This is a genomic window from Ramlibacter sp. (genome assembly GCF_028291745.1).
Taxonomy (GTDB): Bacteria; Pseudomonadota; Gammaproteobacteria; order Burkholderiales; family Burkholderiaceae_C; genus Ramlibacter.
On the sequence record NZ_JAQGNQ010000137.1, the window covers coordinates 1 to 55,647 of the forward strand.

Below are 55,647 nucleotides of genomic sequence, written 5' to 3' on the forward strand. Positions count from 1 at the left end.
CGGACGTGTGATCGAGCGGAGAGTTTGGCTGCGCAGCAGTCAAACTCGCAGCGAGTTCGGCCGCGGGGGCCGCAAGACCGGCCAGCGCAGGTTTGCCCGATCGCGCCTGGCGCGATCGGGACGCCCCCGCCGCGCGCCGCAGCCCGCCCGCATGCGGCTTTGCCGCCCCGGCCGCTCGTCGTGCACGTCGCTCGGTCTCTGAACAGGGACATGCTGGAACGTGCCATTCCGGACAGCAGTGGGGCTTGACCCGGGATCCACGACGGCGCCTGCACGACCGCCGCATGGATTGCGGGTCAAGCCCGCAATGACATGCGGAGCACCTCAACCCCGCTCGTAGAACCTCTCCAGGAAATCCAGCTGCGCCTTTCGCCACCCGGCTCCAGGGAGGACTTCATCCCCCAGCACGAGGTGGTTGTCGTCGCCAACGCGATACGCATCCCACTGCGGCACCCCCGCGGTATTCGGGTTGCCCTTGCCCGCAAACGCGACCCAGGCCTTGCGCATGATGGCCGACAGCGCCTCATCGCGCGCATCGAAGTCGGCCTGCTCACCCGGCGCAGCGGCGGCGACATTGCCAAAGGCATGCGCCATTTCTTCGCCGTGATGCGGGCCGTCCACCTGCTGCGGCCGCCGGCGCGTGTACAGGTACTTGAAGGTGCGAGGTTCCCGCCGCGCCATGCATTGCGCGAGCAGGCGCGTGCCGTAGTTGAACTGCGTGTCCGCGAACATGGCTGCCACCGCGGGACGGGCCTGCGCATCGTCCGCCGCCGGATAGAGCGCCATCGCCTCGTCCTCGCAGCCGCCGAAATTCGATCGCACCTGTTCGCGCCAGGCCGCCAGCGTGTCCACCGGCCACGCGCGCGTGAGCAGCGTGCCCTCGTCGCGGTTGCTGCCGACGATCAGCGGCATGGCATGCATGCGGCCGGCCTGGAACGCGGGGCGCTCGTCTTCGGGCAGCAGCCAGCCGTCGCGGATCGGCCGCAACACGCGCGGCGTTGTGAGTCCGCGCACCGCGGGATTGAGCAAGGAGGTGCGCGCCAGCAGCTCCGAGGCGGGCAGGGCGCGCAGCGCCGCCAGGTCCGCGCCCAGTGCCAGCCCGGCACGCTCCGCATCCGGCAGCGTGGCCAGCGGGCGCGCGGCGCCCGGGCTGTGCAGGATCGCCTGGTCGAACAGCCCGCGCGCCGCGGGTGCCGCCAGCAGCAAGGAGATCGATGCCGATCCCGCCGACACCCCGAAAGCCGTGATGCGCGCCGGGTCGCCGCCGAAGGCCGCGATGTTCTCGCGCACCCAGCGCAGCGCCGCCATCTGATCGAGCAGGCCGTAGTTGCCGGACACCCCCTGCTCGGACTCGGCACTCAACTCACGATGCGCCAGGAAGCCGAACAGGCCGCAGCGGTAATTGAGCGTGACCAGCACCGCGCCCTCGAGCGCCAGTCGTTCGCCATCGCTGCGCAGGTCCGAGCCGCTGCCGCCGGTGAAGCCGCCGCCATGCAGCCACACCATCACCGGCAGTGCCGTGCCGCTGCCCACCGCGGGCGTCCAGACATTGACGTACAGGCAGTCTTCGTCCTGGCGCGGCGCGCGGAATTTCGCGTTGGGCGCCTGCGGGAAGTCGGGCCCGAAGGCGAGCGCATCGCGCACGCCTTGCCACGCCAGCGCCGGCTGCGGCGGCCGCCAGCGCAGCGGCCCAACGGGCGGTGCGGCGTAGGGGATGCCCAGGAACACGCCGCCTTCGGCGAGGCGGCGTCCGCGGACATGGCCCTCGCTCACGGGCACGGTGATGAATCGGGTCATGCGAATCTCCTCAGCGACGCCCGAGCGAGGGCGTCGGCGGTTCGGCCGCGAGCCGGCGGCGCACCTCGGTGGCCAGTTCCAGTAGGCGCTTGCCGCTGCGCTCCATCACGGCCTGTGTCTGCGTCACGGCCGATCCCTGCGAGTTGAACGCCATCAGCGTGCGGCCGTCGGCGTGCAGGAAGGGCACGGCCACCGAGTTGGTGATCTTCTGAAACGTGCCCGCGGCAATGCAGAAGCCGCGCCGGTCCACCTGCTCCACGGCGTCGTCGAGTTCCTGCTGCAGCTGTGGCCATTCCTTGCGGTAGTGGTCCTTGAGTTCTTCGTACAGCTGCGCGCGTTCCTGCGGCTGCATGGCGGCGATGCACGCGCGACCCATGGCCGTGCGGATCAGCGGCACGCGAAAGCCCACCCGCTGGCGGCGATTGGGATTCGGCTCGCCCAGCGCGTATTCGAGGTACAGGATGCTCAGGCCCTCGTGCACGCCCAGGCCCACGTTGGTCTTCGACTTCGCGGCCAGGTCTTCCATCAAGGGCCGGGCGATCGCCGGCACCGGCATGTTCACCAGGTAGGGATAGGCCAGGCTCACCACGCCCGCGGCCAGCTCGTACTTGCCGAACTCCGGCAGGTAGCGCAGGTAGCCCAGGTGCGTGAGCGTGAAGGTCAGGCGCGAAACCGTCGGCTTCGGCAGTCCGGTGGCGGCGGCGATCTCCACGTTGCCCAGCAACTTCTGATCGAGCTGGAAGGTGCGCAGGATCGCGAGCCCGCGCGCCACGGCGTTGTTGAAGCGGGGATCGTCGTCCTCGGTCTTGATCTGGATGCCTTCGGAATAGTCCGGCGACACCGGCTTGTCCTTGCGGCTGGGGCGCCCCACGTGTCCTCTCCTGTCATGCGTCCAAGCCGGCGAGTCTAGCCGCAGGGTGGAGGGGTCGATGGTCACAGGTCCAGCACCAGGGTGGCTTCCTTGCTGCCGGAACAGCAGACCATCATGACCTGGTTCGCGCGCTTCTCCTCGTCGGACAGCAGCGAGTCGCGATGATCCGGCGTGCCGGCCAGCACGCGGGTCTCGCAGCTGCCGCAGATCCCCTGTTCGCAGGAGGCCTGCACGGCGACCCCTTCGGCGCGCAGCGTGTCGAGGATGGTGCAGCCCTGCGCGACGAAGACGCTGCGGCCGCTGCGGGCAAGCTGCACGGTGAAGCCGCCCTCGGCCGCGACCGAGCTGGCAGCGGCAAAGCGCTCCAGGTGCACGTGGCCCGCGGGCCGGCCGGCGGCGGCGGCCTCGAAGGCATCCAGCATCGGCGCCGGGCCGCAGCAGTAGAGGTGCGCGTCGTGCGGAACGCGCGCCACGATCCCGGCCAGCGGCAGCGGCCGGCCGCCTTGTTCCGTGTCGACGTGCAGGTGCAGACCGGGGCCGGACAGCACCTCGAGAAACGCAGCTTCCTCGCGCCGGCGCACGCTGTAGTGCACCTCGAAGGAAGCGCCCAGTGCCCGCAGCCGCTGCACCATGCAGGCGATCGGCGTCACGCCGATGCCGCCGGCCACCAGCACGGTGTGACGCGCTTCCTCATGCAGGCCGAAGTGGTTGCGTGGCGCACCCAGCGACATCACCATGCCGACCTTCAGCTGGTCGTGCACGTAGCTGGAGCCGCCGCGGCTGTGCGCATCCTTCTTGATGCCGACGACGTAGCGCTGCGTCTCGCGCGGGTCGTTGCACAAGGAGTACTGGCGCACCAGGCCATTGGGCAGGTGCAGGTCGATGTGCGCGCCGGCCGTGAAGGCGGGCAGGGCGCCACCGTCCACGGCGCTGAACTCGTACCGGTGGATGCCTTCGGCGGCATAGCGGATGGCGGTGAGGCGGGCGCGCAGCAGGGCGCCGGCGGTCTGGGCAAGCACGTTCATGGCGGGACTCGAGGCGTCCATCGCGTTCAACTCCAGTCTGCGAAGCACAGGCCGGTGCCGGTGCCGGCGGGCGTGCGGTAGGCGGGGATGTATTCGATGCGGCGCAGGCTCAGGTGCTCCACGGCGCCCGCCATGCAGATCCAGTTGCGGATCTCGGAGCTGCCCGAGTTGAGCTGCTCGCGCGGCAGGTTGGCCAGCGCGTGCGCATCCTGCTCGCGCAGCGCGCGGACCACGCGGCCATCGAGCTCCTCGTCCACCGTGAAGTGGCTCAGGCCGCCGGAGGCCAGCACGCCGATGCGCTGCGGGCCGGGGAAGCTTTCGACGGCGCTGCGCAGCGCCTGGCCGAGGCGATAGCAGCGACCCGGCGTCGGCTGGTTCGGCGGAAAGTAGGTGTTGAGGAACACCGGCACCACGGGAATCGTCATGCCGCAAAGCAGGCGGTTGTGCACGAAGCCGAAGGCATGGCCCTCGCCATAGCCCTCGGCGAGCGTGCTGGCGCAGGAGAGGTCGAAGTCCTCCATCAGCGCGGCGATCAGGTGGTCGGCCAGCTTCGCGTCCACCGGATAGTCGCGCGCCACGTCGGGCTCGAAGTATTTCGCCGAAGCGGCACGTGCCCAGTCGGGGCCAGGATGGCCCTTGAGCGGCACGTTGCGAATGGTCTCGCCGCGATAGAGCAGCACGGCCGGCATGTTGTCGTCGTCGTAAAGCTCCTTCTGGTCGTCGCCCACGACGATCAGCGTGTCGAGCTTGGCATTGCGCACCACCGCCGCCAGGCGCTCGACCTCGGCGAGGGCGCGCTGGTGCTTGTCGGCAAAGACCTCGGGCGAGAGCTGCGCCGCCACCTCCGGACCGGCGAGTTGCGCCAGTTCTTCGTAGTTGACCGGGCGCCCGTCCTTGCTGAGGTGCGGCCGGAAGCGGTCGCGTTCGATGAAGCGCGCCCAGTCGCCCACCGGGGCATTGAGCATGGGGGTGTGCGAGGTGCCGATACCCAGGACGATCTTGGCCATGTTCGCGTTTGCCCGGAGGCGGTAAATCGGAAAATGGAATTATATTTTGATTTCGCGCAAGGACACCCTCCAGACAACCCCTTATGCAGATGACCCCGCTGGGCCTCGCCGGCCTGTTCGTCCTCGAGCCGGATGTCAGCTCCGACGACCGTGGCCGCTACAGCTACTACTACAGCGAGCGGGACTTCGCGGCGGCGGGCGCGGCCTCGCATTACGTGCAGGAGCACGCTTCCTGCTATCCCTTGCGGCACACGCTGCGCGGCCTGCACTTCCAGCAGCCGCCGCACGCGCAGACCAAGGTGGTGCGGGTGGCGCGCGGGCGCATCTGGGACGTGTGCGTGGACATCCGCCGCGGCTCGCCCACTTTCGGGCACCACGCGGCGGTCGAACTGGCCGCCGGCGACTGGCGCCAGCTGCACGTGCCGCCGGGCTTTGCCCACGGCTTCTGCACTCTGGAGCCGGACACCGAGGTCACCTTTCGCCTGACCGACTACAACAACCGCGAGCACGCGGGCGGCCTGCTGTGGAACGACCCGGAGCTGGGCATCGCCTGGCCCTGCGGCGACCGGCCGGCCTGGGTGTTTCCCGCGGACCGGCAATGGCCGGCGCTGGCCACCCTCGACTCCCCCTTCCACCTCAGGAGACAAGCCTCATGACCAGCCGCCGTACCGCCCTGCGCGGTCTTGCCGCCGGTGCCGCCAGCGTGCTGGCTGGCCCCGCCCTGGCGCAGGACGACAAGTCCATCATCACCGTCCTGGTGGGCGCCGCCTCGTCGATGGACGCGGCCGCGCGGCTGGTCGCCGAGCAGTTGCACGATGCGTTGGCCCGCCCCGCCATCGTGGTCAGCAAGCTGGGTGCCGGCCAGCGCGTGGCGCTGAGCGAAGCCAGGCGCTCCGCACCCGACGGCCGCACGCTGGTGTTCGCCACCAGCGGTCCGTTCTCGGTCTATCCCTTCATCTACAACAAGCTCGATTACGACCCGGTGACTGACTTCACGCCGGTCGCGGGCATCTCGTATTTCGACGTGGCGATCGCCACCGGCCCCATGACGGGCGCCACCGACCTGAAGCAGCTGATCGAGTGGCAGCGTGCCCGCAAGCCGGGCGACGCGGTGTTCGGCTCGGCCCCGGGCAACGGATCGCTGTCGCACTTCGTGGGCCTGGCCACCGGCCTCGCCACCAGGGTGACGATGACGCACGTGCCGTACAAGGACAGCGGCGTCGGCATCCTCGATCTCGCGGGCGGCCGCCTGCCGATGCTGATCACGGGCCTGCAGCCGATGATCGAGCTGCACAAGGCCGGCCGCATTCGCCTGCTCGCCGTCTCGGGCGACACACGCTCGCCGCTGGTGCCCGAGGTGCCGACGCTCAAGGAAGCCGGCGTCAACGTGACCAGCAGCACCTACACCGGCATCTTCGGGCCGCCGAAGATGGCGCCCGATCTGGTCAGGCGTCTGCACGAGGCGATCGCGCCCATGCTTGCCAATCCGGCGATGCGCGAGAAGCTCGCGCTGCAGGCGATGACGCCCTGGTCCGCCAACGGCCGCCAGCTGGCCGCGCTGCTCGCCGACGAGCGCAAGAAGTTCGAGGTGCTGGTCAAGGCCACGGGCTACCAGCGGGAGGACGCATGATCCGCCGCCGTAGCGTGCTGGGTTCGCTGGCCGGTGCCGCGGCGCTGGCCGCGCCGGCGCTGCGCGCGCAGGAGGACAAGTCGCCGATCTCCATCGTGATAGGCACCGGTGCGTCGATCGACGTCGCGGCGCGCCTGATCGGCGAGCAGATCAAGGACGTGCTGGGCCGGACCGTGCTGGTGATCCAGAAGTTCGGCGCCGGCCAGCGCATCGCCGTCGGCGAAGTGCGGCGCGCCGCCCCCGACGGCCGCACGCTGCTGTTCTGCACCAACGGCCCGTTCGCGATCTATCCCAACATCTACAACAAGCTGGAGTACAACCCCGCCACCGACTTCACGCCGATCGCGGGAATCTCCAGCTTCGACGTCGGCATCGCCACCGGGCCCGCGACCGGCGCGACCGATCTGAAGCAGCTGGTGGAGTGGTGCCGCACGCGCAACAAGGGCGAGCTGGTGTTCGCGTCGGCCCCGGGCAACGGCTCGCTGTCGCACTTCGTCGGCCTGTCCCTCGGACTCGCCACCGGGCTGCGCTGCACGCACGTGCCCTACAAGGACAGCGGCCCCGGCGTGCTGGACCTGGCCGAGGGCCGCGTCCCCGCGATGATCACGGGCACCAACAGCTTCGTCGAGATGCACAAGGCGGGCAGGGTGCGCATCCTCGCCGTGTCGGGCGAGCAGCGCTCGCCGCGCCTGCCCGACGTGCCGACGCTGAAGGAAGCCGGCATCAACCTGAGCAGCGCCACCGTCACCGGGCTGTTCGGGCCGGCCAACCTGCCGCCGGAATTCACGCGCCGCATGTACGAGGCGATCGCACCGCTCTATGGGTCGCCTGTATTTCGCGAGCGGCTGGCCTTGCAGACCATGGCCGTGTGGCCGGCAACCGGGCCGCAGCTCGCCGCTTCGCTCGCCGAGGAACGCAAGCGCTTCGACCTGCTGGTCAAGACCACCGGCTACCACAAGGAGGACGCATGATCCGCCGTCGCACCGTGATGCGCTCGCTGGCGGCAGGCGCGGCCACGCTGGCCGTCCCGGCGCTGCGCGCGCAGGAGGACAAGTCGGTCGTCACCATCCTCGTGGGCGCAGCATCGTCGATGGACGTGACGGCCCGCCTGGTCGCCGAACAACTGCGCGAGGTGCTGGGCCGCCCGGTGGTGGTGGTCAGCAAGCTCGGCGCCGGCGGCCGCGTCGCGCTCAACGAACTGAAGCGCGCGCCGCCGGATGGCCGCACGCTGATGTTCTCCACCAGCAGCCTGTTCGCGATCTATCCGCACATCTACACGAAGCTCGATTACGACCCCGTCAGCGACTTCACGCCCATCGCCGGCGTGAGCTGGTTCGACCTGGGCATCGCCACCGGCTCGATGACCGGTGCGACCGACCTCAGGCAGCTGACGGCGTGGCAAGCGAAACAGGGCAGCGGCGCGATCTACGGGGCGGCGCCGGGCGCGGGCTCCTCCTCGCACTTCGTGGGCATCGCGTTGGCACAGGCCACGGGCGTGCCGCTCCAGCCCGCGCACTACAAGGACAGCGGCGTCGGCCTGCTCGATCTCGCCGCGGGGCGCCTGCCCATGCTGATCACCGGCACCAGCCCTCTGGTGGAGATGCACAAGGCCGGCCGCATCAGGTTGGTCGCGGTCTCCGGCGAGAAGCGCTCGCCGCTGGTGCCCGACGTGCCGACGCTGCGCGAGGCCGGCCTGAACATCACCATCCAGAACTCCGCCGCGCTCTACGGCCCGGCGAAGCTGCCGCGCGAGCTGGTCGACCGCATCCACGCGGGGGTGATGCCCATGCTGGCGCGCGGCGATGCGCTGGAGAAGATGGCGATGCAGGGCATGGTGCCTTTCCCCATGGATGGCAGGCAGCTCGCGGCGTGGCTCGCGCAGGAGCGCAAGCGCTACGAAGCGCTGGCCAAGGCCAGCGGCTACGTGCCGGAGACGCTATGAACGACCAGCAAGTTGCGGAGATGGGCGCGCAGTTCCTGCAGGCGCGCGGGCTCGGTGGCATCGAAGGCCGCCTGCGCCTGCTGGCGCTGCTGCAGCCGCAGGCGCACTACGAGGTGCTGGGCAAGCAGGTCGAAGGCGCCGACGCGGTCGCGACCGAACTCACGGGCGGCAGCAACGCCGAACTCGCGAGGCGCCTGGACTGGGCAGCGCCCGAGGTGCTGGCCGGTGGCCATCAGCTGCGCCTGCGCAGCAGCCGCCGCGCCGGCACGCGTGACCGCGAGCTGGTGCTGACGCTCACGCTCGCGGGCGATGCCATCGCGCTGGTGCAGGAGCAGCGCATGGCTGCTCCCCCCGTCGCGGCCCAGGCGATCGCGCTGCCGCAGGCGCTCAAGGACCGTATCGACGCGGCCCTGGTGCAGCGACACCCCATGCTGCTCGCGCACGTCGCGGCCGACGGCCAGCCGATCCTGAGCTTTCGCGGCTCGGTGCAGGTCTTCAGCGATGACCAGCTTGCGCTCTGGATCCGCAATGCCGAAGGCGGCTTCATCCAGGCGATCGCCGCCAATCCGCGCGTCGCGCTGATGTACCGCGACGAGGACGCGAAGGCGACCTACCAGTTCCAGGGCCGCGCGCGCGTCACGCACGAAGCGCAGGAGCGACAACGCATCTTCGAGCGCGCGCCCCCCGCCGAACGGGCCCACGATTTCGCGCAGCTCGGGGCCGCCGTGGTGGTGGACCTCGAGCGCGTCGAAGGTTACGCCGGACTCGGCCCGCAGGGCCAGGTCGACGGCATCCGCATGGTGCGCGCAGCGCAGCCCGAACAATGATTCCGATGGAGCAACGATGACACCGAAAGACAGCCAAGACCTCACGCGCGTTGCCGCCGGCACCGTGATGGGCGATTTCATGCGGCAGTACTGGATCCCGGCCGCCAAGTCGAGCGAGCTGGCCACCGACGGCACGCCCATGCGCCTGCTGTTGCTGGGCGAGAAGCTGGTCGCCTTCCGCGATTCCAGCGGCCGCCCCGGCGTGCTGGACCATGTGTGCCCGCACCGCAATGCCTCGCTCGTGCTGGGACGCAACGAGGAAGACGGCATCCGCTGCATCTATCACGGCTGGAAGTTCGACGTGAACGGACGCTGTGTCGACATGCCCAGCGTGCCGCCTTCGCAATGCTTCAAGGACAAGGTGCAGGCCAAGGCGTACCGGGCCGCGGACCGCAACGGCATCCTGTGGGTCTACATGGGCCCGCGCCAGGAAGACCCGCCGGCGCTGCCGATGGTGGAGGCCACGCTGCTCGAACTGCAGGACGTGGACATCTCCTTCATGATGCGCAGCTGCAACTGGCTGCAGTCGCTGGAAGGGGACATCGACACCTCGCACTTCGGCTTCCTGCACGTCGGCCACCTCGACCCCGACGATGTCCCCGAAGGCCATCCGCTGGAGCACACGGCCGGCGAACGCGCCCCCGAATACCATGTGCGCGACACGCCCTGGGGCACCACCTACGGCGCCTATCGCACCGTGAAGCCGGAGACGATCTACTGGCGCTTCGCGAACTACATGTTCCCGTTCTGGACGCAGACGCCGCAGGGCGAGTTCCCGGTCAACATCCAGGCGCGCGCCTGGGTGCCGCTGGACGACAGCCACACCATGATGATCTTCTGGCGCCGCCGCACCAATGGCCCGCGCGGCACCAACGAGCCGTTGAAGAACGGCAAACCGCTGGCCGGCGCCCGCCCGCAGGCGGATTTCCATCCGATCGACACGAGCTGGCTCGGTCGCTATCGGGTGGTCGCAGAAGAATCGAACGATTGGCTGATCGATCGCGAGGCGCAGCGCACCAATCGCATCTACTCGGGCATCGACCACATCGCCCTGCAGGACCAGGCGGTGACCGAGAGCATGGGCGCGATCACCGACCACGCGCACGAACACCTCGGCCCGGGCGACCTGATGATCGCCCGCACCCGCAGGCGGGCGCTGCAGGCGGCGCGCGCCTTCGCCGCCGGAGAGCCGGCGCCCGGCGTCGACGCGCCCGAGGTGATGATGGCCGCGCGCAGCGGCTTCTTCGAGATGCATCAGTCCGTCGAGTGGCAGCAGGCCTATGCCGACAAGATGCGCAGCGCCGACCGCGTGCTGAAGACCCAGGCGCAGCCCGAGGCGGTGCCCGCCAAATGAAGATCGTCGCGGCGGAAAGCCTGCATGCCGATGGCGGCTACCGGGCCTGCTCCTACCTCAAGCTCACCACCGACGAGGGGCTGGTGGGCTGGTCCGAGTACTACGACAGCTTCTCCGGCGCCCGCGTCGACCCGCTGATCCAGGACTTCGCGCGCCACGCGATCGGCATGGACCCGCGCCAGGTCGGGCGCATCAGCGAGACCCTGGTCGCGACGACCCGCCTCGCCGCGGGCGGCCTGGCGCAGCAGGCGATCGGCGCCATCGAGAACGCCTGCCTCGACCTCGCCGGCAAGGCGCTGGGCGTGCCGGTGCATGTGCTGCTGGGCGGCCCCTTGCGCGAACGCGTGCCGGTCTACTGGACCCACTGCGGCAGCTATCGCACCGGCCCGCGCGCCGCCTTCTACGAGGGCCTGGGCTATCCGCCCGTGCGCACGCTCGACGACCTGGCCGCCGTCGCCAAGGAGGCGGTGGCGCAGGGCTTTCGCGCGGTGAAGACCAACCCGGTGTTCTTCGACGGGGCCAAGCCCACCTTCTTCAGCGGCGGCTTCCGCATCGCACCGGGCTTCCTCGATCGTTCGCTGGACGATCGGCGGGTGAACGCCATCGTCGACCAGATGACGGCCTATCGCGAGGCGATCGGTCCCGACGTGGGCCTGATGCTGGACCTGAGCTTCAGCCAGCGCACCGAGGGCTACCTGCGCCTCGCGCACAAGCTGGAGCACCTGGAGCTCGCCTGGCTCGAGCTCGATATCAACGACCCGCAGGCGCTGGGCTTCATTCGCGCTCATTGCCGCACACCGATCGCCTCGCTCGAGTCGCTGCACGGCATTGCCGAATACCGGCCATTCCTGGCGCAGCAGACGGTGGACACCTGCATCATCGATCCGATGTGGAACGGCGTGTGGCAGTCGGCCCGCATCGCTGCCTTCGCCGATGCCTTCGAGATCACGATGGCGCCACACAACCCGGTAGGTGAACTCGGCACGCTCATGAGCCTGCACCTGAGCGCCGCCGCGCCCAACCTGCGCATCATGGAACTGCGCGTCGACGAGGCGCCGTGGACGCGCGACTTCCTCACGCATCCGCCGGTGCTGGAACGCGGCGAGATGATCGTGCCGCAGCGGCCCGGTTGGGGCACCGAGATCGATGAAGAAGCCTTGCGGGCGCGGCCCGCGCGGCAACGCTGAAAGGACGCGATTTGCGCATCGTCTATTGGGCCAGGCTGCAGTTGGCCAGGCAGGAAATCATCGCGGCCCTGGCCGCGCTGCCGGGCGTCGAACTGCAGGTCACGGCTTCGCTGGCCGAGACGCTGGCCGCCTTGCCCGGCGCGCAGGCCCTGGTGCTGGTGCACGGTCCGCAGGAGGAGGCGCAGCAGGTGTTCGCTGCACTGCGCGCCCCGGGCAACACGGTGCGCTGGATGCACTTCATCTCGGCCGGCCGCGAAGGCTACGAGGAACTGGGCTGGCCGCCCGGCATCGTCGTGAGCTACGCCGGCGGCGGGGTTGCCCCCGCGGTGGCGGAGCACGCGATGGCGCTGATGCTGGCCTTGTGCCGCCGGGTGCCCGACATGGTGCAGGTGGTGATGGCGCGCCGCGCCTGGGACCGCACGCTGCTCGCGCCCAAGGCGCGCTCTCTCGAAGGCGCCACGCTGGTGATCGTCGGCCATGGCCATATCGGCCGCGAGCTGGCCAGGCGGTCACGCTCTTTCGACATGCGCATCGTCACGGTGGCGCGCACGCCCCGGCCGGATCCGCTGGTGGATGAGGCACTGCCGCTTGCGTCCCTGCATGCGGCACTGGCGCAGGCCGACGTGGTGGCGGTCACGATCGCACTCACGCCGGAGACGACGCACCTGCTGGGCGAGGCGGAATTCGCCGCGTGCAAGAAGGGCGCATTGGTGATCAACGTCGCGCGCGGTCCGATCATCGACCAGCCGGCGCTGGTACGCGCACTGCATGCGGGCCAGATCGGCGGCGCCGGTCTCGACGTGAGCGACCCCGAGCCGCTGCCGGCCGACGATCCGCTCTGGAACGCGCCCAACGTGCTGGTCTCGCCGCACTTCGCCGGCTCCGGCAGTCCGCGCAGCGTGCAGCGGCTCGCGCAGGGCGTGGCCGACAACCTGCGCCGCCTGCTCGCCGGCCAGCCCCTGGAACACGTGGTTTCGCCATGAGGAGAGCAGACATGCAGACGCGACGTTCGGCGCTGCGCGGCCTGGCCGCGGCCGCTGGCCTGCTGGCAGTGCCGGCACTGCGTGCCCAGACCGTGCTGAAGCAGCTCACCATCGTGGTGGCCTTTCCCGCGGGCGGCGCGACCGACGCGGTGGCGCGCCTGGTGGGCGAGGGCCTGCGTGGCAAGTACGCGGAGACGGTGATCGTCGAGAACCGCGCGGGTGGCAGCGGCCGCATCGGCACCACTTACGTGAAGAACGCCGCGGCCGATGGCAGCGTGCTGCTGTTCACGCCGTCCTTTCCGCTGGCGATCTTTCCGCACATCTACAAGGCGCTGCCCTATGACGCGCTGCAGGATTTCGTGCCCGTGGCGACCACGTCCCGGGGCGGCTTCGGCCTCTCCGTGGGCCCGGCGGTGCCGGCCAGCGTGCGCACGGTGGCGGAATTCATCGCCTGGTGCAAGGCGCATCCGGACAACGCCACCTTCGGCGCGCCGGCCGGGGGCGGCCAGCATTTCGCCGGCGTGCAGTTCGCCAGGGCCGCGGCCGTGCCCCTGCGCATGGTGCCGTACAAGGGGGGCGCGCCTTCGGTGGTCGACGTGCTGGGCGGCCACATCGCCGCCGTGGTGACGCCGCTGCCCGAGGTGTTGCAGCACGTGAAGGAGGGCAAGCTGCGCATGCTGGCCACGACCACGGCGCAGCGCTCGCGCTTCACACCCGAGGTGCCGACGCTGCGCGAGCTGGGCTACGACGTGCTGTTCCAGGACTGGTCCGGCCTGGTGGCGCCGGCGCGCATGCCGCGCGAGATGGTGGCGCGCGCCAACGCAGCCGTCAACGAGGTGATCCGCTCGCCCGCGGGCACGCAGCGCATGCTCGATCTCGGCACCGAGCCCGACGCGCACACTCCGGAGAGCTTCGCCGTGCTTTATCGCTCGACGTACGAGCGTTATCGCGAGGTGGTGAAGGCGACCGGGTTCACGGCGGAGGATTGAGGGCGCGTGGCGCGACAGGTCGATGGAAAGGTCGGGGCTGAACAAGCCTGTTTCGAACGCAGAAGGCGCAGAAGGAGCGCAGAACACGCAGAAGAATCCAAGGAAACCTTGTCCAAGGAAGTTTCTTCTGCGTCTTCTGCGTGACTTCTGCGTCTTCTGCGTTCAGCCCGGCGCAGCCGTCCGGCAACGCACCACGCGCGGCACTCGTCGGGCTCGCAACGGCGCGGGCTTCAGAGGTCATCGCTGGCTTGACCCAGCGATCCTTCCCACCTCATCCCCAAACCGCAAGCGCATCACGTCGTCGAAGCCCGCATCCGCCGGCGCGACGATTCCGCCCGCGCGCACACGGTAAGCCTCCGGTTTGTCCTGCCCCAGCGGCACCTCGCCCGCCGTCGCAGCACGGGCGGCTTCCAGCATGACGCGGCGGAACTGCACCACGCCGATGTCGGTGGGGCCCAGCAACTCGCGCGTGCGGTCCGCGATGCGGCCCTGGCTGTCCTGGATGGCCGCGTCCTGTTCCGAGACGCCGACGATGCCGCTGAAGTTTTCGGTCTTCTGCAGCCGACGGTCGATCAGGTAGTCGTTGCCGCGATTGCGGATCGGCATCCAGTTGCTGTCCATCTCCGGGTACACCGCGCCCCCCGTCCGGTAGCTGCGGATCTCCTCCTGCGTCAGCGGCCGCGTCGGGTTCCACGAGTACAGGTAGACCCAGCACGACTCGTCGTCGATCGGGATCCAGGTCTGGCCGTGATACGTCTGGCCCTCGGTGGCGCTCGGTGTGTAGGCATGGCTGGGCAGCAGGTACTGCGCGATGCGCCAGTACAGCGAGCCAGCGCCGGCGCGGCGCGAGGCGCCCAGCACCAGCCCGCTGTCGTGCTTCCTCACCTCGTAGCGCGGACGGGTGTCGTCGCGCATCCAGCGCACGTGGTCCTCGCCCATGGACTTGGCCGAATAGCCGCGGGTGGCGCGCGCGGCCTTCTCGGCCAGCTCCGCATCCGATGAAGCGACCGGCTGGTGCAGGAAGGAGAAGTGCGCGGTGTCCACGCCGCCCTCGGCCGCTTGCGCCCAATTGCACTCCTGGTATTTCTTGGAGACGTGGCGGTGCGTTGCCGGCACCAGCGCGAACTCCATCTGCGGCAGTTCCGGCACGCGCTGCGCATCGCCCATCCAGGCCCACACCAGGCCGCCCCATTCGCGCGTGGGACAGGCGCGGATGCGCGCCTTCTCGCACAGGCGCGGCATGGTCTCGGGAGGAATCGTCGGCATGTCGACGCATTCGCCGCGCGCATCGAACTTCCAGCCATGGAAGGCGCACCGGATGCCGCCTTCCTCGTTGCGGCCGAAGAAGAGGTTGGCGCCCCGGTGCGGACAGCGCGGCTCCATCAGCGCCACGCGCCCCGCGCTGTCCCGAAAGGCGATCAGTTCCTCGCCCAGCACCTTCACGCGCACCGGCGCGCCGTCGCGTTCGGCGACCTGCTCGGACAGCAGGACGGGAATCCAGTAGCTGCGAAAGAGCGTCCCCATGGGCGTGCCCGTACCGGTGCGGGTCAGCGTCTCGTTGTCTGGGCGACTCAGCATCTTGTGTCTTCCTTCAGGCGCTGGCCGTCTCGGGCTGCACCCACCGGCCGGCCAGCGCATCGGCGGTTTTCACCAGCAGGCCCAGGTCGGAGCCGAGGCACACCATGCTGGCGCCCGCGTCCACGTACATCTGTGCCTGCGCCTCGGGTGCGAGGATTCCGGCGGCCTTGCCGGCGGCGCGGATGCGTCGCACGCCCGCCACCGCGTGTTCCACCACGACGGGATGCGTGGGCTGCGCGAGATAGCCGAGATCGGTGGCCAGGTCCACCGGGCCGATGAACAGGCCATCGACGCCGTCGACCGCGCAGATCGCATCCAGGTTGGCCAGCCCTTCGGCGCTCTCGATCTGCAGCAGCAGGCAAACGCGATCGATCGCGGTGGTGTAGTAGCCGGCGTGGCGCCCGTAACCCGTGGCACGCACGCTGCCGCCGACACCGCGAATGCCGTGCGGCGGATAGCGCACGGCGCGCACCGCGGCCAGCGCTTCGTCGGCCGTGCGGATGTTCGGCACCATGACGGTGTCTATGCCCAGGTCCAGCACCGGCTTGAACAGCACGGGATCGGCGGAGGGCATGCGCACCAGGCATTGCGTTCGTGTGGGCGCCAGCGCGAGTGCCTGCGTGAGCAGGGTCGGCAGGCTGGTGGGCGTGTGTTCGGCGTCGAACATCAGGAAGTCGAAGCCGCAGTCGCCCAGGGCGTCCGCCGTCTGCGCGCTCAGCGACATGCAGAAAAGGCCGAACTGCGGCAGGCCGATGCGCAACTTCTGCTTGAAGGGGTTGTGGGTGGCGATCATGAAAAGATGGCGATGCCTGCCGCGTGCCAGGCAGATGCGGGGCCGCGCCCCGGGAAGGACTTCATTCGGGCCGCAGGCCCGCATCGGCCGTGAACTGCCCCCACAGCGCGATCTGTGACTTCACGTAGTCCTCCAGTTCGCGCGGGGTGCTGCCGAAGATCTCTATGCCCAGTTCCGCGCCTCGTTCGCGCAGGTCGGGCCGATTGAGCACCGCCACCAGTTCGCGGTTGATGCGGTTGACGACGGGCGCGGGCGTGCCCGCCGGCGCGAACATGCCGAACCAGGCGACGACGTTGAAGCCCGGATATCCGGCCTCGGCCATCGTGGGCACATCGGGCAGCGAGGGAAAGCGCCTGTCGGCCAGTACGGCCAGCGCGCGCATCCTGCCAGCCTTCACCATCGGCGCGGCCGCCGCCAGGTCGATGAAGGCGAACTGCACCTGGCCACCGAGCAGGTCGGTCGTGATCTGCGGCGAGCTCTTGTAGGGGACGCGCAGGAATTCGACGCCGGCGTTCTTGCCCAGCTTGCTGCCCGACACCATGCCGAAGCTGTTGGCCGCGCCATAGCTCACGGTGTTGGGCGCCTTGCGTGCGGCCTCCACCAGGTCCGCCATCGTGCGGTAGCGGCTGCTCGCCGGCACCAGCACGAAGAAGGTCAGGTTGCCCATCTTGCTGATCGCGGCGAAGTCCTTCACCGGGTCGTAGCGCAGTTCCTTCAACAGGTGCGGGTTGGCCGCGTGCGTGGTGTTGGTCGTGAACAGCAGGGTGTTGCCATCCGGCCTGGCGTGCGCCACGGCCTCGGCCGCGAGCACGCCGTTGGCGCCGGGCCGGTTGTCGATCAAGGCGGCCACACCGAGTGCCGTGCCGAGGTATTGCGCCACCATGCGCGCGTAGACATCGGTGCCGCTGCCGGGCCCGAAGGGCAGCACGATGCGCAGCGGCCCGTCGATGCGGTCCGACTGCGCGCGCGCCGATCCCGCCGTCGCGGCCAGCGCCGCGACGAGCAGTTCGCGCCGGCGCAGGAGGGCGGCCAGGCCAGCGGGGCGGTCGTGCAGGAGACGGGGCATGGGCATGTGGCCATCATGGGGACAAGGCCGGCGAGGCACAATCGACTTTTCCGCCGACAATGTGAGGAAAACTCACAGCTGGCCCTCACCCCTTTCCGATGAAGCGACTGCCGCCCCTGAACGCGTTCAAGGCCTTCGACGCCGCTGCGCGCCATCTGAGCTTCACTGCCGCGGCGGGGGAACTGAGCGTCACGCATGGCGCGGTCAGCCGCCAGATCGCGGCGCTGGAGCGCGAGCTGGAGATCGCTCTGTTCGTGCGCGGCGCCCGCGGCCTGAAACTCACGCAAGAGGGCGCGCAGCTTGCAGCCGCCGTTGACGCCGCCTTCGGCACCTTGCGTTCGGCGGTGGAGCGGCTGCGCCAGGACGGTCCCGCATCGGCCCTGCGCGTGAGCGTGCCGCCGACGCTGGCCATGCGCTGGCTCATTCCGCGCATGACGGCCTTGCACCAGGCGCATCCGCGGCTGCGCATCGAACTGTCCACCTCGACCGAGGCCGTGGACTTCGACCGCGATCCCTACGACGCGGCGATCCGCCGCGTGACGCGCGCACCGGCCGGCGTGCTGGCCGAACGCTTCCTGGACGCGCGGCCGGTACCGGTGTGCAGCCCGGCCTACCAGAAGCAGCAGCGCATGCGCGCACCGGCCGACCTGGCGCGCGGGACCATCATCCTCACGCGTTCGGAGCCGCAGGCCTGGCCCGACTGGCTGAAGCAGCACCGCGTGGCGCGCGGCCCCGGGGCCGCGACACTGACCTTCGACCAGCTGTATTTCTCGTTGCAGGCGGCACTGGATTCGCTGGGCGTCGCGCTGGCGCCGACGTCGCTGGTGCAGGAGGACCTGCGCAAAGGCCGGCTGCGTGCGCTGGCGCAGCCGCAGGGGCCGGTCACGCCCGCCTATGCGCTGCTCTCGCCCCGCGTGTCGCCGCGCCATGGGGCGATCCGCACGCTGGGGGAATGGTTGAAGGCGGCGGGGGCGGAATGACGAATGACGGCGGGCCCGTCATTGGTCCTTGGTCACCAAGTCAGAAGCCGACCTTGTCGGGGCCCTTCAGGTTCAGGATCGCGCGCGCCTCGTCGGGCGTGGCCACCTCGAGGCCGAGTTCTTCCAGGATGCGGCGGATGCGCGCGACCTGTTCGGCGTTGCTCGTGGCCAGCTTGCCCGGGCCGCCCCACAGGCTGTCCTCGAGGCCGACGCGCACGTGGCCGCCCATCACCGCGGACTGCACGGCGCTGAACATCTGGTTGCGGCCGGCGCCCAGCACGGACCACTGGTAGCTGTCGCCGAACAGGCGATCGGCCGTGCGCTTCATGTGCGAGATGTCCTCGGCGTGGGCACCGATGCCGCCGCGCAGCCCCAGCACCGACTGGATGAACAGCGGCGCTTTCAGCATGCCGCGCTCCTGGAAGTGCGCCGCCGTGTACAGGTGGCCGATGTCGTAGCACTCCAGTTCGAAGCGCGTCTCGTTGGCACTGCAGGAGTCCAGCACGAAGGCGATGTCGCGGAAGGTGTTCTTGAACACGCGGTCGTCGCTCTCCGCCAGGTAGGGCCGCTCCCAGTCGTGCTTGAACTCCTTGAAGCGGTTCAGCATTTCATACAGGCCGAAGTTCATCGAGCCGAGATTGAGCGATGCGACTTCGGGTTTGAGCTGCAGCGCCGGTTGCAGCCGCTCCTTCACCCCCATGGTGGGCGCGCCGCCGGTGGTGAGGTTGATGACGACGTTCGACGCCTTCTTGATCTGCGGCAGGAAGCGCATGAATGCTTCCGGCGTCTGGTCCGGCCGCCCGTCCTCGGGGTTGCGCGCGTGCAGGTGCACGATGGCGGCGCCGGCTTCGGCCGCACCGAGCGCCGCATCGGCGATCTCCTGCGGCGTGACCGGCAGGTAGGGCGACATGCTCGGTGTGTGGATGGAGCCGGTCACCGCGCAGGTGATGATGACTTTGCGTTGGGCCATGGAGGTCTCCTCAGGAGGTGCCGAGCGCGCGGGCGAGCAGGGCAGGGTCGTTGACGGTCAGGTCCTGGCCGCGCAGGTCGGCGGGCCGGGTGGCGGCCAGCCAGGCGATCACGTCGGCCGAGCGTTCCGGCGGCGCCAGATCGGTCTTGGGAATGCGGCTGATCTCGTTCATGCCGGAGCCGCGGATGCGGTCCTGCATCGCGGTGTCGACCAGGCCCGGCTGCAGGCCATACGCGGCGACGCCGCGGTCGCCGTACTCGTGGGCGAGGCAGCGCGTGAGCATGGCCAGGCCGGCCTTGGAAGCGCAGTACGCGGACCAGCCCTCGCGCGGCGTGTGCGCGGCACCGGTGGAGAGATTCACCACCGAGCCCTGCACCTGCAGCAGCGCGGGCAGCGTCGCGTGCAGCACGTGGTACGCGCCAGTGAGATTGCTGGCCAGGGTCGCGGCCCAGGCCGCCGGGTCGGTGTCGGCAATGTGGCCGATGGGATCGATCTGGCCGGCATTGTTGACGACGCAATCGATCCGGCCCCAGGTCTCGAGCGTGCGCTCGACCGCCGCACGCACGCTGGCAAGGTCGGTCACGTCGCAGGCCACGACGAGGCAAGGTTGTGCCGCCGCGCGGACGGCGGCCGCGGCGCTTTCGGCTGCTTCTGGCCGGCGCACCGCAACCACGGGCGCGAAGCCGCGGCGGGCAAGCGCCACGGCGGTGGCGGCGCCAATGCCGCGGGCGGCACCGGTGATGAAGGCGACGCGGGTGGGATGGGGGGTGCTGGTCATGAAGGGGTTTGAATTCGCCGGAGCGCTATCTATGCCGACCGGGGGAGTGTGCACCACGCGCAGGCGCGCACACTCGTTGCGAACCCGCAGGAGGAGGACTCCATGGCCGCAGCAGCTCCCCGCTTTCGCAAGATCGTCGTGGCGATCCACGGCGTGGGCGACCAGAGCCATGCCGAGACGATCCGCTCGGTCGCCTCGCAATTCGGCTCGCGCGTGCACCCGCCACTGCCCTTGATGCCGCTCGGCTACTTCAGCGTCGACGGCGGCGCCAAGGTGAAGGTGAGCGGCCTCGATCTGCCGCCGTCGCGGGCGCAGGACGCGGACTGCGCGCAGCTGCAGGAACTCGCGGCCATCGGCTTTGCCGAGGTCTACTGGGCCGACATCCCGCGCGGTGCCGTGAAGGCGGGCGACACCATCGAGGAAACGAAGGCCTGGGCCCGCACGGTCGTGAGCCGCTGCGAAGGCGTTTACCGCAAGCGGCAGCAGGACGCCGATCTGCTGCCCCACGACTTCGAGCGGGTCGCCGGCGTGATCGAGGAGATGGTGGAGTCGGTCCAGGTGATCGAGAACCTCTGCACGGTGGCCGACAAGATGGGCCTGTTCAAGTTCGACGTCGCGCCGCTGCTGCGCGACTACGTGAACGACGTGCAGGTGGTGACCGAGTTTCCGGCGCTGCGCGAGCAGATCGTGGGCCGCTTCCACAAGGCCATGGCCGGCATCGTCGAGGAGTTCGGCAGCGACGACGGCCTGCCCGAGATCTACATCGTCGCCCACAGCGAGGGTACGGTGATCAGCTTCATGGCGCTGCTGCAGGCGCTCGCGGGCACGGAGGTGCGCGACCCCGAGGCGGCACCCGACGCGCAGCCGACGCTCGTGCCCACCACCTGGGTCGACCACGTGCGCGGCTACATGACCATCGGCTCGCCCATCGACAAGCACCTGCTGCTGTGGGAGCGCCTGTGGAATCCCTTCCGGCCCCGCGACGGGCAGTCCGTGTTCACGCGGACACCGCGGCAGCGCATCGACTGGCGCAACTACTACGACCTCGGCGACCCGGTGGGCTTCCAGCTGGACACCGCCTACGAATTCCTGCGGGAATGCGGCTGCAAGGCCTTCGAGTTCCCGGCATCGCACGACATGGGCTTCGCGCGGTATCCGCTGCCCGGCAAGGCCCACGTGGACTACTGGCACGACGCCCGCGTGTTCGGCCACTTCATCGACCACGTGGTGCTGCGTCTGCCCTCGGTGCTGACCGGCAGCCGCACCGGCGACCGGCTCGATCCCGCGCGTCCGCCCGACCGGCTGTGGGCACGGCTGGTCTGCTACGCGCTGCCTTATGCAGTGATGCTGCTGCTGCATTTCCTGGCCGTGTACCTGCTGTTCAAGGGTGTCACTGCCTACAGCAAGCACCCGATCAGCTTCTGGGACGTGGCAGAGCCGGTGACCGTGCTGGCATGGCTGCTCGCCTGGGTCACCGTCACTGCACGCATGCTGCGGCTGTTGAAAGTGCGCTTCGATCGCGGCTCGCACCTGCTGATGTTGCTGGGCTTGCTGGTGGGTTTCGCGCTGCCCTCGGCGTTGCTGGTACTCCGGGTGCACACGCTGCCGTCCGCGGAGATCGTCGCCGCCGCCGTCATCATCATCACGGTCGCGATCAGCCTGGTGCCGCGGCGCCGGGGCATGGACCGCATCGTGCTGGTCAGCTCCGGGTTCCTGGCCGCGATCGGCTTTGCCTGGTGGCATGTCCATCGCGGAGGGGTCGATGCGGCGCTGTGGCCACTGGTTCTCGGCGGCGCGGCCTTCCTCTATCTCTGGTGGCTGGGGATCCTGGTGTTCGATCTGTCCTTCGTGTGGCACCGCTACATCCGGCACGCGGTGGCGCAGGACAAGCTGATCGAGTGGGCGCCGGGGGTGCAGGCCCGCAAGGCGGCGCGGCGGCAGGCGCGGCTGGGGGTGCTGGCGGAGGCCGACTTTCAGCAGCCGGCGTGAGGGGAGTCGGCAGCCAGCCGCCAGAACGGCAAACGCCACCCGAAGGTGGCGTCCTGCATGTGGCGGCGAAGCGATTCAGCCCAGCACGTCGACCGCCAGGTCAGCGGCGCGCTCGGCGCCCCGGCGCACGTTCTCGATGTGGCGCTGGGTCTCGACGGGCAGTTCGGCGGTGTTCAGGCCGTCCCACTTGTTGCGGCCCTTGACCGACAGGTTGTAGTACACCGAGACGCCTTCGCGGATCTTCTGCTGGTACTGCTGGGGCGGCAGGTTCAGCGGCGCGATCTTGTCGGCGGCCCATTGCGCGCCGTGCTTCATGTTGATGGCGGCGGCATACACGGCCTGCACGGGGTCGTTGGGGTTGTCCAGGCCCAGGCCCTTGGCCGTGCGCGGCTCGAACTGCGCCAGGCCCTGGCTGGTCACGCCGTTGCGGCCCAGGCCCTTGCGCGGCACCCAGGAGGTCTCGGCGTTGATCACGCCATAGACGTCTTGGAAGGAGAGGCCGACCTGCTGCAGGCCGGCGCGATCGGCCGCGGCCTGCGCCAGCAGCAGGCGCGAGGCGGGGTCGAGGGTCTTGGCGTTCTCGCCGCCGAACTTGATCGGCACCCACTTCATGCGGGCACGCAGCGCTTCTTCCGAGGCGAAAGCCACCGCGGCGCGGGCCACGGGCGCGGCGAAGCGCACGGCCGGCATGGCGGAGGGCGTCGCAGCAGCGACCGCGGCGACGGCGGCAGCGGCCGTGTGCGTCACGGCGGCAGCGGCGGCAGTGGTCGCAGCGACCGGGGCCGTCACGGAAGGAATCAGCTGGCTCGACAGGGCTGCGACGGCGCCGAGGGCGACGAGGATGGCGGTGGCGCGGAAGTTGATGGCTTGCGTGATGGTCTGCATGAGTCTTTCGTGTCTTACCCGTGTAGGAGGTTTCTGATGGACATGTAGGACACGCGATAAGTTCTAAGCTCAGGCAGGGAGAATTCGAGGGTTAAGCTGTCTGTCATGCGAATCCTGCTGGTGGAAGACGATGCAATGATCGGCAAGGCTGTGCTGGACGTCCTGCGTTCCGAGCACTACGCCGTCGACTGGGTGCGCGATGGCATGGCCGCCGACGCCGCTCTGGTGGCTGAGCGGTACGATCTCGTGCTGTTGGACCTGGGCCTGCCACGCGCCGATGGCCTGCAAGTGCTGAGGCAGCTGCGCGCGCGCCGCGATGCCGTGCCCGTTCTGGTGGCGACCGCCCGCGATGCGGTGGGCGATCGCGTGGCCGGTCTCGATGCCGGCGCCGACGACTACATCGTGAAGCCCTACGACACCGATGAACTGCTGGCCCGGGTGCGCGCGCTGCTGCGCCGCAGTGCCGGCCGCGGCGAGCCGCTGATCAGCCACAAGGGCCTGGAGCTCAATCCCGCCACCCGCGAAGCGACCCTGGGCGGCGCGCCCCTCAATCTTTCCCCGCGCGAATGGGCCCTGCTGGAGCCGATGCTGCAGCGGCCCGGGGTGGTGTTCTCGCGCGCGCAGCTCGAACAGAAGCTGTACAGCTGGAAAGAAGACATCAGCAGCAACGCGGTGGAGGTCTACGTGCACGGCCTGCGCAAGAAGCTCGGGGCCGACTTCATCCGCACCGTGCGTGGCCTGGGCTACGTGGTGCCGCGCGAATGAGCAAGCAGGAACGCGTGCGCGCCCCCTGGTCCTTGCGGCGGCGCCTGCTGTGGCTGGTGCTCGCGGCGATCGTGATCGTCACCGGCCTGCAGGCCGCCAGTGCCTATCGCTCCGCGCTGCGCGAAGCGGACCGCATGTTCGACTATCACCTGCAGGAGGTCGCGCGCTCGGTGCACGGCGGCGTGCCCTTCGCGCCGGGGGCGAACGACTCCGAATACTCGGTGCAGGTCTGGGGGCCGGACGGCACCACGCTGTACCGATCCAACGGGCGCGAGATGCCGGCGCAGGCCGTGCTGGGCTTCTCGGATTCGCGCGTGCAGGGCGTGCGCCTGCGCATCTACACGTTGCAGACGCCGGAGCACACGATCCAGATCGCCCAGGACCTCGATGCGCGTGAGGCCCGTGCCCGCGCGCTCGCCGCCAACGCGGTCACGCCCGTGCTGGTGCTCGCGCCGCTGCTGATGCTGGCCATCGGTGCCGTGATCGGCGGATCGCTGGCGCCACTGGCGCGCATGCGCCGGCAGGTGGCGACCCGCGCGGCGCACGATCTCTCGCCCCTCAGCGCGGTGGGCGTGCCGCTGGAGGTCGAGCCGCTGGTGGGTGAACTCAACGCGCTGTTTGCACGGGTCCGTGACACGCTCGAGGCCCAGCAGCATTTCGTCGCCGATGCGGCCCACGAGCTGCGCTCGCCGCTGACGGCGCTGCGTCTGCAGTTGCAGGCGGCCGAGCGAGCGCGCGACGAGGAGGCACGGCGCGCCGCGGTGCAGGCGCTCGGTGCGGGTGTCGAGCGCGCGATTGCGCTGGTCGAACAGCTGCTGGCGCTGGCGCGGCTGGAAGGCGCCGCGGCCGGCGCGGGAGAACCGGTCGACCTGGAGCAACTGGCACGCGAGACGGTCTCCGAACTGCTGCCCACCGCGCATGCCCGCAACATCGACCTCGGCCTGGCGAGCAGCGAGCCGCTGGTGATTGCCAGCCGGCGAGAGTCCCTGCACCTGATCCTGCGCAACCTCCTCGACAACGCGATCAAGTACACGCCACCGGGCGGCCGCGTCGACATGGCCATGGGCAGTGACGGGCCCACGTGCTGGCTGACGGTGGAAGACAGCGGCCCCGGCATTCCGCCAGCGGAGCGGCAGCGCGTGTTCGACCGCTTCTACCGTTTGCCGGGCACCGAGGGCGCCGGCAGCGGTCTGGGCCTGGCGATCGTGCGCACCGTGGCCGAGCGTCTGGGCGGCGAGGTGCGCCTGGACAATTCGCCCAGCCTCGGCGGATTGCGGGTCGAGGTTAGGCTGCCCATCCGGGCCGAGGCGTCTTAAGCTTGCTCTAAGACTGCGGCCTCAGATTCGAGGGGTCCCGAATTCACCCCCCTTGAGGAAAGCCCCATGAAGAACCCGAATCTGAAGGCCGCGCCGCTGGTGCTGGCCCTGCTGGGCGCCGGCGCCGTTGGTGGCGCTGCCGTCGAGATGCTGCATCACGGCGGCGCGCCCGCCACCGCCGCCGTGTTGGCGCCGGTGCAGCCCGCCACGGTGCCGTCGCCCAATGGCGGTGGCAGCAGCGTCGTGATGCCTGACTTTCCGCTGATCACGCAACGCTACGGCCCCGCGGTGGTGAACATCAGCGTCAGCGGCCATGCGCCCGCCGGCGCCGAGGGCGGCGATCCGCTCGAATTCTTCCGCCAGTTCCAGCGCGGCGGCAAGCCCCAGCGCGACGTGCCGGTGCGCGGCATGGGCTCCGGTTTCATCGTCGGCGCCGACGGCATCATCCTGACCAATGCGCACGTGGTGAAGGACGCCACGGACGTGACCGTGAAGCTGACCGACCGGCGCGAGTTCAAGGCCAAGGTGCTGGGCAGCGACCCGAAGACCGATATCGCGGTGCTGAAGATCAACGCCTCCAACCTGCCGGTGGTGACGATGGGCAGCAGCGACAACCTGCGCGTGGGCGAATGGGTGCTGGCCATCGGCGCGCCCTTCGGCTTCGAGAACACGGTGACCGCGGGCGTGGTGAGCGCCAAGGGCCGTTCGCTGCCCGACGACAGCGCCGTGCCCTTCATCCAGACCGACGTGGCGGTGAACCCGGGTAACTCGGGCGGGCCGTTGTTCAATGCGCGCGGCGAGGTGGTGGGCATCAACTCGCAGATCTACAGCCAGTCGGGTGGTTACCAGGGCGTGTCGTTCGCGATCCCGATCGACCTGGCCAGCCGCATCAAGGACCAGATCATTGCCCACGGCAAGGTGGAGCACGCGAAGCTGGGCGTGGCGGTGCAGGAAGTGAACCAGACCCTGGCCGACTCCTTCGGCCTCGACCGGCCGGAAGGCGCGCTGGTGGCGAACGTGGAGAAGGGCAGTGCGGCGGACCGCTCGGGCCTGCAACCCGGCGACGTGATCCGCACGGTGAACGGCAAGCCGATCATCTCCTCGGGCGACCTGCCGGCGATCGTCGGCCTGTCGCAACCGGGCGAGCGCCTGGCGATGGACGTGTGGCGTGCCGGCAAGCGCGTGCGGCTCACGGCTGAACTCACGCGCAGCGGCGACAAGGTGGCGGCTGCCACCGCGCCGGCGGACGGTTCGGGTGGCCGACTCGGCCTGGCCCTGCGGCCGCTGGATCCGCAGGAGCGGCAGGAAGCGGGCGTGCGCGCCGGTGTCGTGGTCGAGGACGTCGCCGGTCCGGCGGAAGCGGCTGGCGTCGAGCCGGGCGACATCGTGCTGGCCGTCAATGGCACGCCGGTGAGCACGGTCGACCAGGTGAAAACGGTCGTCGAGAAGTCGCAGAAATCGGTGGCGCTGCTGATCCAGCGCGGCGAGGACAAGATCTTCGTGCCGATCCGCATCGGCTGATGACGATGTGAGGCGGCCGCCGGCACCGGGAGGTGCGGGCGGCCGTTTTCTTTGGGTGCGTGGATTGCGGGTCAAGCCCGCAATGACATCCTCGTCGGATATCGAAGGACGTCATCCAGGGGCCAGATCAATGTCACCCCGGGCCAGATGGACGTCATCCCGGGCTCGACCCGGGATCCATGCAGCGCTCAACTCAGCATCGGCCTTCTCACGTCTTCTTGCTCTTCTCTTCTTCCTTGTCGCGCGCGCTGTGCCGGGCCGTGAAGGTCTGGTGCACGCGGCCTTCCTTGCCCTTCGCGACGGCCGGGCTCTTCTTCGTGGCTGCCACTTCGCTGCGCGCCTGCTTCCTGCGCGAGCGGGCATTGTTCTTCGCAACCACGGTCTTGCCCTTCGCAACCACGGTCTTGCCCTTCGCGCCGACCTGCTTCACTTCGTTCCTGGCGACGTTCACCTTCGTTGCGGCGTGCCGCGGCGGTTCCGCGCGCGCCACCGCGAAGTTGCTGTCCTGCCAGTTGTTCTGCGAAACCACCCAGCGCCGCATGCGCTGCGCGTCGGCGACGCGGCCGTTGTTGGAGTCCGCGTCCAGCAGCACCATCACCAGGTCATGGCCAGCGACCTTCGTCGCCAGCGTGAGGCAGCGGCCGGCCTCGACGATGTAGCCGGTCTTCTGCAGCTCGATCTCCCAGCCGGACCTGGAGTTGCGCACCAGCGCGTCCGAGTTGCGGTATTGCAGCGTGCGGCCACCCAGCGTCGCCAGGTGGGCCGGATCGGTGGAGAACTCGCGCAGCAGCGGATTCTTCACCGCCTCGCTCACGAGAATTGACAGGTCGCGGGCGGTCGAACGGTTGCGGTTCGACAACCCGGTCGGGTCGACATACGTCGTGTTCTTCATGCCGAGCGCCTTGGCCCTGGCGTTCATTGCCTCGACCATCTTGGTCAAGCCGCCCGGGTAGCTGCGACCCAATGCATGAGCCGCGCGGTTTTCGCTCGACATCAGCGCGAGGTGCAGCGCCTCTTCCCGCGTGAGCGTCGTGCCGGGCCGCAGGCGCGACTTGCTGTGGCGCTCCGTGTCCACGTCGTCCTGGGTGATCGTCAGCACCTCGTCCATCGGCTGCTTCGCCTCGGTGACCAGCAGCGTGGTCATCAGCTTGGTCAGCGACGCGATCGGCAGCACCGCATCCTCGTTCTTGCTCAGCAGTGTCTGCCCGGTGTCGCGATCGACCACCAGCGCGACGCTGGAACCGAGGCGCATGGGGTCCGGCTTCAGGTGCAGGCCGGCGGCCCGGGCCACGGAGATGGCAGGCGCAGCGCCCGCCCCGGAGCCGGGACCGTGGTCGTTCTCGGCTTCCTCGGCCGGCACGAGCTCCGTTCCCGGCGGCGCCGGAGGTGCGGCTGCTTCGGTCTCGGTCTCTGCCGTGCCCGGTGCCGCAGTTGCCGGGGCCGTGGCGCCGGACGCGGCCGGAGCAGAGGCCTTGGCTGCCTGGTTGCCGGCCGGCGCATGTTCGGGGTGATAGTGCCGATACAGCGGCACCATGCCGCCGGCGGCCACGACTGCGGCGACAAGCACCGCCAGGCTGAGGTCTCTTTTTCTGGAGTGGGCCATGGTGCTGCAGTTTCCTTTGCCCGGGAACTCTAACCAAGCAAGCGCTGCCGCAAGGCGGTAAAGGGACGAAGGTTGTGTAGGCCACCGGCGACGGCATGCCGGCAGGCAGCGGCGTCCCTAAGGGCGCTAGGGATCGCCGTTGTTGAGCTACCGAACGGCCGGGCAGAACGCCAATCCGTGTCGTTTTCACGCGCTGGACGTCGTGTCGGACTGAACCTACACGATGCAACGGATCAGACAGTGCTTGCCTGGTCCGAAGATGAGCATTACAAAAAAATCCACCACCCTGCCTCACGCCGCCTCCCTGCTGGCGCTCGCGGCCGTTGCCGCCTGTCTCGGCGGCAGTGCGTCGCACACGTCTCGCCCGCTGCCGGTCGCTCCCATTGCGGTGGTGGCGCCCGCGGTACCGCCAGCCGTTGCAGCAGCGACCAGGTACACCCTGCCGGCCACCAGCGAAGCAGCGAACGAAGCCGAGGGGGACGATCAGGACGACGACACGCCTCCCACGCTGGAGCCGATCCCCGCCGCGATTCCCGAGACCGGCACCTTGCAGGTGGCCGCGCCGCAGGGCACGCAGGCTCCTCACACGCAAGCCGTGAGCTTCCAGAGTGCGCCTGCGACCGGTGCCCTGGCGCCCATCCCGGGCGACCTGGCCGCGCTGCGCGCGCGCCTGCACTGGATGTCGGTGCAAGTGAACGGCCGCGCGCTGCGCACGCCCGATCCCGCGTCGCGCCTGTTGCTGGTGCGCTCGGCGGCAGAGCGGGCCCGGCTGGCCGATGTCGGTCTCGACTTTCGCGATGTCTACGGCGTGATCACCGCCGAGACCAGCTGGGTGCCCCGCACCGGCATGGGCCGCAACGGCGTCGCCAGTCAGGGCCTGGCGCAACTCGAGCCGGCGACCGCCCGTGCGCTCGGCGTGCGCGATGCCAACGATCCGGTGGAAGCGGTGCAGGCCGCGGCCAGGCTGCTGCGCGAAGCCGGCGCCTGGAGCGCGCGCCGCCTGGCCGGCCTGCGCCTGAGCGAAGTGGATCGCGCCGTGCGCCTGCGCGAAGGCATCTCGGTCTACTACAACCTCTCGAGCCACGCCCGGCAGCGCTGGAACGGCTTGACGCACACCCTGCCGCTGGAAACGCGCCGGCACATCTTCAACGTGCGCGCCGGCATCGCGCAGGCCGAGCGGCTGCAAACCGGCGTCGCTCCCAGCGCCGAAAGCCTGCTGGCCGAAGCCTCCGCTGCGGCGCAGGCGCCCACCAGCGCCACGCCGGCCGTGCAACACGTCGCCAGCCGACGGGTCGCGCCGGTGGCGCCGCATCCCGTTGGCACCATCAGCTGGTCGGGCCACGGTGGCGCCGCCCAGGGCCGTCGCGCCGGCACGCACGTCGTGTGGTCCAACGGCGTGGTCACGCACGATGGTGGCCGCGTGCACTGGACCAGCCGCGGCCGGGGCTGAAGCGGCGCGGCTGCGCCACAATCGGGGGATGCCATCGCTCGTGCGAAGCATCCCGGGCAACGCCCCGCTGGTGCTTGATTCCCCCCATAGCGGCGTCCAGTACCCCGCCGATTTCCGTCCTGCCTGCGACCTGGCGACGCTGCGGCGTGCCGAGGACACGCACGTGGAAAAGCTGTACGACTTCGCGCCGTCGCTCGGCGTCGCCTGGATCGAGGCGCTGTTCCCGCGCAGCTACCTGGACGCCAACCGCAACACCACGGAACTCGACGTCGACCTGCTGCAGGACGCCTGGGATGGCGAGCTGGCGACCGACCCGGTCGTGCTCTCCAAGGTTCGCCTGGGCAAGGGCCTGGTCTGGCGCTTCACCGATGACGGCGTCCCCATCTACGACCGCAAGCTCACCGCCGCCGAAGTGCGCGCGCGAATCGCCAACTGCTGGCAGCCGTATCACGAAGCCGTGTCGCAAGCGATCGAGAAGGCGCATGCCACCCACGGCTACAGCATCCACCTGAACTGCCATTCGATGCCTTCGGTGGCGGCCGCCAATGCCACCGAATTCCCCGGCCTTGCGCATGCGGACTTCGTGATCGGCGATCGCGACGGCAGCACCGCGTCGCCGGCCCTGTCGCAGGTGCTGGTCGAGACGCTGCGCGGCTTCGGCTACGACGTGGCGTACAACCATCCCTACAAGGGCGTGGAACTGGTGCGCCGCTACGGCGACCCCGCAACCAGTCGGCACGGCATCCAGGTGGAAGTGAACCGCAAGCTGTACATGGACGAGGCCACGCTGGAGCCGCACGCCGGCTTCGCGCCGCTGCGCGCGCACCTGCAGCAACTGGTGCGCAAACTGCTGGCGACCGATCCGCGGACGCTCTCCTGATGGATCGCGTCGATGCCGTGGTGATCGGCGCCGGCGTCGTCGGGCTGGCGGTTGCCCGCGCACTGGCGCAGGCCGGGCGCGAGACCATCGTGGTCGAAGCGCAGAACGGCATCGGGCAGGGCGTGAGCTCGCGCAACAGCGAGGTGATCCACGCGGGCCTCTACTACCCGCCCGGATCGCTGAAGGCGCGCCTGTGCGTGCGCGGCAAGGAACTGCTGTACGCCCTGTGCGCCACGCACGGCGTGGAGCACCGCCGCTGCGGCAAGCTGACCGTGGCCAACGACCAGGCCGAGGTGCATGCCTTGCGCGGACTGGCCGATCGCGCGCATGCGAATGGGGTGCCCGTCGAATTGCTGGACGCCGCGCAGGCGCACGCGTTGGAGCCGGCGCTGCGCTGCATCGCGGCGCTGCATTCGCCCAGCACCGGCATCGTCGACAGCCATGGCTTCATGCTGGCGCTGCAGGGCGACCTGGAACAGGCCGGCGGCATGGTGGCCTTCGGCAGCGAGGCCGTGTCGGCCCGCCTGGCGCCAGCGGCCGGCGAGCCGCACGTGCTGCGCTTCGCCGACGGCAGCGAACTGGCCTGCGACCTCCTGGTGAACGCGGCCTCGCTGCATGCCTGCGGCCTGGCGCGCAAGTTCGAGGGACTGGATCCGCGCTTCATTCCGCGCGAGTGGTTTGCCAAGGGCAACTACTACGCGCTGGCCGGCCGCTCGCCGTTCACGCACCTGATCTACCCGGCCCCGGCCGATGCCCACCTGGGCACGCACCTGACGCTGGACCTCGGGGGCCAGGCCAAGTTCGGCCCCGACATCGAATGGCTGGACGTGCACCAGCCGGAGCAGATCGACTACCGCGTCGACCCGGCGCGGGCCGACGGCTTTTACGCCGAAGTGCGGCGGTACTGGCCCGGCCTGCCCGATGGCGCATTGGCCCCCAGCTACAGCGGCGTGCGCCCGAAGATCCACGGGCCGCACGAGCAGGCCCCGGACTTCCGCATCGACGGGCCCGCATGGCATGGCGTGCCCGGGCTGCTGAACCTGTTCGGCATCGAATCGCCCGGACTGACGAGCGCGCTGGCGATCGCCGAGGAAGCCACTGCCCGGCTGCTGCACGGATGATGTAGGCAAATCGCCTAATACGTTCGACTGCTGTTGCGCTCCAATGCGCCCTCAGCAGGTTTCACACGTAGGAGGCATCCATGAACCGGGTTCTCGTCCTCGTCGCGGCCGCCGCTGCGACCGCCCTCGCGTCGCCGGTGCTGGCGCAAGCCGCCCGCAACCTCGAACAGCTCAAGCAGATGCGGGTTTCAGGTACCGACCTGAACATCCCCACCGTGCCGCAGGAAGGCCGCAACGCCGACGCGATCCGCGCCAATCTCAAGCGGGTGAAACTGCCTCCGGGCTTCCGAATCGACCTGTTCGCCGTGGTGCCCGATGCGCGTCACATGGCGATTGCGCCGTCAACGAACATGCTGTTCGTCGGCACGCGCAAGACGACGGTCTGGGCGGTCACCGACCGCAACGGCGACGGTGTGGCCGACGAGGTGAAGCCGTTCGCGCCCTCGCTGAATTTCCACGTGCCCAATGGCGTGTGCTTCACCAAGGACGGTTTCCTGATCGTCGTGGAGCACAACCGCATTCTCAACTTCCCCGCTGCGGAATTCTTCTACGAAGGTCCCGATGTCGCGGTCGGCGAGGTCGTGCCGCAGGGCCAGCTGGTGCCGGTGGAAGAGGAGTCGTACAACCACGGCGCGCGCACCTGCCGCGTGGGCGAGGACGGCAAGCTGTACGTCACGCTGGGGCAGCCGCACAACGTGCAGCCGATGATCAAGTTCAGCACGTACGACAAGTTCGGCATCGGTGGCATCGTGCGTATGGATCCCTTCGACGGCAGCAAGCGCGAGGTGGTGGCGCTGGGCGTGCGCAACTCGGTCGGCATGGACTTCAATCCGCGCGACAAGACGCTCTGGTTCACAGACAACCAGACCGACGGCCTCGGTGACAACAACCCGCCCGGCGAGCTCAATCGCCTGACGCAGGTCGGCCAGCACTTCGGCTATCCGTACTGGGGCGGCAAGTTCAAGGTGGCCGGCTCGGCCGCCGCGCCGGAACTCAAGTCCATGAAGGAGCCGGCGAACGCGGTCTTCCCGCAGGTGGAATTCCCGGCGCATCAGGCCCAGCTCGGAATGGTGTTCTACAAGGGCACGCAATTCCCCGAGAAGTACCGCAGCGGGATGTTCGTGGCCGCGCATGGTTCGTGGAACAGCAGCAAGCCCACCGGCGCCCTGGTGAACTTCGTGCCGGTGAAGGCGGATGGCACGGCGGGCCAGGCAGAAGTGTTTGCCGACGGCTGGCTCGATGAGAGCACGGGCACGTACCGCGGACGACCGGTGGACGTGGCGGTGATGAAGGATGGATCGCTGCTGGTGTCGGACGATTACGCGGGGGCGATTTATCGGATCACGTACCAGCCTTGATCCGCGACGCTGACGGGTGTATCCCCGCGCGCCAATCGATGTCATCCCGGGCTTGACCCGGGATCCACGCGGCGCTTGATCCCGCGCCGCCTGGCCGGGGCTGCTCAGCCCTTGCGGCCGCTGTTGCTGCTGCGGCTGTTCCGGTCGCTGCGCACGCTGGCGCGGTCCGCGCGGCCGCCGGTGCTGGCGCTGCGCCCCGCCGGCGGCTCGGCCGCTTGTGAGCGCAGGCCGCCGCCACTGGCACGCGCCTTTTCGTGAGCGGGTTCGGACCGGGTCTTCTGCAGGCTCTGCCCGGACTTCTGGGGGGACTTGCGGGATGGCATCGAAGGCTCCTTCTCGGGATGGCGTCAGCGCGATCGTGCGGCCGCCGGGTGCCTGCCGATGTCAGTGCGGCGGGTCCGCCCGCGTAGGGCGCGGCGCACGAACCGTCAGCCGCGCGTGCTCGCTCGATCCCGCCGCAATGCGCGCGCCACTTCGTCCACCAGCGCCGGCCCGCGGTAGATCAGCCCGGTGTAGATCTGCACCACGTCCGCGCCGGCGCGCAGCTTGGACAGCGCGTCGCGCGCGCTCAACACGCCGCCCACGCCGATGATGGGATAGCCCGTGCCCAGCGTCGCGCGCAGTTGCGCGATCACGCGGTTGCTGGGCTCCAGCACCGGAGTGCCGCTCAAGCCGCCCGCCTCTTCCGCGTGCGCGAGGCCCTTGACCTGCTCGCGCGAGATCGTCGTGTTGGTTGCGATCACGCCGTCCATGCCATGGCGGCGCAGCGTGGCCGCGATCACGTCGACTTGCGCCTCGTCGAGATCGGGCGCGATCTTCACGAACAGCGGCACGCGCCGACCATGCGTGGTGGCCAGCTGCTCGCGCCGCTCGGCGATCGCCGAGAGCAGGGCGTCCAGTGCCTCGTCGGCTTGCAGGGCGCGCAGGTTCTTCGTGTTGGGGCTGGAGATGTTCACCGTCACGTAGTCGGCATGCGGGTACACGCCGGCCAGGCATTCCAGGTAGTCGCGCGTCGCCTCCTCGATCGGCGTTGCCGCGTTCTTGCCGATGTTCAGCCCGAGCAATCGCCCCTGCTGGCGAAAGCGCGAGCGCTGCACATTGCGCACGAAGGCGTCGAGCCCTTCGTTGTTGAAGCCCAGCCGATTGATCAGCGCGTGCGCTTGCGGCAGGCGGAACATGCGCGGCCGCGGATTGCCCGGCTGCGCCTTCGGCGTGACCGTGCCGACCTCGACGAAGCCGAAGCCCATCGCGCCGAGCGCATCGATGCACCGGGCGTTCTTGTCGAGCCCGGCCGCCAATCCGACGCGATTGGGAAAGCGCAGCCCGGCCAGCTCGACGGGATCCGGCACGAAGCCATTGCTGTAGGCCCACTGCAGAGGCGTGCCCTGCGCGCGCGCCAGCGAGCCCAGCGTCAGCTCGTGCGCGGTCTCGGGGTCGAGCCCGAACAGGAAGGGGCGGGCGAAGGCGTAGGGCAGCAGGGACATCCGATAATTCCGGCTTGGATCAAACCGGGGATTGTCGCGTGACACAGGATGAACTCAAGACGCTGGTCGGCCAGGCGGCCCTGAAGTATGTGGTGCCCGGCGAGATCGTCGGCGTCGGCACCGGCTCCACGGTCAACAAGTTCATCGAGGCGCTGGGCACGATGAAGGACAGGGTGCCCGGGGCCGTCTCCAGTTCCAGCGCATCCACCGAGCGCCTGCAGGCGCTGGGCATCCGCGTGTTCGATGGCAACGAGGTGGGTGAGCTCGCCGTCTACATCGATGGGGCCGACGAGATCGACGGCCGCGGCAACATGGTCAAGGGCGGCGGCGCTGCGCTGACGCGCGAGAAGATTGTCGCGGCGCAATCGAGGCGCTTCGTCTGCATCGCCGACGAGAGCAAGCGCGTCGAGGTGCTGGGGCGCTTTCCGCTGCCGGTGGAGGTGGTGCCCATGGCGACGCAGCGCATCGTGCGGCAGTTCCGGAACCTGGGCGGCACGGCGCAGCTGCGCCGGAAGGACGGCAGTCCGCTCGTCACGGACAACGGCCAGCACATCCTCGACGTGACCGGCCTGCAGATCCGCGATCCGCTGGCCTTCGAGAGCGAGGTGAACCAGTGGCCGGGCGTCGTGACCGTGGGGGTGTTTGCGCACCAGAAGGCCCAGGTCTGCCTGCTGGCGACCGCCAATGGAGTGCAGACGCTGGAGTTTTGAGCGGACTCCGAGCACTGCCAGACATCCGGATGTCCGCATCTGAGATTCAGGTCAGAACCGGATCCCCGCCGGATTGCTGGGCGCCGGCTCGCTCGCTACTGGAGGCTCGACCTGCTGCGCTTCACGCGGCGCGGCCCGGGCGGCGGCGGCCTTCGGCGGTGCCTGCACCGCCACCAGGGGCGCAGGGGCGGGGTTGCGGTAGCCCGGGGGCAGCTGCGAGGTCTTGGGGTAGCCCGCGGCGTCCAGGTACTGCGACCATTCCGTGTCGGCAAAGCCCAGCACGTGCTGGCCGCCGATCGTGGCGAAGGGCACGCGCGGCGTCCCGCCCATCAGCCGGCCGAGCGCGCGCGCGTCGTCGTCCGTGCTCACGGTGCGTTCGGTGTAAGGCACGCCGCGGCTCGCGAGGAAGTCGCGCGCCAAGGCGCAGGCGTTGCAATCGACACCCGTATACAGAACCACCGGAAAGCGGTTGGCTGCCGCGCGCACTTCCGCCGGCAGCACGGTGCCACCGGCAGAACCGCCTGAAGTCGCGGGCATGGGCAGCGACTGCGCCGGCGTCCCCTTGGCGTCCGGCGGCGGTCGGTCGGAGAAGGTGACCCGGCCATCCGGCCCGATGATGCGATAGACCTGCGCGCCGGCAACGCCAGCCCAGAGGGCGAGGACGGCCAGGGCGGCCAGACGGACACGGCTCATCGTTCACTGCTCCCAATCATTTGCCGGATTCTCTCAGGCCATTCCCTGGTGGCGCAACAGTGCGTCGAGGGTGGGCTCGCGTCCGCGAAAGGCCTTGAAGGACTCCATGGCCGGCCGGCTGCCGCCCGCTTCGAGGATCGCCTGGCGGTATTTGCGCCCGGCCTGGACGCTGGGCAGGCCGTCTTCGCCCGCGCTCTCCTCGAAGGCGGCATACGCGTCCGCGCTCAGGACTTCGGCCCACTTGTAGCTGTAGTAGCCCGCCGCATAGCCGCCCGCGAAGACGTGGCTGAAGGTGTGCGCCATGCGGTTGAAAGCCGGCGGATGCAGCACCGAAACCTCGTCGCGCACTTGTTGCAACAACGGCATGAAATCTTCGGCCGGATCGTGGTCGCTGTGCAACAGCATGTCGAACAGGGCGAACTCGATCTGCCGCAGCGTGGCCAGGCCGCTCTGGAAATTCCTGCCCGCCAGCATCTTGTCGAACAGTTCGCGCGGCAAGGGCTCGCCCGTGTCCACGTGCGCCGTCATGTGCTTGAGCACGCCCCATTCCCAGCAGAAGTTCTCCATGAACTGGCTCGGGAGTTCCACCGCGTCCCACTCGACGCCGCTGATGCCGGAAACGTCGCGCTCGTTGACGCGCGTGAGCATGTGGTGCAGGCCGTGGCCGGATTCGTGGAACAGCGTGATCACGTCGTCGTGCGTCAGCAGCGCCGGCTTGCCGTCGACGCCCTCGGCGAAGTTGCACACCAGATGCGCGATCGGCGTCTGCAACTGGCCGTTGTCGGGGCGCAGCCAGCGTGCGCGGACGTCGTCCATCCAGGCGCCACCGCGCTTGCCCGTGCGGGCTGCCGGGTCGAGGTAGAACTGGCCGACCAGTTCTCCGCCGCGTTCGATGCGATAGAACTCCACGCTGGCGTTCCACGCCGGCGCGTGGTCGCGGCGGATCTCGACTTCGAACAGCGTCTCGACGATCTTGAACAGGCCGGCCAGCACCTTGGGCGCCGTGAAGTACTGCTTGACCTCCTGCTCGCTGAAGGAATAGCGCGCTTCCTTGAGCTTCTCGCCGATATAGGCCCAGTCCCAGGCGTGCGGGTCGGTGATGCCGAGCGTCTCGGCCGCGAAGCTGCGCATGTCCTGCACGTCCTTCTGCGCATAGGGGCGAGCACGATGTGCGAGGTCACGCAGGAACTGGATCACCTGCCTGGGCGATTCGGCCATCTTGGACACGACCGACACCTCGCCGAAGCTGCCGTATCCCAGCAGCTTCGCCTCTTCCTGGCGCAGCGAGAGGATCTCGCGGATCAGGGGCGTGTTGTCGTACCTGGGGTCGCCCTGGTCGCTGGCGCGTGTGACGTAGGCGCGATAGAGGCGTTCGCGCAGCGTGCGGTTGTGGCCGAATTGCATGACCGGCAGGTAGCTGGGCATCTTCAGCGTGAGCTTGCAGCCGCTCTTGCCCTCGGCCTCGGCGGCGGCACGCGCTGTCTGGACCACGTCGGGCGGCACACCATCGAGTTCATCCTCGCCGGCGTAATAGGAGTAGCTGTCGGTAGCGTCGAGCGCGTGCTCGCTGAATTTCTGGCTCAGTTCGGCCTGGCGCTCCTGGATCTGCGCGAAGCGCTCCTTGGCCGCTCCCGTGAGCTCCGCGCCCGAGAGCGTGAAGTTGCGCAGGGCATTCTTGTGCGCCTGGCGCTGCTCGGGCGTGAGCTTGGCGGCATCGATCGCCTTGTACTTGGCGTACAGCTTCTCGTCGGCGCCGAGGCGGGTCCAGAACTCGGTGACGCGCGGCAGGGCCTCGTTGTATGCGGCACGCAGTTCAGGCGTGTCCGCGACCGCGTTGAGGTGGCCCACCATGCCCCAGGCGCGACCGAGGCGCTCGGTGGCTACGTCGAGCACGCGCGCGATCTCGTTCCAGTCCGCCGGAAAGTCCGGCTGCGTCGCGGCCGTCAGCGCCTGGTCCGCCTGACCCAGCAGTTCGTCCATCGCCGGCGCCACGTGCTCGGGCCGGACCTGGTCGAAGAGGGGAAGATCCTTGAAGTCGAGGAGAGGGTTGCTCATGGCCCTCATTTTGCGGCAGCTTGCGGCTCGTCAAGGGGGTGAGCGGATTGGCAATCCTGATCTTGGTGATTGCCGAACGAACTACCAGCATCCGGACGCAGAAAGCGCAGAAGTTACGCAGAAGGCGCAGAAGAAAACCTTGAAAAAGGATTCTTTGTCTTTTCTGCGTCTTCTGCGTAACTTCCGCGTCTTCTGCGTCCGCTTGTTGGGTTTTTGGATTCGACAGCCTCAGCCCGCCGTCCGCTCCGCCGCCTCGATCGTGTTCACCAGCAGCATCGCGCGCGTCATCGGGCCGACGCCGCCCGGCACTGGCGTGATCCAGCCGGCGACCTCGCTCACGCCAGCGAAGTCGACGTCGCCGCACAACTTGCCTTCGTCGTTGCGGTTCATGCCCACGTCGATCACCACCGCGCCCGGCTTGACCATGTCCTTCGTCAGCACATTGCGCTTGCCGACGGCGGCGACCACCACGTCGGCTTGCAAGGTCATGGCCTTGAGGTCGGCGGTGCGGCTGTGGCAGATCGTGACGGTGGCATCGCGGCCGAGCAGCATCATGGCCATGGGTTTGCCCACGATGTTGCTGCGGCCTATCACCACCGCGTGCTTGCCCCTGAGGTCCAGGCCGATGGAGTCGATCATCTTCAGGCAGCCATAGGGCGTGCACGGCCAGAAGCCCGGCTGCCCCACCATCAGCGCGCCGGCACTGGCGACGTGGAAGCCGTCCACGTCCTTGGCCGGTGCGATGGTCTCGATGACCCGGGCGGAGTCCATGTGCCTGGGTAGCGGCAGCTGCACCAGGATGCCGTGCACCGAGGCATCGTCATTGAGGGCGTGGATGCGCGCGAGCAGGTCGGCCTCGCTCATGTCCGCGGGATAGCGCTCGAGCGTTGCCTTCAGGCCGGTCTGCTCGCTGTCGGCCACCTTGTGCTTCACATACACCTGGCTGGCCGGATCCTCGCCGACCAGCACGATGGCCAGCTGCGGCTGAATGCCGCGGGCCTTGAGGGCTTCGGTACGGCCGGCCACTTCGGCGCGCACCCGCTTGGCGAGGGCGTTGCCGTCGATGATTTGTGCTGTCATGGTTCGAAGAAATTTGAACGCAGAAGACGCAGAAGTGACGCAGAAGACGCAGAAAAGACCGAAAGAGTTTTCTGCGTCTTCTACGTACTTCTGCGTCTTCTGCGTTCTAAAACGCTTGTTGCGCCCGCTGCGCCCAAGACGCGGCCTCAGCCCTTCGGCGGCTGCTGCCCCAGCGCGATCTTCAGCAGGTCGGCGACCGTGTTGGCGTTGAGCTTTTCCATGATGTTGGCGCGGTGCGCCTCCACCGTCTTGATGCTGATGCCCAGGTCGTCGGCGATCTGCTTGTTCAGGCGGCCGGCGACGATGCGTTCGAGCACCTGCGCTTCGCGTGAGGTCAGCTTCGACAGCAGCGCGTCCCGGCTGGCGGCGCTCTGGAATTCGGCGAAGCTTTCCTTGGCGCGCTCGAGCATGCGCTCGACCAGGCTCACCAGTTCGTCTTCCTTGAAAGGCTTCTGGATGAAATCCATCGCGCCCTTCTTCATGGTGTTCACCGCCATCGGCACGTCGCCATGGCCGGTGATGAAGACGACGGGCAGCGGCGACTTGCGTTCGACCAGGCGGTCCTGCAGTTCGAGGCCGGTCATGCCACCCATGCGGATGTCGACGATCAGGCAGGCGACCTCGCGCGGGTCGTAACGGGCGAGGAAGGATTCGGCGGAGTCGAAGCAGCGGACCCGGTAGTCCTTGCCTTCGAGCAGCCATTGCAGCGAATCACGCACGGCCTCGTCGTCATCGACGACATAGACCGTTCCCTTCTTGGGAATCAAAGACATCAGTAGAAACCTCCGCGATCCTCGCTACGGTTGATTGAAGCTTGGGGCGGCCCGGCGCTTCAAGCTGTTGTCACCCCCGCGTCCTTGCCCACGATCGGACTTGTCGTCCCCGAGACCGGTATCCAGAACGAAAACCGGCAGCCCGCAACCTCGGATCCATTGTAGATGTTCTCCGCCTGCATCCTTCCGTGGTGCGACTCCACGATGGATCGGCACAGGTTCAGGCCGATGCCCATGCCCTCTGCCTTGGTCGAGAAGAAGGCTTCGTACAGGCGCTCCATCACCTCCGGCGCGAGGCCCTGGCCCGAGTCGAGCACCGAGAATTCCACCACCTGCTGTTGCTCCGTCTGCTTGGGCAGCACGCGCAGTTCGACACTGCGCCGGCCGGTGGGGCGCTCTGCCTGTTCCACCGCTTCCGCCGCGTTGCGCAGCAGGTTCACCAGCACCTGCTCGATCAGGATCGGGTCGACCATCAGGTGCGGCAGGCGCGCGGCCACGTAGTGCGACATGCGCACGTTGCGCCGGCGCAGTTCGATCTCGGCGAGTTCCAGCGCCTCGGTGACGATCAGGCTCACGTCCGACAGCGTGCGGTTCGGCTCGCTGCGCTTCACGAAGCTGCGGATGCGCTGGATGATCTGGCCCGCGCGCTGCGCCTGGCGCGCCGTCTTGTCGAGCGCCGCGAGCATGTCCTCCTCGCCGATCTGCTTGCTGCGGATGCGCGACATCAAGCCGTTGCAATAGTTGCTGATCGCGGTGAGCGGCTGGTTCAGTTCGTGCGCCACGCTCGAGGCCATCTCGCCCATCGTGATCAGGCGGCTGGCGGACTGCGCGCGCTCGGCCTGTGCCGCGGCCTGTTCTTCCGCGTTGCGGCGCGTGGTGATGTCGGTGGCAATCACCATCTGCGCCAGCCGGCCGTCGACCCAGTTCAGGTAGCGCGAACGCACTTCCAGCCACTTGCCCAGTTCGGGCACGAAGATCTCCGCGTTCTCGGAGCTCGCCGAGGTCAGGCTGTTGGTGGGCAGGCCGACGAAGGAGTCGACGTCGTCCAGGTGTTCGTCGCTGGGGCGCGGCGTTTCGGTCATGCCCGCCTGCGCCACCATGCCGAGGTGGCCACCGGCGCGGCCGCCGAACCAGAGGCGGTACAGCTTGTTGGCGAACAGCAGTTCCTCGCTGCCCAGGGGCGCCACCGACACCGCGGCGTCCAGCGCCTCCAGCACGGTGGTGAAGCGCTCGTGCGAGGCCTGCAATTGTTCGCGGATGCGGGTGGGCTCGGTGATGTCGGTCATCGACGTCATCCAGCCGGTCTGGTTGCCCTTGGCATCCACCAAGGGCGACACGTACAGGCGCGCATCGAACACGCTGCCGTCCTTGCGTTTCACCCGCACCTGGAAGCCGCCCTGGATGGTGCGACCGCGCAGTTCGTCATCGAGCCGCGCCATCAGCAGTTCGCGGTCTTCGTCGGGCCAGTAGGGGAAGGGCGGCGTGCGGCCCACGAGTTCGGCCTCGCTCCAGCCGGTCATCTGGCAGAAGGCCGCATTGACGTACGTGATGCGGCCATGCAGGTCGAGCGCCCGCATGCCCGTGAGCATGGAGTTCTCCATCGCGCGGCGGAAGTTGGTCTCCGCCATCAGCGCCTGCTGCACCTTCATCCGCCGGCGCGTGTGCCGCCAGTTGGCGATCAGCATCCACGCCGTCATGGCCGACAAGGCGCCGACCAGCCAGAACAGGCCGCTGCCGATCACGCCCAGCCCGGTGCGATAGGCCTGCGCCCGCACGACCAGGCCGTTGCCCACGGGGGAGACCGGCACTTCGTACTCGTTCGGTTGTGCGGCCCACGGCAGCAACTGCGTGGCCGGATTGCGCGGCGGCACCGAGGTGCCCGCCAGCACGCGGCCCTTGCCATCGAGCAGGGCCACCGCGTACTTGGCCGCCACTTCGGCCGGCACGCCATAGCGCAGCAGGCTGTCGATCGAATATTCGCCGAGGATCACGCCCGCGAACTTGCCCTGGTCGGCCAGCGGCACGTGCAGTTGCAGCAGGTTCGAGGTGTCGGACCCGGCCACCGGCTGCGAATACACCGGCTGCTGCAGGTCACGCGCCAGGCTGTACATGGTCTCGGTCTCGCCGGGGCGCAGCACTTCGCCGGGCACGCGCATCTGCGCGATGCTGAGACTCGGGGCCGCGTAGCTCGCCGTCACGCGCCGGCGCTCGTCGATCCACGTGAGCATCAAGAGCTCGGGGTACTGGGCGATCATCGACTCGGCGCGGCCGACGAATTCCTCCGGGTCGACCTCCTTGTTCGAGATGTCGCGCGCCATCCGCATCAGCTGCTCCTGGCGCTCCAGCAGGCGCAGGCGCAGGCGCTGCTGGCCGTATTCGACGTCGCGGCGCACGGCCTCCTGCTCGCGGTCCATCTCCTCGAGACGCAGGTACACGAAGGCCGAGATGATGGCGGCCAGAAACAGCAACACCGCCGCCAGCGGGGCGAGCATGGCGTAGCGGTCCTGGCGGGTGGGCGTCTGGCTGCGCCACCAGTGGCGCCACCAGTTGGGAAGGGGACCTTCGGAGGAAAACTCCGAAGCGGGAGGGTCTTGCATTGGTCGCGTTAGTGTAGGCGGCAAGGGTGTGATCCTCGGCAAAGCGCAAGGTGTTCAGTCCATAGTTCATATCATGAAATGGGTCAGCACGATTTGAAATCAACTCGGGTTTATGCGACACTCGGCGCCGCGCGGGGCCAGCCCGTACTAAATTCACTTTCGCGATTCAAGGAGACAACATGTCCGCACAGCCCGAGCACGTGTTCGGATCGGCCGCCAACGACCCTGACCAGCAGGAGACGCGGGAGTGGGTGGACGCGCTGTCCGCCGTCATCGCCACCGAAGGACGTGATCGCGGCCACTTCCTGCTGGAGCAACTGCTCGAAGAAGCACGCCAGCAAGGCATCGACCTGCCGTTCTCCGCGACGACCGGCTACGTCAACACGATCGAGCCGCAGGACGAGGAACGCTGCCCGGGCAACCTGGAAATGGAAGAGCGCCTGCGCGCCTACATGCGCTGGAACGCGATGGCGATGGTGGTCAAGGCCAACCGCCTGCATCCCGAAGATGGCGGCGACCTCGGTGGCCACATCAGCTCCTTCGCCTCGCTGGCCACCATGCTCGGCGCCGGCTTCAACCACTTCTGGAAGGCCGAGACGCCCGAGCAGGGTGGCGACTGCCTCTACATCCAGGGCCACAGCGCGCCCGGCATCTACGCGCGCGCCTTCCTCGAAGGCCGCATCAGCGAAGAGCAGCTCCTGAACTTCCGCCAGGAAGTCGATGGCAAGGGCCTCTCCAGCTATCCGCACCCGAAGCTGATGCCCGAGTTCTGGCAATTCCCCACGGTGTCGATGGGCCTCGGCCCGCTGATGGCGATCTACCAGGCGCGCTTCCTGAAGTACCTGCATGCCCGCGGCATCGCCAACACCGAGAACCGCAAGGTGTGGGCCTTCCTCGGCGACGGCGAGATGGACGAAGTGGAATCGCTGGGCGCCATCGGCGTGGCCGCGCGCGAAGGCCTCGACAACCTGGTCTTCGTGGTGAACTGCAACCTGCAGCGCCTCGACGGCCCGGTGCGCGGCAACGGCAAGATCATCCAGGAACTCGAAGGCGAATTCCGCGGCGCCGGCTGGAACGTGATCAAGCTGGTCTGGGGCAGCTACTGGGACCCGCTGCTGGCGCGCGACAAGGAAGGCATCCTGCGCAAGATCATGATGGACGTGGTCGACGGCGACTACCAGGCCATGAAGGCCAACGACGGCGCCTTCGTGCGCAAGAACTTCTTCGGTCGCGACCCGAAGGCGCTGGAGATGGTCGCGAAAATGAGCGACGAGGACGTCTGGCGCCTGAACCGCGGCGGCCACGATCCGCAGAAGGTGTATGCCGCCTTCCATCGCGCCGTCAACACCAAGGGGCAGCCCACCGTGCTGCTGGTGAAGACCGTCAAGGGCTTCGGCATGGGCAAGGCCGGCGAGGGCCGCAACATCGCGCACCAGGCCAAGAAGCTGGACGACGACGACATCCGGATCTTCCGCGATCGCTTCAACATCCCGATCCCGGACGACCAGCTGGCGCAGATCCCCTTCTACAAGCCGGCCGACAACACGCCCGAGATGGAGTACCTGCACGCGCGCCGCAAGGCGCTGGGCGGCTACCTGCCGGCGCGTCGTGCGAAGGCCGACGAGCAGTTCACGATCCCCGGCCTCGAAGTGTTCAAGGCGGTGACCGATCCGACCGCGGAAGGCCGCGAGATCTCCACGACGCAAGCCTACGTGCGCTTCCTCACGCAGCTGCTGCGTGACAAGGAAGTGGGGCCGCGCGTGGTGCCGATCCTGGTCGACGAGGCGCGTACCTTCGGCATGGAGGGCCTGTTCCGCCAGATCGGCATCTACAACCACGAGGGGCAGAAGTACACCCCGCAGGACCGCGACCAGGTCTCCTACTACAAGGAAGTGGTCGACGGGCAGATCCTGCAGGAGGGCATCAACGAGGCGGGCGGCATGGCCAGCTGGATCGCTGCGGCGACCAGCTACAGCACCAGCAACCGCATCAAGATCCCGTTCTACATCTACTACTCGATGTTCGGGCTGCAGCGCGTGGGCGACCTGTGCTGGGCGGCGGGCGACATGCAGGCGCGCGGCTTCCTGCTGGGTGGCACCTCGGGCCGCACGACGCTCAACGGCGAGGGCCTGCAGCACGAGGACGGCCACAGCCACGTGATCGCGCAGACCATTCCCAACTGCGTGAGCTACGACCCCACCTTCGCGCACGAAGTGGCGGTGATCATGCAGAACGGCCTCAAGCGCATGGTGGAGAAGCAGGAGAACGTCTTCTACTACATCACCCTGCTGAACGAGAACTACCCGATGCCCGGCCTGCAGCCCGGCACCGAGGAACAGATCGTCAAGGGCATGTACCTGTGCAAGCCGGGTGCCGAAGGCAAGAACCGGGTGCAGTTGCTCGGCTCCGGCACCATCCTGCGCGAATCGATCGCGGCGCAGGAACTGCTGGCCAAGGACTGGGGCGTTCAGGCCGACGTGTGGAGCTGCCCGAGCTTCAACGAACTGGCGCGCGACGGGCTCGACTGCGAGCGGCACAACATGCTGCATCCCGATGGCAACGCGCGGGTACCCTTCGTGACGCAGCAGCTGGAACGGCATGCCGGCCCGGTGGTGGCCGCCACCGACTACATCAAGCAGTACGTCGACCAGATCCGCGCGTTCATTCCCAAGGGCCGCGCGTACAAGGTGCTGGGCACCGACGGCTTCGGCCGCAGCGACTTCCGCAGCAAGCTGCGCGAACACTTCGAGGTGAACCGCCACTACGTCGTGGTGGCTGCGCTCGCTGCGCTGGCCGACGAGGGCAGCGTGCCTCGCGCCAAGGTGGCCGAGGCGATCCGCAAGTACGGTATCAAGGCCGACAAGATCAACCCGCTGCACGCCTGACAATCGTCGCTTCGTCGAATAAAGAGAAGGCCCGCGTCCGGGCCGCGGAGAACAAAGAAAAATGGCACTCGTCGAAGTGAAGGTCCCCGACATCGGGGACTTCAAGGAAGTGGCCGTCATCGAGCTGCTGGTGAAGCCGGGCGACACGATCAAGGCGGAGCAATCGCTGGTCACCGTCGAATCGGACAAGGCATCGATGGAAATTCCTTCCAGCCAGGCTGGCGTGGTGAAGGAAGTGAGAGTGAAGCTCGGCGACAAGGTCGCCGAAGGGAGCGTGATCGTGGTGCTGGAGGCGGCTGGTGCTGCCTCTTCCCCTCCCCCTCCGGGGGAGGGCAGGGTGGGGGCGTCCCCGCCCCCTGCCTCGCCTGCGGCTTCGGCACCGCCCCCACCCCAGCCCTCCCCCGGAGGGTGATGGAGCCAGGCGATCGAAATCCGCGTCCCCGACATCGGCGACTTCAAGGATGTCGCCGTGATCGAAGTGCTGGTCAAGCCCGGTGACACGATCAAGGTCGAACAGTCGCTCGTCACGGTCGAATCGGACAAGGCCTCGATGGAGATCCCGTCGTCGTCGGCGGGCGTGCTGAAGGAGCTGAAGGTCAAGGTCGGGGACAAGTTGAACATCGGCGACTTGATCGCCGTGGTTCAGGGCGCCGCGAGTGCCGCAAGCCCCTCACCCCAACCCTCTCCCCCGAGGGGCGAGGGAGCAACAGCCGCGGCGCAAACCTCTTCTCCCTCTCCCTCTCCCGCCCCTGCGGGAGAGGGCCGGGGTGAGGGCCGCACCCCGCCAACCGCCGCGCTCCCCCCGCACGACCCGAGTGCTTCCACCGGCACCCTCCCGCACGCCTCCCCCTCGGTGCGCAAGTTCGCGCGCGAACTCGGCGTGCCGCTCGAGGAAGTCAAGGGCAGCGGCCCCAAGGGACGCATCACGCAGGAAGACGTCCAGGCCTTCACCAAGTCGGTGATGGCCGGCGATACGCGGACCAAGGCAGCGTCCGGCAAGGCGCCCGCGGGCGGTGGTGGCGAGGCGCTGGGCCTGCTGCCCTGGCCGAAGGTGGACTTCGCGAAGTTCGGGCCCGTCGAGCGCAAGCCGCTGTCGCGGATCAAGAAGATCAGCGGCGCGAACCTGCATCGCAACTGGGTGATGATCCCGCACGTCACCAACCACGACGACGCCGATATCACCGAGCTCGAGGCCTTCCGCGTTTCGACCAACAAGGAGAACGAGAAGTCCGGCGTCAAGGTCACGATGCTCGGCTTCCTCATCAAGGCCTGCGTTGCGGCCCTGAAGAAATTCCCCGAGTTCAACAGCTCGCTCGACGGCGAAGAGCTCGTGTTCAAGAGCTACTACCACATCGGTTTTGCGGCGGACACGCCCAACGGCTTGATGGTCCCCGTCATCAGGGACGCGGACAAGAAGGGCGTGCTGGCGATCAGCCAGGAGATGGCCGAGCTCGCGAAGAAGGCACGCGAAGGCAAACTCAGCCCTGCGGAGATGTCGGGGGCGACTTTCACGATTTCTTCGCTCGGCGGTATCGGAGGTCGGTACTTCACCCCGATCATCAATGCCCCGGAAGTCGCTATCCTTGGCGTTTGCCGCAGCCAGACCGAGCCGGTCTGGGACGGCAAGCAGTTCCAGCCGCGGCTGATGCTGCCGTTGTCGCTCTCCTGGGATCACCGGGTCATCGATGGAGCGTCGGCGGCGCGCTTCAACGCTTATCTGGGACAGATTCTGGCGGACTTCCGCCGCGTGCTTCTCTAATAAGACCAATAACTCGATGACAACTGTAGTGGTGGTGAAGAAAGCCGGGCAGATCGCGATTGCAGCCGACACCCTGGTGACCTTCGGTGACACCCGACTGGCGCACCGCTTCGAGGACAACACCAAGATCTTCAAGGTCGACACCGACGACGGTCCGAGCTACATCGGCATGGCCGGCACGGTGGCGCACTTTCCGGTGCTGCGCAAGGCGATGGGTTCGATGCCGCGGGAAATCCTGAAGCTATGCAGCAAGGACGATGTCTTCGACACCTTCACCAAGCTGCATCCCTATCTCAAGGACAACTTCTTCCTGCAGACCAAGGAGGAAGACAGCGACCCGTACGAGTCCAGCCAGTTCAGCGTGGTGATCGCCAACGCGAGCGGCATCTATGGCCTGTACAGCTATCGCGAGGTCTTCGAGTTCAAGGAGTTCTGGGGCATCGGCTCCGGGCGCAGCTTCGCGCTGGGCGCCATGCACGCGGCCTATGCCAAGGCGAAGACCGCGCGTGAAGTCGCGGAGACAGGGATCGCGGCCGGATGCGAGTTCGACCGCAATTCCGATTTGCCCTGCGACATCTTCACAGTCAAAGCCAAAGAGGCAAAATGAAATTGACCCCCCACGCGACGCGCAACGCGTCGCTGCCCCCTGAGGGGGCGAGCTGCTCCTTTGGGGCGGCCCGGCAGGAACAGCTATGGCTCAGACGGAAGTAAAAGTCCCCGATATCGGGGACTTCGAAAGCGTGTCCGTGATCGAAGTGCTGGTGCAGCCCGGCGACACGGTGAAGCTCGAACAATCGCTCGTCACCGTGGAGAGCGACAAGGCCTCGATGGAGATCCCGTCGTCGCAGGCGGGGGTGGTGAAGGAATTGCGGGTGAAGGTCGGGGACAAGGTGGCGGAGGGCAGCGTGTTGCTGACCATCGAGGCGACCGGCACCGGCTCTTCCCCTCCCCCACCGGGGGAGGGCAGGGTTGGGGCGCCCCCGACCTCAGCCTCGCCTGCGGCTTCGGCACCGCCCCCACCCCAACCCTCCCCCGGTGGGGGAGGGAGCCAAGTCGCTCCCGCCGGCTCCTACTCCGGCGGCGTCGACCTCGAATGCGACATGCTCGTCCTCGGTGCCGGCCCTGGCGGCTATTCCGCTGCCTTTCGCGCTGCCGACATCGGCATGAAGACCGTGATCGTCGAGCGCTACGCCACCCTCGGCGGTGTCTGCCTCAACGTCGGCTGCATTCCCTCCAAGGCGCTGCTGCACGTGGCCGCGGTGATCGACGAAGCGAGCCACATGGACTCGCTGGGCATCAGCTTCGGCAAGCCGACGATCGATCGCGTCAAGCTCAAGGCCCACAAGGACAAGGTCGTCGGCAAGCTCACGGGCGGGCTGGCGGCGATGGCGAAGATGCGCAAGGTCACCACCGTGCGCGGCATCGGCACCTTCCTCGATCCGTATCACCTGGAAGTGCAGGAGACCACGGGTACGGCAAGCGAGACCACGGGCAAGAAGCAGGTGATCCGCTTCAGGAACGCGATCATCGCCGCCGGCTCGCAGGCGCTGCAACTGCCCTTCATGCCGAAGGACCCGCGCGTGGTGGACTCCACCGGCGCGCTGGAACTCGCGACGGCGCCGAGGCGCATGCTGATCCTCGGCGGCGGCATCATCGGCCTGGAGATGGGCACCGTGTATTCCACGCTGGGCGCGCGGCTCGATGTGGTTGAAATGCTCGACGGCCTGATGCAGGGCGCCGACCGCGACCTGGTGCGCGTGTGGCAGAAGATGAACACGCCGCGCTTCGACAACATCATGCTGAAGACCAAGACCGTCGGCGCCGAAGCCACGAAGGACGGCATCCTGGTGCGCTTCGAGGGCGAGCAGGCGCCCAAGGAACCGCAGCTCTATGACCTAGTGCTGCAGGCCGTGGGCCGCAGCCCGAACGGCAAGAAGATCGGCGCCGACAAGGCCGGTGTGACCGTCACGGACCGCGGCTTCATCCCGGTCGACATCCAGATGCGTACCAACGTGCCGCACATCTTCGCGATCGGCGACGTCGTCGGCCAGCCGATGCTGGCGCACAAGGCGGTGCACGAGGCGCACGTGGCGGCGGAAGCGGCGGCGGGCGAGAAGTCGACGTTCGATGCGCGCGTGATCCCGAGCGTCGCCTACACGGACCCCGAGGTCGCCTGGGTCGGCCTCACCGAGGACCAGGCCAAGGCGCAGGGCATCGCGATCAAGAAGGGCCACTTCCCGTGGAGCGCTTCCGGCCGCGCCATCGCCAACACGCGCGACGAGGGCTTCACCAAGCTGCTGTTCGATGCGCAGACCCACCGCATCCTGGGCGGCGGCATCGTCGGCACGCATGCCGGCGACATGATCGGCGAGGTGGCGCTGGCCATCGAGATGGGCGCCGACGAGATCGACATCGGCAAGACGATCCACCCGCACCCTACGCTGGGCGAAAGCATCGGCATGGCGGCGGAGATCGCGCACGGCACGTGCACGGACGTGCCGCCGCAACGCAAGTAAGCCGGCCTGCGGGCACGAACGGCGGCCCTGTCTACCGGCACCGCAGCGGCAGATAGGGCCCCGGCACGTTCGTCCTGTCCTCTCCCTGCGCCGTCATCTGCGGCGGCGCACCGGCCCGCCCGCACAGCCACGTCAGCGGCACGATGCGCGCGTCGACCACGCCTGCGGGGCGCAACGTCAGGGTCTTGCCCTGCAGCGAGTGCTGCGCGCGATTGCCGAAGTGGATCTGGATGGCGCCGTCCTCCAGCGTCACCGACTGCACGACCTGGTTCACGATCTTCTCCGGCGGCGGCAGGCCGGCCGCGGCGTTGTCGTGGGGCAGCGGCGTGCCCACGCGCCACGCGGCCTCCACTGGCGGCTTGGCCAGGTCGGCCAGCGGCAGCGCCTCGTCGATCTGCTGCCGCACGATCCGGTCGATATAACTGGGCAGCGCGATCAGCGCCAGCACCGCGATCACGGCCAGCACCATCATCAGCTCCAGCATCGTGAAGCCGTCTCCCCTGCGTCGCTTGTGCATGCGCGGATCATAGAGGCAGCGCCCCGGGGCGCTCACGGGCGGACTGCGGGCGTCTCCAGCTTCATTCCCAGCGCGCGCTGCGCCAGGACCAGCTCCAGTTCCGCCATCTCCACGCTGTTGCTGGCAAAGGGCTCGGCGCGGACGCCGCCCATGCAGCCGCGCAGCCGTCGGCCCAGCGATCCCATGGCCTGCCATTCCAGCCGGTAGATCGGGTAGCCGGTGGCCTGGCCTTGCGGGATGAGGGCCGCGCCCAGCTTGCCGCCGGCACGCTCGTCGTGGCATTGCGCGCAGGAGAGATCGAGTTGCCCCATGCGCTCGCGGTACAGCGCCTCGCCGCGCGCGAGGAAGGGCGCGAGGCGTGCGTCGGTGCTGGGGGCGATCGGCAGTCCGCGCGATTGCATTGCGACAAATCCTTCGAGCGCCAGCAGGTCCGCGTGCTCCGCCGGCCAGGGCGGCTGCCCCTGGTGGCGCTCGCGGCACAGGTTGATGCGCGTGCCCAGGTTCACGGGCCGGCGCAGCGTCTCGTCCCAGGCCGGGTAGCGCAGGGCCACGCCGCGCATCGATGCCGGCTCACCATGGCAGGCGGCGCACGAGCGGGCGCTGGCAGAGGGCGCGCGGCGCCACAGTGGCTCGCCTTCCTGCACGAACAGCATCGCCGGGTTCATGCTGTCGTCGCGCTGCATGGCTTGCGTGGCCGGGCTCATGTCCTCGAAGCCGGAGCGGCGATGGTCGACGGCGACCTGCGCCGCGCAGGCCAGCACCAGGAGCGCGCCGGCCGCGGCGAGCACGCGCGCAAGGCGCTTCACGTCACCTGCAGCGGGCGCTGCTCGGTCTGCGCGAAGCCGTTGTCGCCCTGCCATTCGAATTCGAGCGTGCCGCTGTCGACGGCCAGCACGGGAAAGGCGATATAGGGATTGGCGGCGATGGCTGGATAGAGATCGGCCGCGAACACCACCTCGCCGCCATAGCGGCAGATGAAGCGGCGCAGGATGTTGCGCGGGGCTATGCGGCCGTCGGCGCCGGGGCGGTAGCCGGTCTCCATGACGTGGGCGATGGTCGCGCGCACCTCGATCACTTCGCCGCGCTTCGCGCTGGCCGGCAACTGGATCAGCGTGCGGGCCATGTCACGAGCTCTCCGGCGGTTCGATGCAGGCGGCCAGCACCACGATCACGTCGACGCTGTCGGACCAGACGCTGCCGTCGTTCATGCGCGCCAGCGCTACCAGCTTCTGGCTGGTGGCCAGCCGGATCCGGGTGCTGACGTCGGCGCGGCCACTGCGCGGCGACAGGGTGAAGCGGGCAACATCGCGCTGCGGATTCTTCTCGTTGAAGACGGCGATCTCGCGCACGTGATCGGCCGCGCTCATGGGGCTTTCGACGGTGACGCGCATGGGCACGACATTGCCGTTGTCCACGAGAGGGGCGATCTCGAGCTTGACGCGGCCGGGGCGCACGGTCTGCCCGGAGGCGAATTCGGCGATGACGGGAGCGAGCGCACCAGCCTCTTGCGCGGACGCGGGCTGGACCAGCATGTGGGCAGCGATGGCCGCGCCCGCCTGGAGCACCCGGCGGCGCGGCCACTCCTGTTGCTCTTTCTCCCTCTCCCTCTCCCGCATGCGGGAGAGGGTTGGGGTGAGGGAAAGGTTTGCGCGCCGCTTGGCCATGCCGCGAAGCCTACCGCAAGGTCCGCAGCCAGGCGACCACGTCCTCCACCTGCTGGGCGGAGAGGATGGGCTTGCCGGCCCAGGGCGCGCCCACGCGCGTCGGGTGCTGGTCGCTATGGAACGCCGGCATGAAGCTCGTCGGATTGAGCCGGCGCGGGTCCACCACGCGCAGGCGCAACTGCGCGTCGCTATAGCGCGCGCCCACGCCCGCCAAGTCGGGCGCCAGGTTGCCCTGGAAACGCTCCTCCGTCACGGGCGCGGAGTGGCAGAGCAGGCACAGGCCCGTCTGCCTGCTGGCAACGATGGCGCGGCCGCGTGCCGGATCGCCGCGCAGGCCGGCCAGCGGCTGCGGGATGCCGTCGCCCTGCACCTCGTAGCGCACGAGCTCCTGCGCCGCCGCCGTCGCGGCGAAGGCGGCCAGCAGTGTCGCGCCCGCTCGCCTGCGCACGTCGCTCAGGTGCGCTTGAGGCTGTGGTTGCGCAGCGGCAGCTCGCGCACGCGCTGCCCGGTCGCCGCGTAGATCGCGTTCAGCACGGCGGGTGCGGCCACCGCGATGGTCGGCTCGCCGACGCCGCCCCAGAAACCGCCGCTGGGCATCACGATCGCCTCGACCTTGGGCATGTGCTCCATGTGGACCACCGGATAGGTGTCGAAGTTGCTCTGCTCCATGCGGCCGTCCTTGAGCGTACAGGCGCCGAACAGCGCGGCCGACAGGCCATACGCGAACGAGCCTTCCACCTGCGCCTCGATCTGCTGCGGGTTCACCGCGTAACCCGGGTCGGTGGCGGCAACGATGCGGTGCACCGTCAGTTCGCCTTCCTTGTCGACCGAGACCTCCGCGCACGCCGCCACGTAGCTGCCGAATCCCATCGTCTGCGCCAGGCCGCGATAGACCTTCTGCCCGTTCACGTCAGCTGCCGGACGGCCCCAGCCGGCGCGATCGGCCACGGCATTCAGCACGGCCAGGTGCTTGGGATGGTTGGCCATCAGCTTGCGGCGGAAGGCTAGCGGATCCTGCTTCAGTTCGTGCGCCAGTTCGTCGATGAAGGACTCGACGTAGATCGTGTTCTGGTTCAGGTTCACGCCGCGCCAGAAGCCCGGAGGCACGGGCGGGTTGCGCATCGCATGGTCGATCAGCAGGTTGGGGAAGCTGTAGCCGAGCGATGCTTCCGGCCCGGGCGGGTTGAGGCCCTGGAACACCACCGGGTCCTTGCCGTCCTTGATGTTCTCCGGCGCGATGCCGGCCAGGATCGACTGCCCCGAGATGCGCATGTGCAGCGCCGTCACGTTGCCCTGCGGGTCGATGGCCGCCCGCATCTTGCATTGCGTGATGGGGTGGTAGCGGCCATGCAGCATGTCTTCTTCGCGCGTCCACAGCAGCTTGACCGGCGTGCCCGGCATCTCCTTGGCGATCTCGACCACCTGCCGCACCCAGTCGTGCACCGCCCCGCGCCGGCCGAAGCCGCCGCCCAGGTGGATCTTGTAGACGTCGCATTGCGCCGCCGGCAGCCCCGCGGCTTCCGACGTGGCGGCCAGTGCGGCTTCGCCATTCTGCGTGGGCGTCCACACCTCGCAGCGCTCGGGTGTCCAGCGGGCGGTGGCGTTCATCGGCTCCATCGTCGCGTGGTTCTGGTGCGGGTACGCATACACCGCCTCGAACACGCGGCCGCCGGCGGCCAGCACCGCCTTGGCATCGCCGTTCTGGTTGCCCACAACCGCCTGCGGTGCGTCGAGGCCGGCCTTCAGCATGGCGGCCACGGTGGCACTCGATTCCTTGGCGTTCGGGCCAGCATCCCATTCGATCGGCAGGGCATCGAGGGCGGTCTTGGCGCGCCACCACGTGTCGGCCACGACGGCGACGGCGCTGTCGCCGACCCGCACGATCTTCTTGATGCCGGGGCGACCCCGGATCGCCGCTTCATTGACGCTCTTGACCTTGCCGCCGAACACCGGGCAGTCCTTGATCGCGGCGTGCACCATGCCGGGCATCTTGAGGTCGATGCCATAGACCTGCTTGCCCGTGACCTTGTCGACCGTGTCGAGGCGGGCCAGCCGCTTGCCGACGATCTTCCAGTCCCTGGGGTCCTTCAGCGTGATCTCGGTGGGCACGTCGAGCTTCGCTGCCGCCGCCGCGAGATGGCCGTAGGTGACAGTGCGTCCGCTCGGAACATGGGTGACCACGCTGTTGGCGGCGCGCAGTTCGGACACCGGCACCTTCCACTCGTTGGCCGCGGCCTGCACCAGCATCATGCGCGCCGCTGCACCGCCCTTGCGCACGTACTCCTGCGACTCGCGGATGCCGCGGCTGCCGCCGGTGGAGAAGTTGCCCCACACGCGCTTGCGGGCCAGGTTCTGGCCGGGCGTGGGGTACTCGGTGCTGACGCGGGCCCAGTTCGCTTCCAGTTCCTCGGCGACCAGTTGCGCCAGCCCGGTGAGCGTGCCCTGGCCCATCTCGGAGCGAGCGACGCGGATCACGATGCTGTCGTCCGGCCGCACGACGACCCAGGCATTGATCTCGGGAGGCGCGGCCTGTGCCGCGGCGCTGCCGGGGAAGGCCACATGGAAGCCGACCACCAGGCCGGTGGCAGCGGTGGCCTTGAGGAAGCCGCGGCGATCGAGAGTGGGATGGGTGCTCACGTCGTGCTCCCGTCGGTGTGCTGGATGGCAAGGCCGGCGCTCTTCATGTCGCCGCGGGCGACCGCGTGGATCGCCGCGCGGATGCGGTTGTAGGTGCCGCAGCGGCAGATGTTGCTCATGGCCTCGTCGATGTCCGTGTCGGTGGGAGTCGGCTTGGCCTTGAGCAGGGCGGCGGCGGCCATCACCTGGCCGGACTGGCAGTAGCCGCACTGCGGCACGTCGAGCGCCACCCAGGCGCGCTGCACGGGATGCGAGCCGTCGGGGGAAAGACCTTCGATGGTGACGATCTTCGCGTTCGGCGCGATGGTGGAGATCGGCCGCACGCAGGTGCGCGTGGGCACCCCGTCGATGTGCACGGTGCAGGCCCCGCAGGCGGCGATGCCGCAGCCGTACTTGGTCCCCGTCAGCCCCAGTTGCTCGCGCAGCGCCCACAGCAGCGGGGTGTCACCCTCTGCCTCGAATTCGCGCACCGCGCCGTTGACGTTCAGTCTCGCCATGCCGCTCTCCTGGTGGTAGCGCGGGCATGGTATGTCGCAAGTCCTGTGAAGGCACCCCCGCGTAATCCCCATGGGGATGTGGCCTAGGTGGGGGAATTTATGCTGGATGTCGCCATTGCGGACGAAGGAATGTCATTGCGGCCCAAGGGATGTTGTTGCCGCCCAGGGGATGTCATTGCGGGCTTGACCCGCGATCCACGACGGCGCTCGGACCGGCGCAGCGTGGATCCCGGGTCAAGCCCGGGATGACATCCGAGGAGACCGGGATGCCAGCCTATTCGGCCGCCGCCTGCGCAGCCGGCGCCATCAGCACCCGCCGCGCGCCATCGAAGCGCGAAGACCAGTAGGGAATGCCCATGTCCTCCACCCGCACTTGCGCACCCGGCTTGGGCGAGTGGATGAACTTGTTGTTGCCGACGTAGATGCCCACGTGGCTGAAGGCGCGCTTGAGCGTGTTGAAGAACACCAGGTCGCCCGGCTGCAATTCGCCCCGCTCGATCTTCGCGGTGGCGGCCGCCTGTTCGTTGGCGCGCCGCGGCAGGATCAGGCCGACGGTCTGCTGGTACATGGCCCGCACGAACCCGCTGCAGTCAAAGCCCGTCTCGACCGAATTGCCGCCCCTGCGATAGGGCACGCCCAGGAAGCCCATGGCGTTGACCACCAGCTCGGAGGTCTTGAGCGCGACGTGGCTGGCGCCTTCGGCGACGCGGCCCGCCATGTTCACGCGGACTTCCTCGAGCCGCTGGACCAGGCGCTTTTCGACCAGCAGGTTACCGAGTTCGTCGTCAGGAGCGGGCGCCGCGTGCGCCACCGCGGACGCAGCAGCCAGCATCGTGAAGCTGAGCCAGCGAATCATGGGCGCGCAGGTTAGCGTCCGGCGACGCCGGTCGTCAAGCGAAGAGTTCATGCACGTTTCTTGTTGCCATCGAAATGCGAGCGGCGCGGGAGGGCGCGGGGACAGCGTCCCACAAGCTCAGCAATTTTCGAACCAGCCCACAGTGCCGGCTCTGGGGCCGGTCGCTGCAGTGGCGGCCCGCATTGTAGGCTGGGCTGCCGCAGGCACCCCAGCGTTTGCCGGCCGGATCGCTGGGGTGCCTGCGGCAGCCCAGCCTACG

At 68.7% G+C, this 55,647-nt stretch carries 47 protein-coding genes and 2 pseudogenes; 23 read left to right on the plus strand and 26 right to left on the minus strand.

Going from position 1 to position 55,647, the window contains the following annotated elements:
* Positions 1 to 324: 324 nt before the first annotated feature.
* The 4 genes from JWP60_RS24995 to JWP60_RS25010 form a co-directional block, all read right to left on the minus strand.
* Positions 325 to 1,797 carry a carboxylesterase family protein gene (locus JWP60_RS24995; RefSeq protein WP_299797737.1) on the minus strand — a complete coding sequence of 491 codons (1,473 nt, stop codon included), beginning with the start codon at positions 1,795 to 1,797 and terminating at the stop codon, positions 325 to 327.
* Between the two features lie 10 nt (positions 1,798 to 1,807).
* Complete coding sequence (locus JWP60_RS25000) at positions 1,808 to 2,668, minus strand: IclR family transcriptional regulator (protein ID WP_299797740.1); 861 nt, start codon at positions 2,666 to 2,668, stop codon at positions 1,808 to 1,810.
* A gap of 62 nt (positions 2,669 to 2,730) precedes the next feature.
* Positions 2,731 to 3,693 (minus strand): PDR/VanB family oxidoreductase, encoded by a 963-nt coding sequence (locus JWP60_RS25005; protein WP_299797858.1) that lies wholly within the window; start codon positions 3,691 to 3,693, stop codon positions 2,731 to 2,733.
* Between the two features lie 26 nt (positions 3,694 to 3,719).
* Positions 3,720 to 4,700 carry a protocatechuate 3,4-dioxygenase gene (locus JWP60_RS25010; protein ID WP_299797742.1) on the minus strand — a complete coding sequence of 327 codons (981 nt, stop codon included), beginning with the start codon at positions 4,698 to 4,700 and terminating at the stop codon, positions 3,720 to 3,722.
* 83 nt (positions 4,701 to 4,783) lie between these two features.
* Between JWP60_RS25010 and rfbC the strand changes: the two genes are divergently transcribed.
* Genes rfbC through JWP60_RS25055 form a run of 9 tightly spaced genes read left to right on the plus strand, consistent with a single transcriptional unit; the run spans position 4,784 to position 13,612 of the window.
* On the plus strand, positions 4,784 to 5,356 hold the full coding sequence (gene rfbC, locus JWP60_RS25015; protein ID WP_299797745.1) for a dTDP-4-dehydrorhamnose 3,5-epimerase: 573 nt from the start codon (positions 4,784 to 4,786) through the stop codon (positions 5,354 to 5,356).
* The gene (locus tag JWP60_RS25020) at positions 5,353 to 6,330 is read left to right on the plus strand and encodes a tripartite tricarboxylate transporter substrate-binding protein (protein WP_299797748.1); all 978 of its coding nucleotides are present in this window, start codon (positions 5,353 to 5,355) and stop codon (positions 6,328 to 6,330) included. Before rfbC ends, JWP60_RS25020 begins: the two co-directional genes overlap by 4 nt.
* Positions 6,327 to 7,301 (plus strand): tripartite tricarboxylate transporter substrate-binding protein, encoded by a 975-nt coding sequence (locus tag JWP60_RS25025; RefSeq protein ID WP_299797751.1) that lies wholly within the window; start codon positions 6,327 to 6,329, stop codon positions 7,299 to 7,301. Before JWP60_RS25020 ends, JWP60_RS25025 begins: the two co-directional genes overlap by 4 nt.
* Positions 7,298 to 8,272, plus strand: a complete 975-nt coding sequence (locus tag JWP60_RS25030) for a tripartite tricarboxylate transporter substrate-binding protein (RefSeq protein ID WP_299797754.1) — start codon at positions 7,298 to 7,300, stop codon at positions 8,270 to 8,272. The genes JWP60_RS25025 and JWP60_RS25030 overlap by 4 nt, the downstream gene beginning before the upstream one ends.
* Entirely contained in the window at positions 8,269 to 9,099 is an 831-nt protein-coding gene (locus JWP60_RS25035) for a pyridoxamine 5'-phosphate oxidase family protein (RefSeq protein WP_299797757.1), read from the plus strand. The genes JWP60_RS25030 and JWP60_RS25035 overlap by 4 nt, the downstream gene beginning before the upstream one ends.
* A 16-nt stretch (positions 9,100 to 9,115) precedes the next feature.
* Positions 9,116 to 10,453, plus strand: coding sequence for a Rieske 2Fe-2S domain-containing protein (locus JWP60_RS25040; protein WP_299797760.1), 1,338 nt, complete (start codon positions 9,116 to 9,118; stop codon positions 10,451 to 10,453).
* Positions 10,450 to 11,640, plus strand: coding sequence for a mandelate racemase/muconate lactonizing enzyme family protein (locus JWP60_RS25045; protein WP_299797763.1), 1,191 nt, complete (start codon positions 10,450 to 10,452; stop codon positions 11,638 to 11,640). The genes JWP60_RS25040 and JWP60_RS25045 overlap by 4 nt, the downstream gene beginning before the upstream one ends.
* 11 nt (positions 11,641 to 11,651) lie before the next feature.
* Positions 11,652 to 12,623 (plus strand): D-2-hydroxyacid dehydrogenase, encoded by a 972-nt coding sequence (locus JWP60_RS25050; RefSeq protein WP_299797766.1) that lies wholly within the window; start codon positions 11,652 to 11,654, stop codon positions 12,621 to 12,623.
* A gap of 11 nt (positions 12,624 to 12,634) precedes the next feature.
* Complete coding sequence (locus JWP60_RS25055) at positions 12,635 to 13,612, plus strand: tripartite tricarboxylate transporter substrate-binding protein (RefSeq protein WP_299797769.1); 978 nt, start codon at positions 12,635 to 12,637, stop codon at positions 13,610 to 13,612.
* Between the two features lie 237 nt (positions 13,613 to 13,849).
* On the opposite strand, the gene JWP60_RS25060 is transcribed toward JWP60_RS25055, so the two are convergent.
* The 3 genes from JWP60_RS25060 to JWP60_RS25070 form a co-directional block, all read right to left on the minus strand.
* Positions 13,850 to 15,190 carry a Rieske 2Fe-2S domain-containing protein gene (locus tag JWP60_RS25060; RefSeq protein WP_299797771.1) on the minus strand — a complete coding sequence of 447 codons (1,341 nt, stop codon included), beginning with the start codon at positions 15,188 to 15,190 and terminating at the stop codon, positions 13,850 to 13,852.
* A 13-nt stretch (positions 15,191 to 15,203) separates the two neighbouring features.
* Positions 15,204 to 15,983 carry an aldolase/citrate lyase family protein gene (locus JWP60_RS25065; protein ID WP_299797772.1) on the minus strand — a complete coding sequence of 260 codons (780 nt, stop codon included), beginning with the start codon at positions 15,981 to 15,983 and terminating at the stop codon, positions 15,204 to 15,206.
* Positions 15,984 to 16,044: 61 nt separating this feature from the next.
* Positions 16,045 to 17,055 carry a tripartite tricarboxylate transporter substrate binding protein gene (locus JWP60_RS25070; RefSeq protein ID WP_299797774.1) on the minus strand — a complete coding sequence of 337 codons (1,011 nt, stop codon included), beginning with the start codon at positions 17,053 to 17,055 and terminating at the stop codon, positions 16,045 to 16,047.
* 92 nt (positions 17,056 to 17,147) lie between these two features.
* On the opposite strand from JWP60_RS25070, the gene JWP60_RS25075 reads away from it, so the two are divergent.
* Positions 17,148 to 18,029: a LysR substrate-binding domain-containing protein gene (locus JWP60_RS25075; RefSeq protein WP_299797776.1), complete on the plus strand. Its 882-nt coding sequence runs from the start codon at positions 17,148 to 17,150 to the stop codon at positions 18,027 to 18,029.
* Between the two features lie 40 nt (positions 18,030 to 18,069).
* On the opposite strand, the gene JWP60_RS25080 is transcribed toward JWP60_RS25075, so the two are convergent.
* Both JWP60_RS25080 and JWP60_RS25085 read right to left on the minus strand, forming a co-directional pair.
* Positions 18,070 to 18,999: a 3-keto-5-aminohexanoate cleavage protein gene (locus tag JWP60_RS25080; protein WP_299797778.1), complete on the minus strand. Its 930-nt coding sequence runs from the start codon at positions 18,997 to 18,999 to the stop codon at positions 18,070 to 18,072.
* 10 nt (positions 19,000 to 19,009) lie between these two features.
* The gene (locus JWP60_RS25085; RefSeq protein ID WP_299797780.1) at positions 19,010 to 19,777 is read right to left on the minus strand and encodes an SDR family oxidoreductase; all 768 of its coding nucleotides are present in this window, start codon (positions 19,775 to 19,777) and stop codon (positions 19,010 to 19,012) included.
* Between the two features lie 102 nt (positions 19,778 to 19,879).
* Here JWP60_RS25085 and JWP60_RS25090 point away from each other — a divergent pair, with 102 nt between their 5' ends.
* Positions 19,880 to 21,766: an MFS transporter gene (locus JWP60_RS25090; protein ID WP_299797782.1), complete on the plus strand. Its 1,887-nt coding sequence runs from the start codon at positions 19,880 to 19,882 to the stop codon at positions 21,764 to 21,766.
* A gap of 75 nt (positions 21,767 to 21,841) precedes the next feature.
* On the opposite strand, the gene JWP60_RS25095 is transcribed toward JWP60_RS25090, so the two are convergent.
* The gene (locus JWP60_RS25095; RefSeq protein ID WP_299797784.1) at positions 21,842 to 22,651 is read right to left on the minus strand and encodes a hypothetical protein; all 810 of its coding nucleotides are present in this window, start codon (positions 22,649 to 22,651) and stop codon (positions 21,842 to 21,844) included.
* A 105-nt stretch (positions 22,652 to 22,756) separates the two neighbouring features.
* Between JWP60_RS25095 and JWP60_RS25100 the strand changes: the two genes are divergently transcribed.
* From JWP60_RS25100 to JWP60_RS25110, 3 genes are all read left to right on the plus strand, one after another.
* Entirely contained in the window at positions 22,757 to 23,416 is a 660-nt protein-coding gene (locus JWP60_RS25100) for a response regulator transcription factor (RefSeq protein ID WP_299797788.1), read from the plus strand.
* Positions 23,413 to 24,732: an ATP-binding protein gene (locus JWP60_RS25105; protein WP_299797791.1), complete on the plus strand. Its 1,320-nt coding sequence runs from the start codon at positions 23,413 to 23,415 to the stop codon at positions 24,730 to 24,732. The genes JWP60_RS25100 and JWP60_RS25105 overlap by 4 nt, the downstream gene beginning before the upstream one ends.
* A gap of 66 nt (positions 24,733 to 24,798) precedes the next feature.
* Positions 24,799 to 26,253, plus strand: a complete 1,455-nt coding sequence (locus JWP60_RS25110) for a DegQ family serine endoprotease (RefSeq protein WP_299797794.1) — start codon at positions 24,799 to 24,801, stop codon at positions 26,251 to 26,253.
* Positions 26,254 to 26,773: 520 nt separating this feature from the next.
* Here JWP60_RS25110 and JWP60_RS25115 read toward each other — a convergent pair.
* A pseudogene (locus tag JWP60_RS25115) lies at positions 26,774 to 27,856 on the minus strand (serine hydrolase); the annotation flags it as partial.
* A gap of 259 nt (positions 27,857 to 28,115) precedes the next feature.
* On the opposite strand from JWP60_RS25115, the gene JWP60_RS25120 reads away from it, so the two are divergent.
* The 4 genes from JWP60_RS25120 (at position 28,116) to JWP60_RS25135 (ending at position 32,665) form a co-directional block, all read left to right on the plus strand.
* A complete protein-coding gene (locus JWP60_RS25120; RefSeq protein ID WP_299797796.1) occupies positions 28,116 to 29,306 on the plus strand; it encodes a lytic transglycosylase domain-containing protein in 1,191 nt (396 codons plus the stop codon).
* Between the two features lie 28 nt (positions 29,307 to 29,334).
* Complete coding sequence (locus JWP60_RS25125) at positions 29,335 to 30,186, plus strand: N-formylglutamate amidohydrolase (RefSeq protein ID WP_299797799.1); 852 nt, start codon at positions 29,335 to 29,337, stop codon at positions 30,184 to 30,186.
* Positions 30,186 to 31,307, plus strand: coding sequence for an NAD(P)/FAD-dependent oxidoreductase (locus JWP60_RS25130; protein ID WP_299797802.1), 1,122 nt, complete (start codon positions 30,186 to 30,188; stop codon positions 31,305 to 31,307). Before JWP60_RS25125 ends, JWP60_RS25130 begins: the two co-directional genes overlap by 1 nt.
* An 80-nt stretch (positions 31,308 to 31,387) precedes the next feature.
* Positions 31,388 to 32,665 carry a PQQ-dependent sugar dehydrogenase gene (locus tag JWP60_RS25135; protein ID WP_299797805.1) on the plus strand — a complete coding sequence of 426 codons (1,278 nt, stop codon included), beginning with the start codon at positions 31,388 to 31,390 and terminating at the stop codon, positions 32,663 to 32,665.
* Positions 32,666 to 32,769: 104 nt separating this feature from the next.
* On the opposite strand, the gene JWP60_RS25140 is transcribed toward JWP60_RS25135, so the two are convergent.
* Complete coding sequence (locus JWP60_RS25140) at positions 32,770 to 32,988, minus strand: hypothetical protein (RefSeq protein ID WP_299797808.1); 219 nt, start codon at positions 32,986 to 32,988, stop codon at positions 32,770 to 32,772.
* Between the two features lie 105 nt (positions 32,989 to 33,093).
* On the minus strand, positions 33,094 to 34,149 hold the full coding sequence (locus tag JWP60_RS25145) for a quinone-dependent dihydroorotate dehydrogenase (protein ID WP_299797810.1): 1,056 nt from the start codon (positions 34,147 to 34,149) through the stop codon (positions 33,094 to 33,096).
* A 38-nt stretch (positions 34,150 to 34,187) separates the two neighbouring features.
* Between JWP60_RS25145 and rpiA the strand changes: the two genes are divergently transcribed.
* On the plus strand, positions 34,188 to 34,859 hold the full coding sequence (gene rpiA, locus JWP60_RS25150) for a ribose-5-phosphate isomerase RpiA (RefSeq protein ID WP_299797813.1): 672 nt from the start codon (positions 34,188 to 34,190) through the stop codon (positions 34,857 to 34,859).
* 51 nt (positions 34,860 to 34,910) lie between these two features.
* Here the strand turns inward: rpiA and JWP60_RS25155 are convergent, their stop codons facing one another.
* The 5 genes from JWP60_RS25155 to JWP60_RS25175 all read right to left on the minus strand — a co-directional run bounded on the left by JWP60_RS25155 (position 34,911) and on the right by JWP60_RS25175 (position 42,057).
* Positions 34,911 to 35,552, minus strand: coding sequence for a glutaredoxin domain-containing protein (locus JWP60_RS25155; protein ID WP_299797815.1), 642 nt, complete (start codon positions 35,550 to 35,552; stop codon positions 34,911 to 34,913).
* A 33-nt stretch (positions 35,553 to 35,585) separates the two neighbouring features.
* Positions 35,586 to 37,607 carry a M3 family metallopeptidase gene (locus tag JWP60_RS25160; RefSeq protein ID WP_299797818.1) on the minus strand — a complete coding sequence of 674 codons (2,022 nt, stop codon included), beginning with the start codon at positions 37,605 to 37,607 and terminating at the stop codon, positions 35,586 to 35,588.
* A gap of 228 nt (positions 37,608 to 37,835) precedes the next feature.
* Complete coding sequence (locus JWP60_RS25165) at positions 37,836 to 38,687, minus strand: bifunctional methylenetetrahydrofolate dehydrogenase/methenyltetrahydrofolate cyclohydrolase (protein WP_299797821.1); 852 nt, start codon at positions 38,685 to 38,687, stop codon at positions 37,836 to 37,838.
* A 146-nt stretch (positions 38,688 to 38,833) separates the two neighbouring features.
* Positions 38,834 to 39,460, minus strand: coding sequence for a response regulator transcription factor (locus JWP60_RS25170; RefSeq protein WP_299797824.1), 627 nt, complete (start codon positions 39,458 to 39,460; stop codon positions 38,834 to 38,836).
* Positions 39,461 to 39,519: 59 nt separating this feature from the next.
* Positions 39,520 to 42,057 (minus strand): PAS domain-containing sensor histidine kinase, encoded by a 2,538-nt coding sequence (locus JWP60_RS25175; RefSeq protein ID WP_299797826.1) that lies wholly within the window; start codon positions 42,055 to 42,057, stop codon positions 39,520 to 39,522.
* A 179-nt stretch (positions 42,058 to 42,236) separates the two neighbouring features.
* Between JWP60_RS25175 and aceE the strand changes: the two genes are divergently transcribed.
* From aceE to lpdA, 4 genes and pseudogenes are all read left to right on the plus strand, one after another.
* Positions 42,237 to 44,942, plus strand: coding sequence for a pyruvate dehydrogenase (acetyl-transferring), homodimeric type (gene aceE, locus JWP60_RS25180; protein WP_299797829.1), 2,706 nt, complete (start codon positions 42,237 to 42,239; stop codon positions 44,940 to 44,942).
* A gap of 61 nt (positions 44,943 to 45,003) precedes the next feature.
* Positions 45,004 to 46,701: pseudogene (gene aceF / locus JWP60_RS25185) on the plus strand (dihydrolipoyllysine-residue acetyltransferase).
* A gap of 16 nt (positions 46,702 to 46,717) precedes the next feature.
* Entirely contained in the window at positions 46,718 to 47,308 is a 591-nt protein-coding gene (locus JWP60_RS25190; protein ID WP_299797831.1) for an MFS transporter, read from the plus strand.
* An 85-nt stretch (positions 47,309 to 47,393) separates the two neighbouring features.
* A complete protein-coding gene (lpdA, locus tag JWP60_RS25195) occupies positions 47,394 to 49,217 on the plus strand; it encodes a dihydrolipoyl dehydrogenase (RefSeq protein WP_299797833.1) in 1,824 nt (607 codons plus the stop codon).
* Between the two features lie 31 nt (positions 49,218 to 49,248).
* Here the strand turns inward: lpdA and JWP60_RS25200 are convergent, their stop codons facing one another.
* The 8 genes from JWP60_RS25200 to JWP60_RS25235 all read right to left on the minus strand — a co-directional run bounded on the left by JWP60_RS25200 (position 49,249) and on the right by JWP60_RS25235 (position 55,388).
* Entirely contained in the window at positions 49,249 to 49,734 is a 486-nt protein-coding gene (locus JWP60_RS25200) for a pilin (RefSeq protein WP_299797835.1), read from the minus strand.
* Between the two features lie 32 nt (positions 49,735 to 49,766).
* Positions 49,767 to 50,540, minus strand: coding sequence for a sulfur oxidation c-type cytochrome SoxA (soxA, locus tag JWP60_RS25205; protein WP_299797838.1), 774 nt, complete (start codon positions 50,538 to 50,540; stop codon positions 49,767 to 49,769).
* The gene (locus tag JWP60_RS25210; RefSeq protein WP_299797841.1) at positions 50,537 to 50,857 is read right to left on the minus strand and encodes a thiosulfate oxidation carrier complex protein SoxZ; all 321 of its coding nucleotides are present in this window, start codon (positions 50,855 to 50,857) and stop codon (positions 50,537 to 50,539) included. The genes soxA and JWP60_RS25210 overlap by 4 nt, the downstream gene beginning before the upstream one ends.
* Position 50,858: 1 nt before the next feature.
* Positions 50,859 to 51,350, minus strand: a complete 492-nt coding sequence (locus tag JWP60_RS25215) for a SoxY-related AACIE arm protein (protein WP_299797844.1) — start codon at positions 51,348 to 51,350, stop codon at positions 50,859 to 50,861.
* A 58-nt stretch (positions 51,351 to 51,408) separates the two neighbouring features.
* Complete coding sequence (soxX, locus tag JWP60_RS25220) at positions 51,409 to 51,846, minus strand: sulfur oxidation c-type cytochrome SoxX (RefSeq protein ID WP_299797847.1); 438 nt, start codon at positions 51,844 to 51,846, stop codon at positions 51,409 to 51,411.
* 5 nt (positions 51,847 to 51,851) lie between these two features.
* The gene (locus tag JWP60_RS25225) at positions 51,852 to 54,035 is read right to left on the minus strand and encodes a molybdopterin cofactor-binding domain-containing protein (protein ID WP_299797850.1); all 2,184 of its coding nucleotides are present in this window, start codon (positions 54,033 to 54,035) and stop codon (positions 51,852 to 51,854) included.
* Complete coding sequence (locus JWP60_RS25230; RefSeq protein ID WP_299797853.1) at positions 54,032 to 54,532, minus strand: (2Fe-2S)-binding protein; 501 nt, start codon at positions 54,530 to 54,532, stop codon at positions 54,032 to 54,034. Before JWP60_RS25230 ends, JWP60_RS25225 begins: the two co-directional genes overlap by 4 nt.
* A 274-nt stretch (positions 54,533 to 54,806) precedes the next feature.
* Positions 54,807 to 55,388: a C40 family peptidase gene (locus JWP60_RS25235; protein ID WP_299797856.1), complete on the minus strand. Its 582-nt coding sequence runs from the start codon at positions 55,386 to 55,388 to the stop codon at positions 54,807 to 54,809.
* Positions 55,389 to 55,647 lie beyond the last annotated feature (259 nt).

Bases quoted from the DNA above. Each gene is read 5' to 3' on its own strand.
- JWP60_RS25170 (WP_299797824.1), bottom strand. From the start codon at position 39,460: ATGTCTTTGATTCCCAAGAAGGGAACGGTCTATGTCGTCGATGACGAC.
- JWP60_RS25230 (WP_299797853.1), bottom strand. From the start codon at position 54,532: ATGGCGAGACTGAACGTCAACGGCGCGGTGCGCGAATTCGAGGCAGAG.
- JWP60_RS25085 (WP_299797780.1), bottom strand. From the start codon at position 19,777: ATGACCAGCACCCCCCATCCCACCCGCGTCGCCTTCATCACCGGTGCC.
- JWP60_RS25065 (WP_299797772.1), bottom strand. From the start codon at position 15,983: ATGATCGCCACCCACAACCCCTTCAAGCAGAAGTTGCGCATCGGCCTG.
- rfbC (WP_299797745.1), top strand. From the start codon at position 4,784: ATGCAGATGACCCCGCTGGGCCTCGCCGGCCTGTTCGTCCTCGAGCCG.
- JWP60_RS25140 (WP_299797808.1), bottom strand. From the start codon at position 32,988: ATGCCATCCCGCAAGTCCCCCCAGAAGTCCGGGCAGAGCCTGCAGAAG.
- JWP60_RS25100 (WP_299797788.1), top strand. From the start codon at position 22,757: ATGCGAATCCTGCTGGTGGAAGACGATGCAATGATCGGCAAGGCTGTG.
- JWP60_RS25235 (WP_299797856.1), bottom strand. From the start codon at position 55,388: ATGATTCGCTGGCTCAGCTTCACGATGCTGGCTGCTGCGTCCGCGGTG.
- JWP60_RS25120 (WP_299797796.1), top strand. From the start codon at position 28,116: ATGAGCATTACAAAAAAATCCACCACCCTGCCTCACGCCGCCTCCCTG.
- JWP60_RS25155 (WP_299797815.1), bottom strand. From the start codon at position 35,552: ATGAGCCGTGTCCGTCTGGCCGCCCTGGCCGTCCTCGCCCTCTGGGCT.
- JWP60_RS25030 (WP_299797754.1), top strand. From the start codon at position 7,298: ATGATCCGCCGTCGCACCGTGATGCGCTCGCTGGCGGCAGGCGCGGCC.
- JWP60_RS25020 (WP_299797748.1), top strand. From the start codon at position 5,353: ATGACCAGCCGCCGTACCGCCCTGCGCGGTCTTGCCGCCGGTGCCGCC.
- JWP60_RS25190 (WP_299797831.1), top strand. From the start codon at position 46,718: ATGACAACTGTAGTGGTGGTGAAGAAAGCCGGGCAGATCGCGATTGCA.
- JWP60_RS25215 (WP_299797844.1), bottom strand. From the start codon at position 51,350: ATGCGGGAGAGGGAGAGGGAGAAAGAGCAACAGGAGTGGCCGCGCCGC.
- JWP60_RS25070 (WP_299797774.1), bottom strand. From the start codon at position 17,055: ATGCCCATGCCCCGTCTCCTGCACGACCGCCCCGCTGGCCTGGCCGCC.
- JWP60_RS25045 (WP_299797763.1), top strand. From the start codon at position 10,450: ATGAAGATCGTCGCGGCGGAAAGCCTGCATGCCGATGGCGGCTACCGG.
- JWP60_RS25160 (WP_299797818.1), bottom strand. From the start codon at position 37,607: ATGAGCAACCCTCTCCTCGACTTCAAGGATCTTCCCCTCTTCGACCAG.
- JWP60_RS25025 (WP_299797751.1), top strand. From the start codon at position 6,327: ATGATCCGCCGCCGTAGCGTGCTGGGTTCGCTGGCCGGTGCCGCGGCG.
- JWP60_RS25165 (WP_299797821.1), bottom strand. From the start codon at position 38,687: ATGACAGCACAAATCATCGACGGCAACGCCCTCGCCAAGCGGGTGCGC.
- JWP60_RS24995 (WP_299797737.1), bottom strand. From the start codon at position 1,797: ATGACCCGATTCATCACCGTGCCCGTGAGCGAGGGCCATGTCCGCGGA.
- JWP60_RS25080 (WP_299797778.1), bottom strand. From the start codon at position 18,999: ATGGCCCAACGCAAAGTCATCATCACCTGCGCGGTGACCGGCTCCATC.
- JWP60_RS25040 (WP_299797760.1), top strand. From the start codon at position 9,116: ATGACACCGAAAGACAGCCAAGACCTCACGCGCGTTGCCGCCGGCACC.
- JWP60_RS25105 (WP_299797791.1), top strand. From the start codon at position 23,413: ATGAGCAAGCAGGAACGCGTGCGCGCCCCCTGGTCCTTGCGGCGGCGC.
- JWP60_RS25005 (WP_299797858.1), bottom strand. From the start codon at position 3,693: ATGAACGTGCTTGCCCAGACCGCCGGCGCCCTGCTGCGCGCCCGCCTC.
- JWP60_RS25060 (WP_299797771.1), bottom strand. From the start codon at position 15,190: ATGCTGAGTCGCCCAGACAACGAGACGCTGACCCGCACCGGTACGGGC.
- JWP60_RS25145 (WP_299797810.1), bottom strand. From the start codon at position 34,149: ATGTCCCTGCTGCCCTACGCCTTCGCCCGCCCCTTCCTGTTCGGGCTC.
- JWP60_RS25110 (WP_299797794.1), top strand. From the start codon at position 24,799: ATGAAGAACCCGAATCTGAAGGCCGCGCCGCTGGTGCTGGCCCTGCTG.
- JWP60_RS25200 (WP_299797835.1), bottom strand. From the start codon at position 49,734: ATGCACAAGCGACGCAGGGGAGACGGCTTCACGATGCTGGAGCTGATG.
- JWP60_RS25035 (WP_299797757.1), top strand. From the start codon at position 8,269: ATGAACGACCAGCAAGTTGCGGAGATGGGCGCGCAGTTCCTGCAGGCG.
- JWP60_RS25095 (WP_299797784.1), bottom strand. From the start codon at position 22,651: ATGCAGACCATCACGCAAGCCATCAACTTCCGCGCCACCGCCATCCTC.
- JWP60_RS25130 (WP_299797802.1), top strand. From the start codon at position 30,186: ATGGATCGCGTCGATGCCGTGGTGATCGGCGCCGGCGTCGTCGGGCTG.
- aceE (WP_299797829.1), top strand. From the start codon at position 42,237: ATGTCCGCACAGCCCGAGCACGTGTTCGGATCGGCCGCCAACGACCCT.
- JWP60_RS25010 (WP_299797742.1), bottom strand. From the start codon at position 4,700: ATGGCCAAGATCGTCCTGGGTATCGGCACCTCGCACACCCCCATGCTC.
- JWP60_RS25125 (WP_299797799.1), top strand. From the start codon at position 29,335: ATGCCATCGCTCGTGCGAAGCATCCCGGGCAACGCCCCGCTGGTGCTT.
- JWP60_RS25075 (WP_299797776.1), top strand. From the start codon at position 17,148: ATGAAGCGACTGCCGCCCCTGAACGCGTTCAAGGCCTTCGACGCCGCT.
- JWP60_RS25055 (WP_299797769.1), top strand. From the start codon at position 12,635: ATGCAGACGCGACGTTCGGCGCTGCGCGGCCTGGCCGCGGCCGCTGGC.
- JWP60_RS25210 (WP_299797841.1), bottom strand. From the start codon at position 50,857: ATGGCCCGCACGCTGATCCAGTTGCCGGCCAGCGCGAAGCGCGGCGAA.
- JWP60_RS25090 (WP_299797782.1), top strand. From the start codon at position 19,880: ATGGCCGCAGCAGCTCCCCGCTTTCGCAAGATCGTCGTGGCGATCCAC.
- JWP60_RS25175 (WP_299797826.1), bottom strand. From the start codon at position 42,057: ATGCAAGACCCTCCCGCTTCGGAGTTTTCCTCCGAAGGTCCCCTTCCC.
- lpdA (WP_299797833.1), top strand. From the start codon at position 47,394: ATGGCTCAGACGGAAGTAAAAGTCCCCGATATCGGGGACTTCGAAAGC.
- JWP60_RS25135 (WP_299797805.1), top strand. From the start codon at position 31,388: ATGAACCGGGTTCTCGTCCTCGTCGCGGCCGCCGCTGCGACCGCCCTC.